The organism is Marinobacter bryozoorum (assembly GCF_023156245.1).
Classification (GTDB): domain Bacteria; phylum Pseudomonadota; class Gammaproteobacteria; order Pseudomonadales; family Oleiphilaceae; genus Marinobacter; species Marinobacter bryozoorum.
Window position 1 is genome coordinate 55,877 of the sequence record NZ_JAKZAH010000003.1, and the last position, 57,301, is coordinate 113,177.

Here is a 57,301-nt window from a genome sequence, read left to right on the forward strand (position 1 = left end):
TGTCCACATAGAAGCCCAGGGTATAGATGCCCAGTATCCCCAGGATAGCGGTCTCCCGCATGATGATCTCCCAGCGATAGAACAGGAACGCCAGGAAGGATGGATACACCCTTGGCACCAGTTCGTAGCCGTAACGCATCAGGCCCCGCGGCGCATCTGGGCGCAGGTTGAAGGTACTGGACTGGCGTCCGATCAGGTGACCAATAATGCCGCCGTTGTGCAGTGCGAGCGCCACCACGGCTGGCAGCATCGACGGTCCCCAGAGCTGAAGAAGGATGTAGGCCAGGATGTACTCCGGGGTGGAGCGGGCAATCACCAGCAAAACGTGTCCACCGGTCCGTGATACCCGGTTGCCGAAGTGGCGCGAGATCAGGGGAAATGCCAGCAAGGCAATGACACCGGTCGCCACCAGCGCCATTTGTGTGAGTAACAGCGTGTTCCAGATGCCGGGCAAGGCCTGGTTCACCACAAGGTCGCTCAGCCAGGGCCAGAAATCGTTGGATGAGCCCTCCCGCAACGGCGCCGGCACGATATCCTCGGTGAAAAAGCGTCGGACGTTGCCCCACATAATGGGCATACCGTCACCCAGGAAGAAGGGCGCAGCCACAATGTAGAAGGGCAGCATGCGGGGTCGTACCCACAGCGGAATGGTGGCAATCAGCAGGTAGAACAGGATCAGAACTGCACCGGCTTCGGAATAATGCCCCTGCGAGAAAGCGGATTCAAGGTAGAAGCCGAGCGTCGGAAGGCCAACAAAGCCCAGGATGGCGCTGGAACGAAAACCGCATTCGAGCCGGTAGGAAGTGTAGGTGCGCAGCTGTTCCCAGCAGTCCGGAATGCGGGCATAGACAAAGGCTGACAGGGCACCGACCCCGGAGGGCAGGAGATTACGGGGTTCAGGGTCCGCCTCATCCAGTATTTCCGAATACACCTTGGCGAATATCCCGGCGTAGGGAATGGCGATAGCCAGCACCCCGGTGAGCGGGTGAAACCCGAAAAATTGCAGGAAGATCAGCGCCCAGAACAATTCATGTATGGCGCGAATGAAGGCCGCGAAGGTACGTACCAGGCGGAACCGGTAGACCAGTGCCAGCAGGAAACCAGCGGCAGCACCCAGCGTCACCCCGACAAAGGCGAACGCCAGGGTGCGGAGCAGGGCGGTCGCCAGGCCAGCGCTGGAAAAGAAATCCGGAGTCATCACCCCCCAGAAGAATCGCATCAGGTCCTGCCAGGGGTTGGCCGTCGTGATGGCGATATCGGCCATGGCCAGGCAGACCAGTGCCAGGACCACGAAGAACAGGGTGGTTCGGGCGGTCCTTGACTGGCTGAGGGGAACGTTGGCCCAACCCTGCATCACAGTGCGGCCTTCAATCATAGAGCGGACGGATGTCCGCCGCAGTAAGGGACTGGCTTGGCTCGTCCAGGGCGACTTGTCCCCCGTGGATACCCACAATGCGGGTACTGTAGGCCAGGGCCAGCTCAACATCGTGCAATGCCACCACCGAGGTCTGGAACCGATCCCTGAGCAATGCCATTACCTTGTGGGCCAGCGGGCCATCCAGGGCGGAGACCGGCTCGTCAGCCAGCAGCATGTCGGCATTGCGATAAAGGGCGCGGCCAATGGCGGCACGTTGGCGCTGGCCACCCGACAGTCTCGCGGCCGGGCTCCACAGCTTGTCGGGCATATCCAGCTCGTCCAGGATGGCGGTCACCGCTTCCCGGTCGGCTGTGAACGGCCGGATCAGTGTCGCCAGGTTGTAGAGGGCATTATGCTGCTCCAGCCTGGCCATAAACACGTTATGGAATACGGGCAGGGCGTTGACCAGCCCAAGCTCCTGGGGAACAAGGGCTGCGGCATCGCCTACCCGGTCATGGATCAGCCGGATCAGGGTGGACTTGCCGGCACCACTCTTGCCTACCAGGGCAATCTTGTCGCCGGGGGCGACCGTCAGCGACAGCGGGCCAAGAACCCGCTGTCCGCTGAAGTAGCCCGACAGTCCATCCAGTTCCAGCGGCGCCTTCATCAGTTCAACAGGCCCAATGCTTCGGCGGTCTCTTCGATCGGGGCGTAGTCCTCGTTGGTGGCCGGGATAAAGCCGGTGCGGGGGAATCGCTGGAGCAGTTCGGGGTCGTCCATGTCGAGTAACGCCTGGGTTACACGATCCTTGAAGCCTTCACCGAAGCGCTCATCGACGTCGCCACGAATTGTCCACTGGTAGTCCGGGTAATAAGGCGTCTTCCAGATCACCTGTACCTTGTCGGTATCAATAGAGCCGTCTTCCACACCGGACTCCCAGACTTTGTAGTTCACCGCGCCCAGTTGATAGGTGCCGGCCTCTACCAGGCGTACGGTACGGGTATGGTTTCCACTGAAGCCAACCCGGGAGAAGACCTCGTCCGGCGCCTCGCCATAGGCCTCTCGCAGGAAAAACTCCGGCATCAGCCGGCCAGAGGTGGAGCCCTTGGAGCCGAAGGTAAAGGTCATACCTTCCAGAGCGTCAGAAAGGTCATCCATGGGTTCCAGGCCAGTGCTGGTGTTGGCAATCACGTAACTCTGGAACTCGGGGTCTTCCTCACCCTGGGCGATGGCCTCAGAGCCGGGAACCAGACGGCGAGCCTGTACACCAGAAAGGCCGCCGAACCAGGCCAGCTGGACCTGGTTATTACGGAAAGCGGACACAGCAGCTGCGTAGGACTTCACCGGAATGTACTTCACGTCCACATCCAGCTGTTCTTCGAGGTAGGACTCAACAGCACCAAAACGTTCGATCAGTTGTGTTTCATCCTGGTCGGGAATAGCGGTAAACACGAAAGTGTCTGCCGCTGCGGAAAAGGCATAGGTCTGCATGGCGGCGGCTATGGTAGCCAGGCCAAGAAGTTTTTTAAGCATAAGAGTCGGTCCTTGAAGTGAGGGATTCGGGCGGTGGATGTACCGTCTGTAATGATACTCTACGATGAGCTGACTGGATTGGCCCACCGTAGAAAACATCAGACACATCTATATGGTAGCAACTGAATGAACCTACTGCTATTGACCCCTGCACCCCCGGGCTCACTTTCTGGTAACCGGGCGACGGCGGAACGCTGGGCCGGATTGTTTGAGAACCTGGGGCATCAGGTGACAGTAGGAACCAACCTGGAGACCCGGCAGGCGAATGAGGCGGATGTGCTGATCGCGCTGCACGCCTGGCGTAGCCGGGATGCTGTAAGCCGGTGGCGGGCGGAGCAGGGCAGGAAGCCCGTGATTGTTGCACTAACGGGAACGGACCTGTATCGGTTCCAGTACAGCCATCCGCAGCAGACCCTTGCGACCATGGCCGAGGCGGATGGGCTCATTGTGCTGCATCACCTGGCATGGCAGGTTGTGCCGGAAGCACTCCGGTCTCGCATAACCGTTGTGCTGCAGTCCGCTGCCACCCCGGAGCCCGCCGGCAGATTAACGACTGATAACGATCGTTTTGACCTTTGTGTCATTGGCCATCTCCGGGAGGAGAAAGCCCCTTTGCGAGCTGCCCTCGCTGCCCGTTTGCTGCCGCCTGAGTCACGGATTCACATACTGCAGGCCGGCAAGGCCCATGACCATGCCTGGGCCAAGGCTGCCGGGGAAGAAATGGCCAGCAACCCCCGGTACCAGTGGCTGGGCGAGATTCCGAGGGCACAGGCATCACAGCTGATGAGCCAGTGCCGGGCAATGGTCATCAGCTCTACCATGGAAGGCGGTGCCAATGTGGTTTCCGAGGCCTGCCGGGCGGGCCTGCCGGTGCTGGCCTCAGACATACCCGGCAATCTCGGCTTGCTGGGGGAGAACTACCCTGGTGTCTATCCGGTTGGCGATGAACAGGCCCTTGCAGGGCTTATGCTCAGGGCAGAGCGGGAGCCGGGTTGGCTCGATAACCTGCGCCGCATCGTTGACGGACTGGCGCTGGATTTTACACCGGAAAGGGAGCAGGCCTCCCTGGAGGAGGCCCTGACAAAGGCTGTAGCCCTTAATCCCGCAGGCTGATGGGCTCGATGGCCTCTCCCTGCTCTGTGACCTCGCCGATAATGGCCGTCAGCGGGTAACCCAAGGACCGAAGTTCGGCTACGCAGGCCTCTGCCTGATCGGCTGGCACGCTGGCCAGCAGGCCACCGGCGGTCTGGGGGTCAAAGATCAACGGGTAACGGGGATGGTCGATCCACCTGGCCTGGTCCCGGATACCGCGGCGCAGCCGGATATTGGCTGGCTGCAGTGAACTGAGAATACCTTCAGCAGCGGTTTCCTCGGCACCCGGCAGCACCGGGATAGCCGACAGATCCAGGGTGGCATCCACGCCTGAGGGGCGGGTCATCTCTACCAGGTGGCCGAGCAGGCCGAACCCGGTTACATCGGTACAGGCCTTGGCACCGTGGCGCAGCAGACAGCGGGCACCTTCCTGGTTGGACTGGATCATGGAGGCGAGCGCCGAATCGATCCAGCGGCCCTTCGCGGCCAGCCGTGCATGGGCGGCGAACAGGGTGCCGGTACCGATGGCCTTGGTGAGAATCAGCTTGTCGCCAACCCTGAGACCGCCCTTGCTCATCACCTGTTCGGGATCAATCAGCCCGTTGACGGCAAAGCCCAGGGCCAGCTCCTTGCCTTCACCCGTGTGCCCGCCGACCAGGGCACAGCCTGCCTCGTTGAGTACTTCAACGGCACCAGACATCATCTGGTAGACCACGTCCTCCACCTTGGACTCAATGCCATAGGGTACGGTGGCAACGGCAGTCGCGCTCTGGGCTTCCGCGCCCATGGCAAACACATCGCCAAGGCTGTGATTGGCGGCTACCTTACCGAACACATAGGGGTCATCAATGAACGCCCGGAAAAAGTCCACCGTGTGCACGACTGCCTTGCCGGGTGGCACTGTAAGCACGGCCGCATCGTCCGGGGCATGCAGCCCCACAAGGATGTCATCACGCTCGATGGGGCGCAGTTCTCCGAGTGCCCGGGACAGAACGGTGCTGCCGACCTTGGCGCCGCAGCCGCCACAGCGCATGGCAACGGCCGAAATGGCCTGGGAGGCTTCCTCCGGGTTCTGGGCGGCGGAAGTATCCGGCAGGGCGGAGGACTCCTCCATGGCTGGAAGGTCGTTGAATTTCTTCATGAAGCGCCGGTCGATCCAGTCTTTCCAGCGCCATACCAGGCGGCCTTGGGAAAACCGCTCGCCCTTGGATGCAATAGCGTACTTGTCACCGGTGCTGATCAGTGCCAGCCAGGTTTTCTGGGGTATGAAAGGCCTAGGTGACTTACCGATGGCCGCCCTGCGAAGATTGTCGGCAAGAGGTGGTCCCTGGCGTACGGCAAAGACCCCCGCCTTTTCCCGTGGATGATCCACCACATTGGCAATATCCCCGGCAGCGAAGATGTCGTCGTCGGTTTCTGTTTGCAATGTATCCCGGCAACGAATGAACCCGCCGTCATCCAGCGCCAGTCCGGTCTCTTTCAGCCAGGCAGGGCCGCCTGCCCGTGTGACCCAGAGTACTTCGTCAAGGTCGAAGGAATGGTCGTTTTCGGTACGGAGATGACCATGCTCAACCCGGGTAACGGCACTGCCAAGGTGCAGGTGGACGTCGCGCTTGCGAAGGGTCTTGCTGAAGGCCTCTCGTACCCGCTCATTATGGGTTGGAAGGAGCTCGGTGGCCTGGTCGAACAGGTGGAACGACAATTGGTCCGGATCCTTCCCCCGGGCCTTGTACTCCTTGCGCAGGCGATGCTGCATAGCCAGGGTGAGTTCGACACCTCCGGCGCCAGCACCTACGACACCGATCGACAGCGGTCCCTCGTGGGTCTCTGCACGCTCAAGTAATGACAGCCAGCGCTGATTGAAGCCATTAATTGGCTTGACCGGTACCGCATGGTCGCTGGCTCCGGGCACTTCATTCACCCGCGGTGTAGATCCGATATTAATGGACAGCAGGTCGTAGGGAACAGACGGCCGCCCGCGGCAGATTATCCGCCGGCTGTTGCGGTCGATACCGATGGCTTCGTCCCGGTAGAAGCGCGCCCCGGCGAACTCGGCCAGCTTGCTCAGGTCGATGTGGCACTCATCGTAGCTATAGTGCCCGGCGACATAGCCGGGCAACATGCCGGAGTAGGGTGTGTGTGTATCGCGACAGATCAGTGTCAGGCGAACCCCCGGCACCGGTTTCATCGCAAAACGCTTGAGGACTCCGACGTGGCTGTGGCCACCACCTATCAGTACGATGTCACGCAGTACCGGCTGTTCCGTTTCCTTCATCCGATCAGTTTCTTCGCTTCGTCGGGCCAGTTCCGGAAGCCCTTCATGCCGGAGAACTGGTTCAACTTCTCCTGCTCGGCTTCGGTCGGATTGGCGATCTGGTTAATGGAGGTAATGCCGGAACCCTGCAATTTGCGTGCGGTTACCGGGCCAATACCCTTGATCCTGGTCAGGTCACCCAGATCATTGCCTTTGCTGGCGGCCTTTGCGGTAGCGCCAGCCTTGCGAGCTCCAGCCTTGGTGTCTGCCGTCGCCTTGCTGGCGCTGGCTTTCGCCTTGGCAGCCGTTTTCTTGCCAGCTTTTTTCGCCGTTTTTGCGGTGCTGGTAGCCTCTTTCTCCAGGGAGCGAGTCACCGCCTGCTGCCCACGCTTTGCTTCCCGCTGGGCAATTCCCAGGCGCTCCATCACCGTGTTCTGTATCTTCTGGAACTCCTCCATGCGACGGTCAAGCTCGTCGTGGAAGCGCTTCATTTCACGGTCACGAAGCTCATCCATCTCGTTCATCAGCTTGCGTACGGGGTCCTGGATCTGGTGCTGAAGCGAATCCAGTTGTTTGAAGGCGTCGTCCACCAGCTTTTCGATCTGGGTGGAGGTTTTCTCGAACTCCTTGTTGACCTTTTTGACGATCTTGTCGACGTTGGGCCGGTTATCGCCGGTTTTCGTATTCTTGGTGTTCTTGCTCTTTGCCATGGTGCCACTCCCTGTTCACATCGTGTGACGAGCTGATGGTTTATACCACTGTGAAGACCGACCGGATTACCTGGCCGGAAAACTCGAATGCCCGGGCGATATTGTGGGAACGGCGTTAGAGCCGGTTATGCGGTAGCGCCGGCGCCAGTACTCCCGCGCCGTGACAGCAACGACTGCTTGCGGTCAAGCACATCCAGGATACGCCTCAACTGGTCAGAATTATCGGCTTTAGGTCGATAATCGATTCCCACAAAATCAATGGAATAAAAGAAATTGCTACAGTACTTTCTACGCTCTGTAACCAGCCCGGTCAGACCGCCCGCCAACAGGTTCTCGAAGGGCATGGTCATTTCCAGCTCCAGTCCCAGGGTATCACCCGGTTCGAATACCTTATCGGTTTTCAGTACACACCCGAACTGATTAAGGTCAAACAGACTGGCTTCGACCACTTCTTTGCGGAACAGGCCCTTCTTGAGGGTGAAGCGTGCCAGCAGGTCTGGCAGGGGTGTGTGATAGCGGTTATCTGACATCTGCATGGTACATTCCGACACTTTTACCTACCCGCCTGCAACCTGGCGAAGAGATCTCCCGGCGATATCACCCATCACGGCAGATTATCCCTGCAACAAGGCGAAGTGAAAGACTTGTCGTGTTACGTAAACCTTAGCCACGGATAGTGGCCAAGACAATACTTTCAAATTAATAGAGACTGGTCTTAACGCGAGGTAGTGCCTTTTCGGGCAAACTGGAAGCGCCGTCTCATGATTCGTCCTCTACGATATCATGATCTCTGTCGTTCGTGTGGAGGGTATATAAATCCGTCCGGCGATCCTTCAGGTTGGTTACCGACCCCTCGGCCCGGACCAGTTTGAGTTTTTCCAGGTCCAGGTCCGAGAACATGATCATTTCCGTGTTCGGGGTGGTCTCAGCCATTACCGCGTCGTGGGGAAACGCAAAGTCCGACGGCGAGAACACTGATGACTGGGCATATTGAACGTCGAGGTTTTCCACCTTCGGCAGGTTCCCGACACTACCGGTGATGACTACGTAGCACTCGTTTTCAATGGCCCGGGCCTGGGCGCAGTGGCGAACCCGGAGATAGCCGTTCTTGGTATCCGTCCAGAACGGCACACAGATGATATCCACTTCCTCCGCTGCCGCAATTCGTCCCAGCTCGGGAAACTCAATGTCGTAGCAGATCATGATGGCGACCCGGCCGGCATCGGTATCGAACACCTGGAAACGGTCGCCCCCTTCGATAACCCAGTCCCGGCGCTCGTGGGGCGTAATGTGGATCTTGCGCTGCTCATCCACGCGGCCGTCCCGGTGGCAGAGGTAGGACACGTTGTAGACCCGGTCATCCTCGATCAGGGGCATGGAACCGGTGATGATATTGATGTTGTAACTGACCGCCATGTCCGACATCTGGTTACGGAACTGCTCGGTAAACCCTGCGAGGAAACGGACAGCCCGGGTCTGGTCCATCTGGTCGGTCAGGCCCATCAGTGGCGCATTGAAGAACTCGGGGAAGATGGCGATGTCGCTCTTGTAGTCAGAGAGGGCATCAACAAAGTATTCCACTTGCCGAAGCACTTCTTCCACGGAGGTAAACTCCCGCATCTGCCATTGCACCGCGCCCATGCGAACCTGGGTTTTACGCGCGTTAACCACGGTGGATGGCGGCGTATAGAGAATGTTTCTCCATTCCAGCAATGTCGCGTAACCCAATGATTTCTGGTCTTCCGGCAGGTATTTATGCATCAGGCGGGTTACCTGGAAATCGTTGGACAGCTGGAAGCTGAGTATCGGGTCGTAGATTTCCTTGCGATCCACCCGCTGGATGTACTCTGCCGGCGTGTACTGGTCCGCGTACTTGTGATAGCTGGGAATCCGGCCACCGGCCAGGATAGCCCGCAGATTCTTGGAGCGGCAGAGTTCCTTGCGCGCCTCATACAGGCGCCGGCCCAGGCGGTAACCTCGATAGTCAGGGTGGATGAATACATCCAGCCCGTACAGGGAGTCGCCGTTGGCGTTATGCCAGATTTTCTCGTTACGGAGAATCAGGTCGTCGTAGGTATGGGGGTTGCTGAAGCGCTCGTACTTCACGCACACCGTGAGTGCCACGGCAATCAGTTCGCCACTCTCTTCGATGCAGATCTGCCCATCGGGAAACTGCTCGATCAGTGCACTGATGGTTTCTCGCGGCCAGGCCCCGCCAATGTCATCGTACACTCGGTCCATCAGCACCCTGAGCTGCTCATAGTCGTCTTCGGTGAGGTTGCGCAGGTTGAGGTGCAGGTCATCATGTACCATATCGGGAATGGCTCCGGTTGCCGAATTGAGAACTGAATGAATCGATTATAGACGTTTACGGGGTGCACACCGCAATGGATGTAGCCTCCCGGCTATTCGAGAGTGAACGGGTCTGCCTCAAGATGTGCCGACAGTGGCCGTTATTCTGGGGTACTGACACATATAAATCCGTACCGGAGCAACCCCCGATGAACCTGTCCTTTGGCCAGAAACTGCTGATTGCGTTCGGCGTGCTCCTGGTGCTGGTGGTCGGCAGCTATGCCATCACCGGCGACCAGCGCCTGACCTCCACCACCGACCGGTATGTTGAAGCCATGTCCGGCGATGCCGCCGCGCAGGCGACCGCCAGCATTGCCGAGTGGCTCAATACCCGCCTGCGAATGACCGAGGGCGTCGCCGAGGCGCTGGAATCGGCCGAAGATGACCGGCAGGCCCGGGCGATACTGCGATCGGCCAACACCGGGGGTGGCTTCAAGGACGTCTATGTCGGGCAGGGCAATGGCAACATGCTGATGCGTGACCAGGCGGCTCAGGCGACGCTGCCGGATGGCTATGACCCCAGGGAGCGTCCGTGGTACCAGCTGGCGGAGGAGCTGGGCCGGGGATCGATTACCGACCCCTATGTGGATGCGGCTTCCGGTGAAGTGGTGCTGTCCACCCTGGCGCCCGTCAAACAGGGGGAGTATCGCGGCGTGGCAGGTGGTGATATTACCCTTACGGCCGTGGATGAAGTCCTGGCCACCGTCAATCTTGCGAATACAGGTTACGCGGCCCTGGTCAGCAGCGACGGCACCGTGCTTTACCACCCGGAAAGTGACTGGGTTGGCGAGCCCGTCTCCTCACTACTGGGTGAGTCACCGGATTTTTCCGGCGCCCCTCGCACACTGATGATCGACGATACGCCCTGGCGGGTAAGCTTCCATGCCATTGAGCAGGCACGGGGCGTGGACTGGCACCTGGCCATGTTTGCCAACGAAGACCTCGTCAATGCGCCGGTGCGCCAGGCCCGGGCCACCGGCCTGGTGATCCTGGTGGTTGGCCTGCTGGGTACCCTGGTGATCCTGCATTTCGGTATCCGGTTCCTCATGCAGCCGGTGCGGCGTCTCAACACGGCAATGGCCGATATTGCCAGCGGCGAGGCGGACCTGACGCGACGCCTGGAGGTCGAGACCCATGATGAATTTGGTCGGTTGGCCGGCAGCTTCAATCAGTTCGTCGAGCGCATCCAGAATGTCATACGGGATGCCCAGCGTGGCGCCGGTGATCTCCACGAGTCCGTCATTGCGCTGCGTGGCACGGCCAGTACCAGCCGCAGCAGTGTTGAGGGCCAGCAGGTGGAGGTGGATATGATCGCCACAGCCATCAATGAAATGTCGGCCGCCGCCGGCGAGATCGCACGTAACGCCCAGCAAACTGTGGATGCGGCGCAAACCGCCGATGGTGAAGCACGCCAGACGGTGGCAACGGTCGCAGCCTCCCGGGAAGCGGTGGAGCGCCTGTCCGGTGAGATTGCCAGTGCCGCCACGGTGATTGAACGCCTGGGCCAGGACGTCAACGAAATCACCAGCGTGCTGGAGGTCATCCAGGGGGTGGCAGAACAAACCAACCTGCTTGCCCTGAATGCGGCCATTGAAGCGGCCCGGGCAGGGGACGCGGGTCGGGGCTTCGCGGTGGTCGCCGACGAGGTTCGCAACCTGGCGCAACGCACGCAGCAAAGCACTGGCGAAGTGAGCGCGGTTATCGAACGCCTCCAGGACGGTGCCCGTGATGCCGTACGGGTAATGGAAGCCTCTACCGAGGTATCGTCCGAGAGTACGGCACGCGCCCAGGAGGCGATGGATGCCTTGTCCCGCATTGCGTCGGCAATTACCTCCATCAACGAGATGACCTCCCAGATTGCCACGGCCTCAGAGGAGCAGACTTCTGTCACCGAGGAACTGAACAGTTCCATCACCAGGATTGCCGAGAAGGGCCAGGACGCTGCCGCCGCAGCCACAGAGAATGATCAACACAGTAACCGCATCGATACGGTGGCTTCAGTCCTGAAGGACAAGGTGCAGCAGTTCCGCGTCTGAACCGGTAACTGGCTTGGCTAAAAGAATCCCGGCGGGAATCAGCCCCGGCTGCTCCCGATGTGGATTCGACGGCGGAGGCTTTCCAGGGCGTCTCGCCACACTGGTTCGGAGTCAGAACTGAGGAAGGGGTTGTTGAGGATGAGAATCTGGCGCCGATCCAGGTTGAGTGAGTCCACCGCGCGGCCATAGTAATCAGAGAGGAAGCGAGCGAAGGAGCCATCCTCAATGGCTCGTTCCAGTCCCAGCTGCACTCGCTGGGCGGTATCGTGGTCGTCGGGCCCGACAAAGAAATAGGAGGGCATGGGGTAGGCCAGTAACAGGTTGGGTTCTATGGCGAGTTGATGGTCGTGCAACGAATCCAGGTCGTACAGCACCTCGCTGACGCCCCTTGCAAAGCAGTCAAATCGACCGCCTGCCAGCATCGTAAACAGAGTTTCAAAGCGTGTGTGGGTAGTCACCTTTATGCCGTTGGCACGCAGGATATCCGTGTCCGGCCAGTGAGCCCCCTGGCCGATGCTGATTCCGCGGTCCACAAGGTCCTGAATGCTGTTGATACCGCGGTAGAGCTCGAGCTGGTCTTTGCGCACAACGCAGACCCGGAAGCCAAGCAGGCCGCCGTCGACAGGCAGAGGGATTGCGTAAAGAGACTCTTCCCGCGACGGTGAAGTGGCTACGTTGGCGATATCAACCTGGCGATCCGGCGGGGCTTTACGGAGCTCCAGCATGGCGCGACCCTGGACCATCTCTACAGACCGGGTTATGCGGTAGTCGCCATATTCGGGGGTCTTGTCGAAAGCCAGTTCAAGTGCGGCATGCACCGCCGGGCTGTCATAGTTGCGATACCAAAGGCGATACTCGTGAACCTCACCGACAGGGGGCGCCGAGACCTCGGCAGACGGCGCAAGCTCACTGGCCCCGAGCCCGGTAACCACAAGCAGCGCCCCAGCCAGCAGGGCTGTGGTAGCGGTGCGGTATGAGCGGGCGACAGCCATAGCCAGTTTCCATACTTCCAGACGTCAGGCACCAGCGCCGAAACGTTAACTCCTATGAGTGTAGCTTTTTTACCGTTTTGGTATAGCCCCGGTTGGTCAATTTTCAGCGGTCGCCGGGCAGGGAGTTCAACAGGTCCAGGAAAATATCGCCGTAACGCTCAAGCTTGGCGGTACCTACACCGCTGATCAGGGACATTTCGTCCCGGTCAGCAGGCCGCCGCTCCAGCAGTTCCTGGAGGGTAGCGTCGTGGAAGATCAGATAGGGCGGCACTCCCTGCTCATCGGCCAGCTCCTTGCGTTTTGCCCGCAGTGCTTCCCAGCCGGCCGGGTCCTGGATGTGCTGGCTTCGGTCCGCACTGGCCTTCGGTTTCGACGTGCGTCTGGACGCCTTCCGCTCCGGGTCCCTGCGCAGTTCTATCGTGACTTCGCCGCGCAATACCGAACGGCACTGTTCCGTGAGCACCAGGGCACCATAGCCTTCCGGATCCGCGCGCAGGTAACCGTTGGCCACCAGTTGCCGGAACACCGACTTCCACTGGGTGGCTGATAACTCCGTACCGATGCCCCAGGTGGAAATCGCCTGGTGGCCGGCCTGGCGAATACGGTCGTTGTCTGCCCCCCGCAGCACATCGATAACATAGTTGACCCCGAACCGCTGGCCGGTGCGGTAGACACAGGACAACGCCTTGCGCACGGCTTCGGTACCGTCCCAGGTTTCCGGCGGGGTCAGGCAGGTATCGCAGTTGCCACAGGGCTCATCAAGCACATCCCCGAAATAGCGCAGCAGGGCCTGGCGGCGGCAGGTCGTTATCTCACACAGGCCCAGCATGGCATCCATTTTCTGGCGCTCAACCCGCTTGAAATGATCGTTGCCCTGGGAGGCTTCCAGCATCTGGCGCAGCTTGATCACGTCCTGCAGGCCGTAGACCATCCAGGCGGTGGACGGGTTGCCGTCGCGCCCGGCCCGGCCGGTTTCCTGGTAATAGGCTTCCAGGCTTTTGGGCAGGTCCAGGTGAGCGACAAAGCGCACATCCGGCTTGTCGATACCCATCCCGAACGCAATGGTCGCGACGACGATAACGCCTTCTTCCCGCAGGAAACGCTCCTGGTTCCCGGCCCGTTCCTCGGCTGTCAGGCCGGCATGGTAGGGCAGGGCGTTGTAGCCTTTTTGCTGCAGCAGGCGTGCAGTGGCGTCGACTTTGTTGCGGGACAGGCAATAGACAATGCCGGAATCCGCAGAGTGTTCTTCACCGATAAAATCCAGCAACTGTTTGTTGGCATTGGTTTTGGGCGCAATTCGGTACTGGATATTGGGCCGGTCGAAGCCGCTGATGAAATGCCTTGCATCGGTCAGGGCGAGGCGCTCGGCGATTTCCTTGCGGGTACGTTCGTCTGCCGTCGCGGTAAGCGCGATCCGGGGAACGGCCGGGAAGCGCTCAGCGAGCATGCTCAGGCCGAGATAGTCCGAGCGGAAATCATGGCCCCACTGGGACACACAGTGGGCCTCGTCAATGGCGAACAGTGACAGCGAGGCGCTCTCCAGTAGCTCCAGCATGCGGGGTTGCAGCAGTCGTTCAGGGGCACAGTACACCAGGTCCAGCTCACCACGAAGCAGGGCATTCTCGGTTTGCCAGGCCTGTTCCGGTGCCATGGACGAGTTCAGGAACGCCGCCCGGACGCCCAGCTGGTTTAACGCCGCCACCTGGTCCTGCATCAGCGCAATCAGTGGGGAGATCACGATACCGGTACCCGGGCGCACCATGGCCGGTATCTGATAGCACAACGACTTGCCGCCCCCGGTAGGCATCAGAACCAGGGCATTGCTCCCGGCCACCAACTCGTGGACGATGTCCCCCTGCAATGGTCGGAAAGACTCGTAACCGAACACTTCGTGCAGTACCTGTTCCGGACTGACGGAAGGGATTACGGGCTTTTCTGTACTGAGGCTGTCGAAATCCGTGTATGGGTCCATGGGTGTGGGAGCCGGTTCTGAAACGAAGCCGGGATGATAACAAAACCACGGGCGGGTTGTCGGGAGGAGGCGCGACGGCCCTCGCCGCGATACAATAGCGCCGTTTTTCATGCCGGCCCACCACGCCGGATCTTGTCGTTTTTCAGAAAAGGCAATAAAAACAGGATTGTAATGCAGGAATTTGATGCGATACGTCCCTACGGGGATGACGAGGTCGAAGGCGCGGTAAAGCGTCTGTCCAACGACCCCGACTTCTTGTTGATGGTGGGCCGCTTTCGCTCGCCGTTCCTTGCCCGCTGGTTTCCAGGCCTGTTGCGCAAGCGGGTCAAGTCCTGGTTGTGGAAGCAGTTTGGCAGCGCTCGCACTGTTCGCGACATTCAGTTGCGTGTGGCAGACCACGTCACTGAGCTGGTTAACCACACCACTTCCAGGCTGACGTCCTCGGGCCTTGATCGCCTGGATCCGACCAGCTCCTACCTGTTTATCTGCAACCATCGGGACATTGTGTTTGATCCCATGGTGATCAATCACCTGCTTCACCTGCACGGGTTTGACACCACCCGCATCGCGATCGGTGATAACCTGCTGAAGAATCCGGTGTTCGCTGAAATGATGCGGCTTAACAAGAGCTTCGTTGTACAGAGGGACATCCAGAGTCCGCGGGAGATGCGGCAGGTGTTCCTGACCCTTTCCGGCTTTATCAACCATAGCCTGGATGATGGCCACAGTATCTGGATCGCCCAGCGGGAAGGCCGGGCCAAGGACGGGGTTGATCTCACCGATCCGGCCATCATCAAGATGTTCTACATGAGCCGGAAAAAAGAGGGGCTGGGCTTCGCCGAGGCCATGGACCGCATGCGGATTGTGCCTGTTTCCATTGCCTACGAGTATGATCCCTGTGACGCCGACAAGGCCCGTGAACTGGAAACCCGCGAGCGGACTGGCAGTTACACCAAGGCGGAAAACGAAGATTCGGAACAGATCGTCAAGGGCCTGACCGGATTCAAGGGCCACGTCCATGTTCATTTCGGCTTACCCATTGAGGATGCGCCGGACAATGCGAAAGACCTGGCTGCCCATATAGATGGTGAAATCCACGCCAATTACCACCTGCACGCGTCTAACCTGGTGGCTTACAACATGCGGGGCATGCACCCTTCGGCCCATGACACGCCGGAGAATGTAAGCGAGGAGGTGGTCACCGCCGAGAGCTGGACCCCGGCAGAGCTCGAGGCCGCCAGTAAAGAGCTCGAACGGCGGATTAATGCCTGTGATGAAGCGATCCGCCCGTACCTGGTCGCCATGTACGCCAACCCGGTGATCAGTTCGCTGACTGCCCTGAACGCGCAACAAACGCACCAGACCGAACCCGAGAGGTAACATGCAGAAACTCGACTATATCCAGCTCGATACCGGTGAGAACCCGGACGCCGCGGTTATTTGGCTCCATGGCCTCGGTGCCAGTGGCCATGATTTCGAGCCGGTGGTACCGGAGCTGGGCCTGCCACAGGACGCCAGCGTGCGCTTTATCTTCCCCCATGCGCCGGAAATGCCCGTCACCATCAATGGCGGTATCCGTATGCCGGCCTGGTATGACATCAAATCCCTGGAACTGGGCCGTACCGTAGACAAGGACCAGCTGGTGGCATCCGCAGAGGCCGTGGCAGCCCTGGTGGAACAGGAACTGGAGCGGGGCGTGAAGCCAGAACGCATTGTGATCGCCGGCTTTTCCCAGGGCGGGGCCGTGGCCTATGAGCTGGGCCTGGGTTATCCGAAGCGACTGGCGGGAATCCTCGCCCTGTCCACCTATTTTGCAACAGCAGACTCCGTCAATTGTTCCGAAGCCAATCGGGACATCCCCATCAGTGTGTTCCACGGCACCCACGACCCAATGGTGCCGGAAGCCCTGGGTCGCGATTCCGTCGCAAAACTCCGGGATATGGGCTACAGCGTGGACTATGAGACCTATCCCATGGAGCACGCAGTCTGCCTGGAAGAAATCCACGCCATCGGACGGTTCCTGCGTAACGTGTTGTCCCTGTGAATCACTTTGCCCACCTTTATCTGGCCCGCCCGACGGTGGAGTCCCGGGTGGGCAACCTGCTCGGCGATTTCGCCCAGGGCCTGGATACCGACCGGTTGCCGAAGGGGGTGAGGGCAGGGCTGGAACACCACCGGGCCGTGGATGCCTATACCGATGCCCACCCCGAGGTACTGGCATGCAAGGCCCTGTTCTCAACCGAAAGGCGCCGCTTCGCCGGCATTGCCCTGGATATCCTCTTCGACCACTACCTGTTACGACACTGGGACCGTTTCGGACAAGGCGACCGCAGCCGGTTTATCGCTGAGCTGTACCGGGACCTGGAGCAGGGCGAGCAGCTGATGCCTGCCGAGATGGCCCGGGTAACCCGGAGCATGGTCACCCACGACTGGTTTCACGCCTACCAGGACCTCGAAAAGGTTGGCGCAGCCATGGACCGGGTTGCCCAGCGCATTCGGTTCCGCCACCAGTTTGCCGGTATTATCGAGGAGATCCGTCCACTTGATCGCGAGCTGGAAGCCCGTTTCCTCACATTCTTCCCGGACCTCAAGGCATTCAGCCAATCCCGCAGCCACTCCGCCTGAGAAGCTCTCTTCAGGCCCGCTATGGCGGGGTGTAGAGCCAGGACCCTTAACTGGCAAGTTACAGGACAGACACTGAACATTGCGAAGTGTGTCACGTAAACTTCTGAATCAATGAGTTCGTAAGAAACCTGAACGTCAACGAATCGAGGAGGTACGTGTCTATGGTTTCCAAAAAGTCATCGCATGGTCTGGTCCTGGGGTTGTTCGCAACTGCCAGTCTTCTGTTTCATGGTGGTGTCATCGCCACCACAAACGATGAGACAAAGTCCGAGCCTGCGGAACAAATGGGCTTCGTGGAATGGGTCGTGATGAAAGATACCGGCTTGCGTATGAAGGCCCGTCTGGACACCGGCGCGAAGACCTCTTCGCTGCACGCCACGGATATTGAAGGTTTCGAAAAAAATGGAGAAGAGTGGGTCAGGTTTCGCCTGCCACTGGACGACCACAACGACATCGACTCACCGGAAAATGAAGGCATAGTGCTGGAATTCGAGCGTCCGGTAGAGCGCACCGTACTCATCAAGCGCAAAGGGGCGCCATCCCAGAGGCGTTACGTTGTGCTTATGGAGTTCTGTATTGCCGGCAAAACCCATGAAACACAGTTTTCCCTGACTGATCGCGGCCGCTTTACCTACCCGGCTTTGCTCGGACGTCGGTTTATGGCTGACGACAACGTACTGGTGGATTCCACCGACAGTTTCCTGGCGGAGGCTGAGTGCGAGTACAACGCTATCGAAGAGATCGCTGAACTACCGGAGGCGGAAAACTCAAACTGACCGGTGATGCTCGCCGAGTGAGGAACAAAGACGGATATACCTGTTTGATTTCCTTGCGCCGGTTGGCCATATTTAGGGTCCGAATCAGTACATCGGAGCCAGGAGTGCAGCCATGAAATACCGGCGTTTAGGAAACAGCGGCCTGAAAGTCTCCCCCTTGTGCCTGGGTACCATGACCTATGGCACCCCGGACTGGCGGGAATGGGTACTGGACGAACAGGCCAGCCGACCCTTCCTGAAAAAGGCACTGGACGCCGGCATCAACTTCTTCGATACCGCCGACATGTACTCCGAGGGCGAATCGGAACGGGTAGTCGGTCGCGCGCTGACAGACTATGCCGACCGCGAGGAATTCGTCCTCGCGACAAAGGTATTCATGCCGATCGGAAAGGGCGCCAATCGGGGCGGCCTGTCCCGCAAACACATCATGGATGCCATTGACGGCTCGCTTCAGCGGCTGGGCACGGACTACATCGACCTCTACCAGATTCATCGCTGGGACTACGACACCCCCATCGAGGAAACCATGGAAGCGCTTCACGACGTCGTGAAAGCGGGCAAGGCACGCTACATCGGCGCGTCATCCATGTTTGCCTGGCAGTTTGCCAAGGCCCAGCATGTGGCCGACCGCAACGGCTGGACACGGTTTGTCAGCATGCAGCCCATGTACAACCTGGTCTATCGGGAAGAGGAGCGGGAGATGTTTCCACTCTGCCGGGACCAGGGCGTGGGCGTTATACCCTGGAGCCCACTGGCCCGTGGCGTACTTGCTGGCAAGGCGCAGGGGCAGGGCGCGGCAACCACTCGTGGGCGTACCGACGAGAATACCCGTAAATGGCACCTGGGCAGCGATATTGACCAGCCAGTGATTAATGCGCTGAATACTATCGCCCAGGAGCGAAACCTCCCCATGGCCCAGATTGCGCTGGCATGGGTGGCCGCCAACCCGGTTGTCACCGCACCCATCGTCGGTGTCAGCAAGGAAAAACAACTGGACGATGCATTGGCGTCCCTGGACATCCAGCTGACAACCGGGGAAATGGAGCGCCTCGAAGAACACTATGTTCCCCACGAGGTAGCCGGGCATGCTTGATCAATGTGCTCATCGAATCTGAAGCTCATTTCAGGTCAAGAAGAGGAGTCCGGTAATGGCCATTGATATCCTGATAGCAGGGCGTTTACCCCCCAACGTACTTCCCCAGTTGGAAAAACGGTTCCGACTTCACCGACTGCCGGAAGAAAGGAATGAGGTCGGCGCCTTCCTGCAGGAGGTGGGAGGATCAATCCGGGGACTGCTGACCAATGCCGCGCAGGGGGCGCCGGAACACCTACTGAGCGCGTTACCGAAGCTGGAGATTATTTCGTCATCCGGGGTGGGAACCGACGCGCTCAATGTGGATATCGCCGAAGCCAGGGGAATCAGCGTCAGAACCACACCAGGGGTACTCACAGAGGATGTTGCCGATGGCGCCATTGCCCTGATGCTGGCAACGAGCCGACGGCTCATGCAGGCCGAGCGAAACGTCCGCGCCGGCCGCTGGCTGAAAGATCTGCCGCTGGGGAACCGGATGACAGGCAAACGTCTGGGTATCCTTGGCCTGGGCAAGATCGGCCAGGCGCTCGCCAAGCGGGCGGCGGCCTTTGACATGCCCATTGCCTACCATCAACGCAACCGCAATCCCGACGTTCCGTATACCTATCACGATTCCGTCGTGTCATTAGCGGAGGCCAGTGACTTCCTGGTGGTCATCGTCCCTGGCGGCCCCGCCACGGAGAACATGGTAGACGGGAAGGTGCTCGATGCACTGGGGCCAGAAGGCATACTGATAAATGTGGGCCGCGGCAGCACTGTGGACCAGCCGGAGCTTATACGTGCCCTGGAGCAGGGTCGAATTCGGGCAGCCGGGCTTGATGTGCTCGCTGAAGAGCCCCACGTACCGGACGCCTTGCTCGCGCTGGATAATGTTGTCCTGACCCCACACTACGCCAGCGGCACAACCGAGACCCGGCTGGCGATGGGGCAGCGCGTGGTGGACAACCTGCTGGAGCATTTCGAGGCCGAGTTACAGGGAACAGGCTAAGCCGGGTTCCTGCTCTCTCTTCCATATCGTATTTAACATAATATACATTATGCGCAGTACTGGGTTGGAAATGAGGACTGATCAAAAGGGTTCTCGACGACCACATAGGAAGAACCCGGGGTTGCGCCATTTCGAATCATGATGAGCAGCTCAGATGCGATACCCCGCCCACATCGGAAAGCCCCGGCGGCTTCAGTCTGAAGTATTTCTTCTCCACGTCCTCAGATTGCTCCGCGTATGGCTGAGTGATGACATCTTGCAGTTCCCGCAGCAAGGTGTAATCCCCGGCTGCGGCTTGCTGATAGGCAGGCACAACGAACCATTCCCTCAGGCTGTACTTCGGGTTGACGAGCTTCATCTGGTTGGAAAGCTCTTCACGAGAACGGGATTGAGTGAGCGATTGCCAGTTTGCGAGCCACGCTGACCAGCGCCTGTCCATCCCATCAGGGTTTGCGGCATAGGTCGGGCCCTGGTAAAAGCTTTTCCTTAGCGGTTCGATGTTATCTGGCAAAGACGAGAGTTCACGGAAGAACATGGTGTAATCGACCGGAGTTTGCATCATCAGCATTGCCAGTTCGCGGAACAGTTCCGCGTCGAAAGCGTCGAGTCCGAGCTTGGCAGCCCACATCGTTTCCATCTTCGCCTGCATGACCTGCAGGAAATCACCCTCAATTTCATCGAGTTGCTGCAAATAGTTCGAATCCGACGTTAGCAACGGCCGCAACGCCGAACAAAAGGAGTGAAAGTTGCGTTCTGCCGCCATGGGTTGATTCAAAAACGAGAAATGCGCCCCGCCACCGGTCCATGGCTGGTACTGTGGATCAAACACATCAATGAAACCAAAGGGCCCATAATCCAGCGTAAAGCCGCCAGCTGCACAGTTATCGCTGTTGAAGTTCCCCTGGCAGTAGCCCACGCGGATCCAGTTCGCCACCAGTGATGTCAGCCGACTGCGGAACTCCCGTGCAAGCAACACGATTTTATCGGCGGTGGGCAGTGACTGATCAATAACGTCACTGTACTCACGATCGATCAGGTGCAGCACGAGCTTCTCGAGCTCCTCCATTGCCTGCGGGTGTTCCTGCTTGCGGGCACGACGACCGAATAGCTCAAGCTGCCCTACCCGGATGAACGACGGAGCCACACGGGTCGAGATGGCAACGGGCTCGGATACAAGAATATCGGGATCTGCTGAGCGTGAGCCCTCCGAATACCACGGGCGCCTGACTTGCTCGGTTTTTGACACGTACAGGCTCAGGGATCGTGATGTGGGCACGCCGAGCGCGTGCATGTGCTCCTGGGCCAGGAACTCCCGCACACTGGACCGCAGAACAGCCCGGCCGTCCGCGCCCCGGCAGTAGGGTGTGCGCCCTGCCCCTTTCAACTGCATTTCCCAGCGCTGCCCGTTGATGACAGCCTCGAGCACGGAAATAGCACGACCATCGCCGTAGCCATTGCCGGTCTGGAACGGGCACTGCTGGTAGAACTCATTGCCGTAGATGGAAAGTGCGTAGCCACACGCCCAGCCAACGTTATGCAGAGGCGCGGGAACCCCGGATAAGTCGCCGGAGAACATGCGGATGAAGTCGTCGGACTGCGCCAGGCTGTCGGCGAATCCCAGCTCGTGAAAAAGATTCTTCCCGTGGGCGACGTATTCAGGGTTTTCTATGGGCGTGGGCTGGACCGGAACATAGTGGCCCGAGAAGACCTGTCTTGGCGCGTGGTCGGCTCCGTCTGCTTTCGCGCCAGGATCACGGTTGAGCGTGTCGATGAATGAATAGTCTGCCAACGGCGCGACATCGTCGAGGGTTTCGACAACCGGGGGTGTCTCGCGGGGCAGTCGCTGTTGCATAGACAGTCCTCACACAGGGCTTTGATGGGGGGCTGGCGTGCCTTCAACCCGTTTTGTCACGCCTCGTCCGGGACAATCCCCAGCCGCTGATTGACGGCATCGCGGATCTCCCGGTAACGATCCGGTTGCCCGATCAAGGTGTCCAGGTCATCTTCGGGAAAGATCTCGCTCTTCTTTTTGCGGGCTTCCTCTTTGGTGAACACTGAGGGAATCAACTGCTCAAGGCATCGCAGCATCACTTCGGGCGACACCGACGCTCCCGGTGACGCCCCCAAGAGCGTACCGTAGGTTTTGTCTTCGGAGACAAGGATTTCCGTGCCCATCTGCAGGTCTCCGTCCTTGATGATCTGTACCCGCTGGCCAGCTTCGATTGGCTTCCAGTCAAATTTTGTGCTCAGGCCCGGCGCAAAGCTGTCGAGCTCTTCGAACATGCTCTTTTCGCCTTTAAACGTCTCCGAAACCAGATACCTCACCAGTGGGAAATGTTCAAAAAACACACTGAAAAACCCGGGTAGATCGTGGGCACGGATGGATTTCAGGTAATCCAGAAAGCCGCGACCGCGCTCGAGGACCGGTTTGAATGAGGCAAACGGTCCAAATAACAGGTAGTGCTTGCCCTCCACTACCCGCAAATCCAGGTGCGGGACTGACATGGGAGGCGCGCCCACCTTTGCCTTGCCATAAGTCTTGGCAGTGTAATATTCCGCCTGCTCCGGGCTGATTGGCGTCTGAAGAAACCGTCCACCCACGGGAAAGCCGGCGAACCGGTTCCTGAACGGCAAATGGCTCTTTTTCAGTAGCGGAAAAGCGCCCCCGCCGGCACCGACAAAGAGCACATCCGCCTTGTGCTGAACCGGCTTGTCTCCTTGTACCGCTTCGATAAGCCAGCTTCCAGAGGGGCTTCTGTGCACACGTCTGACGTGGGTGCCGTATTCGAATTTTACGCCAAGGTCATGCTCGGCATGCCTGGCCATGTGCTCGGTTAACGCACCAAAGTTTACGTCCGTGCCTGTTTCAACGACGGTTGCCGCCATTTTCTCGTGGTGTGGCCGCCCTTCCATGGTATAGGGAATCCAGCTTTTGATTTCGTCGAAGTCTTCCGAGTAGCGCATCTGCTCAAAAAAATGATGCGCGGACATTTCCTTGAATCTCAGGCGCAGTTCTTCGATGGCGGGTTCCGGAACGATGGTGCAGTGCCTGGTTTGTCTGATGAAGACACCGGGGTCTTTAATGGCGCCCTTTTCGATCAGGTGAGCCCAGAACTGCTTGGCAACATTGAACTGGGCATGGATTTTCAGGGCTTTTTCAACCGCGATGATCTCTCCGTCTACCGGGGTATAGTTGAGCTCACAGTTGGCCTCATGGCCCGTGCCAGCGTTGTTGAAGGCCCAGGAGTTCCCTGCCCCGGCCCGGTCCAGCCGCTCCAGTATGGTGATATCCAGGTCCGGTGACAGCTCCTTTGCCAGGGTAGCAAAGGTGGTTCCCATGATTCCGGCGCCGATAACAATGATGTTCATCTGGTTCTGGTCCTGTCCTGGTCGGAAGGGCTACGCAGGTTTGTTTAACGCAGCCAAACGCAACTGGAAAGTTTGAATGGTTCTCCCTGAGGATAGTTGTTTGGGGCGATAATGCACCATGCTCGCCATTGTCCCGGGCAGGTTCAACGTCTCAGGTCAGCCCGAACGGCTCTCCATGCTCGGCCCACTCTGAATCCGGCACGATAACGATCTTGCCCAGGTAGCCACTGCCGCGGTTGACGAAATAGTGCTCGGCATCGTGCAGCTTTGACAAACGGAAAGTCGCGTGCAGGACGGGTTTGAGCTGGCCGTTGCGGATCCATTCGATCAACTGTTCTGCCTCCTCGCGGGTGCCGTGGGAGACGCCGAATATCTGGACCTGGTAGAGGTAGATCCGCGTCCACATGATCCCGGTTAGATTGCCGGCGCTGGCGCCTGCGATACTCAGGCGCGGATAGTCCTGTCGCGATGGCATATCAAAGATCATGGCGTCTATGAACTGATTGGTCATCTCGCCACCCGCCAGGTCCATGACGGCGTCGAAAGGTGCTCCGCCGGTCACCGCTTTGACGCGTTCCTCGAAGTTGTCCATGTGAGAGCGGTCCAGGACGGCCTCGGCGCCCAGTCTTTTCAGGGCCTCGGCCTTGCTTTGCTGGCTCAGGGCGTAGGGTATGGCCCCCACAATGCGGCAGAGCTGGATCAGAGCCGTGCCCACGCCTCCGCTGGCCCCGGTGACCAGCACGCGTTCGCCTTTTTTGATCCGGGCCGACGTCATCATGTGGTAGGCGGTCTGGTAGGAGCACATGCCCATGGACGCCAGCTCGGCATCGGCCAGCTCCGGGTTGGCCACGTGGTGAAACTGATCGGACGGCACTGCCACATATTCGGCGAAACCGCCATCAGCGCCGTGGCCATAATAGTCCGGTGTCAGGTTGATGCCCCGGCGGTCGTCCGGATACAAGTTAAAATCCAGCAGGCCTCGTTCGCCGATGCGGGCTTCATCCACGCCCTCACCTACCGCGACCACACGGCCTACGATATCCGCCCCCTGGATTCTGGGGAACGTCAGCGTTGGCTCGCCGCCCATGGCGAAGGAGGTCACATCGCCCTTGTCCTTGGTGGGGTATAGCCCTTCACGGGCTTTGCGGTCGGTATTGTTCTTGGCGGTTGCCGTCACTTTCACCAGAACTTCGCCGCGCCCCGGGGCAGGTGTGGCGGCATCCTCCCTGTAAACCAGTTTTTCGGTCTCGCCATGGCCGGTCAGCACCATGGCCTTCATGGTTGCCGGGATCGTGTGTTCATTCATGTCGGGGCCCTCCGGTTACGAGTTCCTGAACCCTAAAGGTGCAACTCCGCACCTGCAATGTCGGGAATGTCATGATACTTGGCCAGCGCCTAAAAGCTCCTGGGGCGGAAACCGCGCGCTCGCCCATGTTCCCGGTTGCCGATTCATCGAAGAAAACGGTGCTCGCGCCTCTTTGACAAATCGCTAATAACCCCAAATGCTTGATACAGTGTAGGATGCGTTCTTAAACTTCGACTTTTACAACATTTTGCAATCCCGGGAAACGTCACGCATGCCATACGCCAGAATTACCGGCACAGGGTCCTACCTGCCGGAAAATGCCCTGACCAACAAAGACTTGGAAAAAATGGTGGATACCACCGACCAGTGGATCAGGGAGCGTACCGGCATTTCGCAGCGCCATGTGGCGGCCCCCGATCAGACCACCGTTGACCTGGCCGAAGTCGCTGCCCGGCGAGCCGCCGAAGCGGCTGGGGTTGAGCTGCAGGACATCGACCTGATTGTCTTTGCGACCTCGACACCTGACAAGATCTTCCCCAGCTGCGCGTGCATCCTGCAGGCCCGTCTTGGCATTCAGGGGTGCCCGGCGTTCGATATCCAGGCGGTCTGCAGCGGGTTTGTCTATGCCCTGTCAGTGGCAGATAAATTCGTTCGCACGGGCAGCAGCCGCAAGGCTCTGGTGGTTGGTGCAGAGGTCTTTTCCCGAATCGTCAACTGGGAAGACCGGGGCACCTGCGTGTTGTTTGGTGACGGGGCTGGAGCCGTGATCCTGGAGGCGGACGAAGAAACCGGTATTCTGTCTACCCATATCCACGCAGACGGCCAGTATGAAGAGTTGCTCCACGTGCCCTGCGGGATCGCCTCCAACTACGACCAGGTCAAGGCCGGCAAGGCCTTTATCGAGATGAAGGGTAACGAGGTTTTCAAGGTTGCGGTCAACACCCTCGGCAAGATTGTTGACGAAACCCTGGCCGCCAACCAGATGGAAAAGTCAGACATCGACTGGCTGGTGCCCCACCAGGCCAACCTGAGGATCATTGCTGCGACCGCGAAGAAACTGAACATGTCCATGGACCAGGTAGTGGTTACTGTGGATCAGCACGGCAATACCTCGGCGGCCTCCATACCCCTGGCCCTGGATGTTGCCGTGCGTGACGGCCGCATCAAGCGCAATGAAGTGGTTCTTCTGGAAGCCTTCGGCGGCGGCTTCACCTGGGGATCAGCCCTGCTGAGGTTCTGAGCCCCCGGCGTTCCGCCTTTCCAGTTGGATAACCGGCATCAGCGCAGCCGGTTATTCAGGGTGTCCACCAGTTCTGCCCAGTCTGCATCTTCCTCCCATTCCTCCTTCAGGAAATGGCGCTGGCTTTCGTTCCAGAAAGGTGCGTCTGGCAGCCGTGTGCCCTCTGGCAATGGTCGATGTTCCGCAATAAAGGCTTCAATGGCATCGCTATCACTGGGCAACCCCAACTGCTCAAACAGTTCTGACAATGTGTGAACCGGTTTTTCCATGAGGACCTCGTTGCAGTGAAAGTAAGTGGTGGCAAGGAGTCTGCGGCGGGAGCTTCTATCGCCGGAGTTCCTGATGCTGACCTGAAGTATAGAACGACTTTCAGGGTATGACCCATGACCTTGAATTAATGAATCGATCATAGGATGATTGCCTCCCCAGCCTTATCGCCTTGGAGGAGCCTGAGGCATGAAATTCCGCCTCGATACCTTCACTTTGCTACTTCTGGGCGCCATCGTGCTGGCGACCTTCCTGCCCGTGAGAGGGAGTGCTGCGGAGGCTCTATCCGTGGCCGGTACGGTCGCAGTTGCCCTGCTTTTCTTTCTTCATGGCGCAGCCCTGTCGCGGCAACAGATCATCGACGGTGCGACCCACTGGCGCCTGCACATTATTATCACTGCCTTCACCTTTGTCTTCTTTCCCCTGATGGTGCTGCCCGTCAATGCACTGAGTGGCATTGCTCCCCGATGGATGCCTGAAGACCTGGGGTTGGGTTTTCTCTATCTCGGGGTCCTGCCCTCAGCGGTATCGTCGTCCATCGCCTACACGGCAATGGCGCGCGGTAATGTCCCTGCAGCGATCTGCAGTGCGGCTGCCTCCAACGTATTCGGTATGATGCTCACGCCTTTCCTGCTGATCCTGCTGGTCAGTACCTCAGGTGGCGGCAGTTTTTCGGTACTCGAAGCACTGAAGGATATCGTGGTGCAGTTGCTGTTGCCCTTTGCAGTCGGACATGCCATGCGCCCCTGGCTGGGTGGCTTTCTGGCACGTCACGAAAACCTCGCGTCACGGTATGACCAGTGCGTAATCTGGCTGATCGTTTACTCGGCGTTCTCCCATTCCGTGGTGAGCGGACTGTGGGAGAACTTGCCGCTAACCGCTATCGGGCTGACTATCGTGCTGTGCTTTGCCCTGCTGGGGTTCTTTATGCTTGTGGCGCACCTGCTGGTACGACGCTTCGGGTTCAGCCTGGAGGACGAGGCGGCCGTGGTATTTTGCGGTTCGAAGAAAAGCCTGGCGTCGGGATTGCCCATGGCCAAGGTGCTGTTTTCCGGTCACCCGGGGTTTGGCATGATCGTGCTGCCCATCATGTGCTACAACCAGATACAGGTCATCGTCGGGGCCATGCTGGCACAGCGCTACCGCCGGCTTATTGAGGCGGCAAATGAACCGGCAGCCGCCGGCAAACCCTGAGTTGGGGCAGCCCCTGGCTAACCGCTGGCTCAGCCGCCTCCCCCGGTCAGCGCACCGAACAGGCTCGTAAGGATAATAATACCCACAATCCAGCCGAGAACCGCAGGCCAGAAGTTTGTCATCTGGGGACGTTCCTGTTGCGCATTGTCGTCGCCATGATCAGCGGGAAAGCTGATGCCCTGATAGCGGCCGGCATCGTCGAGTGCAACATCACCCTCTTCCTGCCGGTCCAGGGCGTCTGTCATGCCATACCAGCCGAACCAGTCGCCCAGGAAGCGTGCCACCGGTGCCGGCAGGCGGGATTCATCGGCAAGGGGGCGAAGTCGTGGTTCCAGCTCAACGCCGATGGCGGCCCGCACATGGTCCTGGTCCGCCGGCGGTTCTGTCAGGATGGCTCGCCAGATCGCCACATCCTGGGACCGGACATGGTCATTAAGCATGGCATTAACCTGGATGACCACTTCCCGGACGACTTGTTGCTCGCTGCCAGACAGGGGCGCGCTGCGTGACTCCGCCTGCCAGCCGGAAGCCTCGTTGCCAGGGGGCTCTTGCGGTTGTTGCTGCGCCTCACCTGCGGACACGGGGCCAGCAGTGGACACCGGGTGCCCGGCCTCTTCCATAGCGTTGTGATAGGCTGCTTCCAGCCGCCGGGCCTCTTCTCCCTCAGCAAACTTGCTTTGCTGCTCGAAAGCCTCCCGGATCCGGGCGTTATCGCGGGTTGGCTCAATGCCCAGTATTTCCCAACAGTTCATGAATCACGGTGCTCCTGGTTGCAGGCGGCTGACTTTCCGATATCATGCCAATTCCTGAGCTAATCTTAAAACAATATTCATCAGGCTCGTCTCCGGTAAGGCCCTAATTACCATGAACCACAAACTTGGCAACGCTAGCCCACCGGTCAAACCAGCTGGTTTGATGCTTGTGCTCGGCCTTGGCCTGGCCTTGTCCTCACCACAGGCTGGTGCCAGTGAATCCGAAGTGCCGCCCTGGCTCGCACTAGGCGAAACGGACGTGCCAGAAGGCGGCTATAGCGCTGTTCCCGAAGTCCTCACCACTGCCAGGCTACGCCAGCCCAAAGCCCGGGTGCCAGGCACCACCACTGTCATTTCCGGCGAGACCATCCGCGATCTCGGTATGGTTTCGCTGGCCGATGTGTTTCGCCTGGTGCCGGGCATGACAGTGGCCGCCGTTGAGAGCAATCAGCCAACGGTGAGCTATCACGGCACCGTAGCCTATGAACAGCGGCGGCTGCAGGTTCTGATTGATGGGCGTACCGGGTACCTGCCCAGCCTTGCGGACGTTGACTGGAATGCCATGCCGGTTCCCATAGAACTGATTGATCGCGTCGAAATCAGCCGGGGGCCCAACTCCGCCGCCTATGGCAACAACGCGTTCCTGGCGTCCATCAATATTATTACAATGTCGCCGGAGAATACGGCAGGCACCGGTCTGCACGTCCAGGGTGGTGGTCCCGGTATTCGCAACTATACCGCCTACCACGGCCGTACCCGGGACGATTACAGCTGGCGGGTTGCCTGGCACCGCAAGGAGTCGGACGGATTCGATTTTCAATACGACACCGGCAGTCAGCTGCGCAAGGCACCGATTCGGGATGGTTTCGAATTCAATCAATTCTATTATGACGGGGTTGTACAGCCCTCCCCCCAGCACTCTCTCGAGCTCCGCGCCGGTATAGTTGACGGCATTGACCAGGATGACCCGATAAAGATTGGTTCAGACCTGGGCATTCAGAACAACCCGGACGACGAAGTCCGGGATTATTATCTGCAGGCGACCTATGGTTTCAGCGGACTGGATAAACACCTGATCGAATTCCAGACCAGCTACCAGCGGTACAACCGTGACAAGGACTGGATCAGCTGCATCGAGCTCGGAGGCACCCCTGCTCCCATGTGCGCCAGGCTCAATGAGGATCTCAATCAGCACCGGCTGGAGTTCGAGCTCCAGGATACCTGGGAGATCAATCCCGATCTGAGACTGGTCAGTGGCCTGGGCTATCGGGAAGATGGCTACGAATCTGAAACCTATTTCGGGGGAAGTGGCAACATTTACCAGTCCCGCCTTTTTGCAAACCTGGAATATACGCCGCTTTACTGGCTGACCTTCAACGCTGGCGCGAACTACGAACATACCTCGCTGATGGACGACAGCTTCCTGTCCCCCCGGCTCGCTACCAACCTGCACCTGACCGAGAACCAGTCCCTGCGCTTTGTCTACTCACGGGCGGTCCGTACTCCCGACGCCCTGGAACAACGTGCAGACTGGGCGTACACCCCGAGAAACGTCAGCCCGTCAATCTACAGCGACCTCGAAGGCCAGCGCATCGATGAGGAGTTTGACTCCGTCAGCCCGGTAGACTTTTCAAGCTACTATACAGAAGCTCCCGGTGATCTGGATGAGGAACGGATTACCAGCAGGGAAATCAGCTATTACGGCCAGTTCCGTCTGGGAAGTGGCGTGGTTTCCACCGAAATTCGATACTTCTATGACGAGCTCAGGGACCTGGTAGCAGGCATTATCAATATCGAAGACTATGACCTTGGAAATCGCGTCGCCATCGACCAGCAGGGTATAGAGTTGGAAACCGCACTGGACCTGGGTGACACACGGCTTCGGTTGACCTACGGTTACATGGACCAGGAAGGGTGGTACACCGCCAATGACGGGCTGTCGCCCGACGAGCAACAGGAGACCGTAGCCCGCGAAGGCCGGTTATCGGTTCGTCACACGGGCAGTCTGGCCTGGATCCAGCGTTATTCCAATGACTGGAGTTCAGCCGTTGCCTGGTATGTCGCTGATGAATTCCGCAGTGGCCCTTACCAACGGGCCGATCTGCGCTTAGCGAAAACCGTGCACGGCCCCAGGGTGAGCTATGATATAGCCCTGATTATGCATCACTACCTCAATGACAACCCTTTGTTGAGCAGAGACAACAACTACAGGGATCGCAACCAGTTCTTCCTCGAAGCCGGTGTCCGTTTCTGACGAACCGCCTTTCAGGAAACTGATAATGACCAGGATGGGTATGGGTAGCTGTATTTCCCGCAAAGCCAGAAAAGTACGCCGCGCCGGTTTGCTCCCCGATTGGGGACTGGCGTTCGTCCTGCTTTTGGTGATGCCGCTTGCCCTTTTGGCGCAACCGCTCAACGCCGATGTGGTCTATCTGCAGGGATCGGCCAACCCCACCTTCAACCTGCGATTCACCGAACTGCTGCAGCAGCAACTCGGGCCTGAGACGGAGGTGCGCAGGTTTTCGTCTCTGCAGACGTTCGAGGGGCCGCCCGGACCGGTCATCACACTGGGTCAGGAGGCACTGACCCGGGTGCTGGAAGCCAGCACACAAAGGCAGGTACTCGCACTGTTGATTGATTCGGACACACTCGCGGGGGTGGCCGAGAATTCCGGAATCGCGATATCTACCATCTGGTACGATCCGCCACTGCTTCGTCAGGCCCTCATTGGCCGGACTATCCTCCCCCAGGCCAGCCGGATGGCCTTGCTGGCCCGCCCGGGTGACGCCGGTCGATACGAACCGCTGCTGGATGAACTGGCAGACTATGGTATCGAGGCACGGGTGTTCCTGGTGACGGGGGACGACTCACTGATTCCGACCCTGTCGCGGGCACTGAGCTTTGGCGATTTCCTGCTGGCGACACCGGACGATGCCATCTACAACCCCCGCACGATCAAACATATCCTGTTGACGACCTATCGACGTAACCGGCTCGTTATAGGCCCCAGCCATGCTTTTATCAGGGCTGGCGTGCTTGCCTCCTCCTATGTACCGCTGCCGGACTACGCCGCCAGGGCAGCACAGTATGTCCGGGAATGGCAACGTACCGGAAACCTCCCCGAACCGTCCTACCCGGATAGCTTCAGCATTGAGATCAACCGGCAGGTTGCCAGGTCCCTTAACCTGCCCCTGCCGGACCGGGAGCAGATCGTGGAAGAAGTCCGTGCCCTACTCCGGCAGTCGACAATGGAGGTGCGGCCATGAGGCAACGCACCGCCAAGAGGAGCCTGGCCAACCAGTTGCTGTTATTGGGTGCCCTGCCCGCCGTTTTGATGTTTATCGGGCTGATGGTGTTTTTCACCCATGCCCGCCTGACAGATGCCCGCCAGGAGCTTTTCGATTCCACCCAGGTTTTGGTTGATAACCTTGCCCCGGCCATGGAGTACGCCGTCGTTTCCGGAAACCTTGAAGTCCTCGAAGACCTGCTCAGCCAGGCCAGCAGCCGCACCAGCCTGGAATGGATCCGGGTTACCGATGTGGTTGGCAACCAGATGGCGTTTGTGGGTAGCGAGCGCTTCAGCGAGTGGCCCGGCGCCGACCAACAGCAAGAGGGTATTCACCGATTCAGTTCCGATATCCTGCAGTTACCCGTGACCCTGGGCAGTGCCAGTGAAGACTGGTTCGAGCCGGACTACCGGGTGTCCGGCGGGGCCATGCGGGTAGGAACGGTAGAGGTTGCAGTTAGTGAGCAGCGTCTGACCGAAAGGCGCGGTGATATCCTGCTTACCTCCGGTGTGGTCGGTATATCACTGCTGGTTTTTGCCCTCCTGCTGATTTACCGCCTTACGGCGACCCTCCTGGAGCCCATGCAAACACTTGCTGACCGGGTCATGGCCATGACCCGCAGGGATTACCGGGAAAGTCCCCCGGTGGGCACCCGGGTCGCCGAGTTTGCCCAGCTGGAAGATAACCTGAACCAGCTGGCCCGCAACCTGGGGAACCTGCAGGAATCACGGGACCAGACCCTTGCCCTTTCGGAAAGCGCCCGTGAAAAAGCCGAACAGGCCAGCCAGGCCAAGACCGAATTCCTTGCAGTGATGAGCCACGAGTTACGCACACCACTGAACGGCATGCTGGCAATGGTAGACCTGGTTTCCGAGCAGCCGCTGACTGGCCGCCAGGCGGATTACCTGAACACTGCCCGGCGCTCCACTGAAGACCTGTTGACCCTTATTAACGACATCCTGGATGTTTCCCGCCTGGATCAGGGCACATTGTTACTGCAATCACGTCCGTTCAACCCCAGGGAACTGGCAGAGAACTGCATGGCCAGTTTCCGGCATGCGGCCGAGCAACACGGCCTGCAGCTGGCACTGGAGCTTTCGGGGAACTGGCCGGACGAGCCCGAGGTGGCGGGTGACGCAGTACGGTATCGACAGGTACTGGCCAACCTGCTCGACAACGCCATCAAGTTCTCGGATCAGGGTGTCATCAGGGTGACCATGGACTGGCACCTGGAGGCTGATGATTGTGTCTTTATCACGTGCGAAGTAGAAGATAATGGACATGGCATTGCGCCGGAACAGCTGGAGCAGGTATTCAACAGTTTTGAGCAACTGGACTCATCCCATTCGCGGACTACCGACGGAACCGGCATCGGGCTTACCCTGGTTCAGAAGCTGGTAGAGCTGATGGGAGGCCATATCAGCCTGGCCAGTGACTTCCAGGAGGGCTCCAGTTTTCGCTTTGAAGTGCCTTTTGAGCTTATTCGTCATGCGCAGGGCAGCCAGCCCGAATCACCGCAGGGCCAACCAACGCCCCAGGAAGGGGTGGAACGGCAAACTCCGCGGGCGCTGGTGGTGGAGGATAACCCGGTTAACCAGCGAGTGGCACGCACCCTGCTCGACCGCCTCGGATTTGACACCGCAGCCGTGACAAACGGGCGTGAGGCGGTCGAGTCCGTTACCTGCACCGACACGCCGTTTACCGTCATCCTGATGGACTGCCATATGCCTGTCATGGACGGCTTTGCCGCTGCCCAGGCCATTCGGGAATGGGAGCGCCAGGAAGAACAGCACCAGATTCCGATTATTGCCCTGACAGCGGATGCGTTACCGGGTACGGAAAAAAGCTGCCTGGAAGCGGGAATGAACGATTACCTGTCCAAGCCCGTCCGTAAGGAGCAGCTCAGGAGCGTACTGAGTCGCTGGGTGCCGCTTTAACCCCGGGTCGGTTACCCGTACCTGTCGAACGATTTATGCCACCGGTGTACGCATGGTGACAAACTCCTCAGCCGATGTCGGGTGAATTCCGAGGGTGCTGTCGAAGTCTGCCTTGGTCGCACCACATTTCAGGGCCACGCCCAGGCCCTGGGTGATTTCACCGGCATCTGCGCCAACCATATGCGCGCCCAACACCCGGTCATCATCCGCGTCCACTACCAGTTTCATCAGGCTGCGTTCATCACGACCGCTGAGGGTATGTTTCATCGGCCGGAACTCGGAGCGGTAAATCACGACCCGGTGTCCGGCTTCCTTCGCTTCTGCTTCCGTCAGGCCCACGGTGCCGATATTCGGCTGGCAGAAAACCGCTGTCGGGATGTTGCGATAGTCCATCTCCCCCTGACCATCACCAAAGAGACGTCGGGAGAGCACCATCGCCTGGGCCAGTGCAACCGGAGTCAGTTGTGGTGTGCCAATGACGTCACCGAGCGCAGTGATGGAAGGCACGGCCGTCTGGAAATATTCGTCGACCTGGACATGGCCGCTGGTTGTGAATTCCACGCCCAGTGTTTCAAGGTTCAGGCCATCGGTCAGTGCCCGGCGTCCTGTAGCCGCCATCACCAGGCCCGTTTCCATCACACTGCCGTCCGACAGGGTCACTGCATATCCGCTGCCAGACTCTTCGACCGCAGTGATATTGCTGTTGAACCGCAGGCGAATGCCCTTTTTCTCCAGCTCGGTAACGAGGAAACGACGAACGTCGTCATCAAAGCCGCGAAGGAACAGTTCTCCCCGGTAAATCAGGGTGGTCTCTACCCCAAGACCGGCGAGAATGCCTGCAAACTCCACGGCGATATAACCACCGCCCCAGATGACCGCCTCGCGGGGCAACTGCGGCAGATAGAACATCTCGTTGGAAGAGAGCACCAGCTCACGCCCGGGCACATCGGGAATCGAAGGCCAGCTGCCGGTGGCTATGGTGATGCGGTCTGTGGTCAGTTCCCGGTCACCCACCACGACGGTGTTGGGATCACGCAACGACGCGGTTCCCTGGATAACCGTTACACCTGCACCCTCGAGCAGTTGACCGTAGATGCCGTTCAGTCGCTCGATCTCGGCGTTCTTGTTGGCGACCAGGGTGGGCCAGTCAAAGCGCACGTCGGAACGTGGCACCTGCCAGCCATACCCGGCTGCATCTTCCAGGTCTTCGCCGACATGGGCACCGTAGACAAACAGTTTCTTGGGTACGCAACCTACGTTGACACAGGTACCACCCAGGTACCGTGACTCGACTACCGCCACCCGCGCGCCCTGCTGGGCGGACATGCGGGCAAGGCGAACACCGCCGGAACCGGCGCCAATAACGATCAGATCATAATCCCGGGATTCAGACACGTGGACTCCTGTTCAACTTGATCAAAACAGACCGGTCAGCCGCCTGAAACCGACAGGATCAGGAGGCCTGGAAGCCAGCCTTCGTGGATGCAACGTCCCCATCCCTGAACAGTACAAAATCCTCATAGTCCCCCAACCGGATGGTACCCAGGCTACGGAACCCTTCCGATTCATAGAAAGGCAGGTAACGGCTATTGCCGGTATCCAGCACCAGGCCGCTACCTTGCGGGTTTTCCGAACACAGTGCCTCGACTGAGGCCAGCAAGCGGCGACCAAAACCGCGATTCTGGTATTTCGGGTGAACCCCCATCAGTGGCAACTGATAGGTGCCCTCTGTCGGCAACATGTTGCGGATCTTTTCATGGTAATCAAGGTAACGCCGGGTAGAAGCGAAGCCTGCAGTCAATACCATGCGCAGTCGCCAGCTAAGCTGTTCAGCAAGGTTAAGCCGCAGCTCGGGCGCACCTATAAATGCCACCGCCACCAGGGTCTCGTCTGCCATGACGCCGATGGCATCCTGGTTGAGTTCGAAATAGAGATTAAGCAATTCACGGATAGTTGCACGAACCCGTTTATCATACCCGGGCTTGCGATGATCGAACAGGTACTGAAAGGTGGGCTCGTGCCGGTACGCCTGGTAGAGAATCGACTTGGCCTCGTTAAAGGCGGTGTCGTCCAGCCGCACAATGGAAGGTTCCCGGGCGATCTTGTTATCGTTGTCTGCCGTTGTCATACCTTCTGCCATCGAAAGGCTCCCCTTCGGTTAGCGTTATGCCGCCGATAACGGCGTCTTTTCAGTTACTTTCCCTCATTAATCCTCAGATTGCCAGTGTCAGTCGCACAGACACGACACCCGGCGCGCCCCGCCGGTCCATGGCTGCCTGCTCGATCAGTATGCCGTGATCGCTGCTTAGTCCTTCAAGCCACTGGGCGACCTGGCCAAAAGGCACATCTTCAAGCCAGACCCGGATCGAATCGTCACCGCTGGGTTCAAAGCGCTGCAAATCGAGGCCGGCTTCCCGGGCAGTGCCGGTAACGGTCGCCATCAGCTCACGGCCATTCTCCGGCTTGTTGGCCGCACTGGTCCCGGTGGTACCGCCGTCGCTCAGACCCCGGATGACCTCCCGGTTCTGCTGCATCCATGCCAGCAATTCACTGGCATTGGTCCGGGCGCTTACGGCCTGGTCATGGTAGCTTGCCACCGGGCGCCAGATGGCAAAATAAACCAGTGCCAGCAACAACGCCACAACCATAAACTTGAGGGCCTGCTGATCCCGCCGTGGAAGCTGGTCATAGCGAGTGATGAGTCGTGTTACGGACGGGTTTTCCCTGAGTTTACGAAGCACGGTTAGCCCCCTGATACGGTAAGACGGGCGCGGGTACCGTCAGAATCGTTGACCACCGAACCAATACTCGCGTCCAGCCCCTGGTCGGCAATCCCTGAACGTAGCGCATTGAGCCGTTCGTAGCTGTCTGCGCGCACATCTACCACCAGCTCGCCCCGGGAACTGGTGTAATTAACCGAGTTGAACAGGACCGACTGACCACCTGTTAGCCGGCTGTATTGTTGCCCCGTGTGTTTCATTAACGGCAGGAAGCCGGCATCACCACCTTGCTGGCCCGCCACCCGGAGTTGTCCTTCGATAATCCGGCGAACGTTTCGGGGCGAAGCGCGCCGGTCATCCGGAAACGCCTGCCGGTATATTGCCATAGCCTGCTCTTCCAGGGCCGTAGCTTGTTGTTGATGGTAATAGCCCATTCCCAGCTTGGCACCGACCAACAGCACCAACCAGGCCGCAGCGATGGCTATTGCCGGTCGCCAGGCGGTCAGCGCACTGCCCCCGGCCTGGCCCGGCGCATAGCTGCCCTGGCACAGGTTGATGGGATCAGTTGCATGGTGATAGTGGGCACTGGCGAGCAGTTCAGTAATGTTCCCTTCCATAGGCTCGCGATGCACGCTCAGTCGGGACGTTCCGGCCAGGGCGGATAACGCAGGTTCGTTAGCGGCGAAGGCGGACTCGGTACCATAAACCACAACCTGCACCTCGGCTGCTACTTCGTCCGCCGAGGGAACGGCGAGGGTCTGGGCGAAGACCGCCAGGTTCTCTGCTTTCATGGTCATCCACTCGCCCCGCCGTGAGGCCAGCAAGGCGGCGTCTTCACCAAGGCAGATTGCCCAGTCATGCTCTTTCAGGGGTACCAGGGCTGCATCCGGGTAGATGGCTTCGAGCTCAATGCCTTCCCAGTCCAGAAAGCCTTCCCGCCACAAAGCCATGCGCTGCTGGTCGATGGCGGCGACGCGGTAGCCGTCTCCGGTTAGCCCGCCCAGGGCCAGGTGAACCGTATCGACGTCCTGGGCCAACTGCTCTTCAACCGCAAACGGTAAGGCCTGGCGGATAAACCGCGCCTGTTTGGCTGGAATATCCGCAAAACAGAACAGGGCCTCATCACCGGGGACCAGGCCGACCAGGCGCACGCCTTCAAGGGAGTTTCGACTGACCGCATCCTCGATGCTTTCCCTGCCCTCGGCCTGGCCACTGGCCTGCAGTTCGCCACTGGCGTCCAGCAGCACCCAGTCCAGTCTCAGCTCCCCGCCGGAAGGGGCCGGGCTGCCGGCCACCGGCCTTGCATAAAGGTGATATGACATGATGTGCGTCCTTGTTCTATTCCTCGGACACCCCGAAGGGCTCCTTGGTTATTCTGTGCTTCTGACCGGTATCGCGACGGACGACCGATAGCTCACCTTCGCTGTTGCGGTACATGGTGCTGACCAGGTTCACGACCCTGTCATTCCAGGTGATCCGGGAAACCACGTCGAAAAACTCTGACCGTACCTGTAACCCTTCCGGGCGCAGGCCCAACCCTGCGAACTCCGGCAAGCCGATAAAATCGCCCGTGGTCAGGAAACGCTCCTCCTGCCGGCGCTCGACCACAGCGTTGGCCTGGGCGTCGGTAATTTGCTGGTGCAGCGACCGGATAACCGGAACTGAAGCCATGTTAACATTGATGCCGGTGCCGGAAACCGGAAGTGCCGCAACATGTGGACGTAACAGCTGGTACGCCTCTTCAGTCATGCCCTCGATCAGCCGCAACTCGGTTACACTGGCGAACGGCTGATTGCCTGCCCGGTACGCCGGCTCCTTCATCAGGTACTGGCCATCTTCCGCGCCGTAGGCGGAGATGGGCTCTTCATCCGGGTCTACCCAGTCGACCAGGGCATCCACATGCACATCAGTAATGCCGAGGACCATTAAAAGGCGCGTCAGCCTTTCACGGGTTAACTGGTCAACGGTATCGGCCGGGCTCACCAGGTCGTTGAGGTTAATCCGGCCTGACAAGTCATCAACCTGCACTTCCGCCACACCCCCCTCATCCAGGGGTAGTATGGCGGCATAACGCCACCAGGTCTCGTCAGGGCTGTCCACCAGCTCGTTGTCCTCGCGGTCGGTTTTGAGATCCTGGAACAGCACCTGCTTGGCGAAGGCTTCCGCACCCAGTGCGACGTTATAGCCCTGGGTTTGGGCAAGGAAGTGGCCGGCACGAAAGACCCGGACCCCTTGCTGCTTGACCATGCCAGCCGCCATCATGACCACCAGCGCCATGGCAAGCAGGACCATGATGAGCGCCATGCCGCGCTGTTGACGAGCTGGCCTGCCCTGGTGACGGATACCCGGAACCACCACCCTCACGAGCCGCCCCCCTGGTTTTCAGGCGGAGCCAGCCCCTGCCCGGAGCCAGTCTCAGAACTGCCTGGGTCATCATCCTGATCATCCCCTTCTTCCTCATCAGCCAGGTTGCCCTGCGTGATGGCTGTCTGCACGGCCGCATAGTCAAAATCGGGCATAACGAACAGGCGCACCAGCTCGCCAAAGCGCTCATGCTCCAGGCTCACCTCCACGGCCATGGGCAGGGGTATCACTGGCGCGCCAGGCCCGCTGGGAATGCCCTGATTGGGCGGCGGCCAGTCGTCCTGCCAGTCCCGGTTCCGGTCCAGAAAACGTATGGAAAAATTCGTTACCCGGTCCAGCATAAGCTGGTCCCTGCTCTCATCTTCCTGGGCCTGGTCAAGTATGGTCCAGTATCGACGGCGAACTTCATCGCCGGTGAACTCCCAGGCGCTGCGCTGCAATTCGCTGCGCTGCTTGCCCAGGGGGTTGCGCCACCCCTGGCGGGTAACGGTCAATTCAAAGGACTCTCCGGCGGAGGTCAGCGCGGGCTCGTAATCGCCGTAGATATTCCGGACCGGTCGGCTGACCACCTGGCGCAGGTCCCGCTCGAGGAGAAGAAACGTCTTTTGCAGGCCGTCGAATTGCTCCGACACCTGGTCTACCCTATCCCGGGCGGTAACGATACTGGATAGCACCTGCCAGATACCAAGGCCAATTACGGCTGTAATGGAGACCGCAATCAGCACTTCCATAAGGGTGAAACCTGACTGTCGGCGCAGTACGGTCGGCAGGGCTACCCCGGTGGAGCCAGGGGAAACAGTCACAGGGTCTGCTCCGGATCCCGAATGAAGCCGGACAGGCTTTGCAGCTGAACCGGGTCACCCTGGCCGCGGTAGGTCTGTACCCGGATTTCTACCCGGCGCATGCTGTCCTCGTCGGTATCAGAAACCTCCGTAATGACGCGCCAGCGCCGGTCGGCATACTCCAGTTCTTCGCTGTTCTCGGATACGGATGGGAATGCCTCCTGAAGACGGATCTCGTTCATCCGGTTTCCGGCGATCCAGGAGGCGAACGTCAGGTCCCGGACCCGCTCATAACTGCTGAGGTACTGGCTGCCAACCTGGGATGCGGCGGTGGCTATCAGGCCGAAAACCATCAGCGCCACCAGCACCTCGATCAACGTAAATCCCTGTTGTCGCATCAGATGTCGTCCGTCTCCGATGGCGTTTGCAACTCAATGTCATCCAGCCCGTCGGCAATCAGCCGGTAGCGTCGCTCAGGCGAGGGTGTGGCCAGGAGTTCCAGCTCAAACGGGCTGGTTTCGCCGCTGGAATAAAACACGATATCGGGGCGTAGGCGGCCCTTTTCGTCTTCCCGGTCATCATTGCCCCGGGCCAGCCGGGGGAGGTCGTGTTCGCTGAACAGGGTCACACTCATCCATTCCGGGAAACGGCGGCCCTGGAAAAGACGCTCGCTTTGACTGCGCCATTCCTGCTCGAGTTCATCGTAGACCAGAAAGCGATAGCCCTGCTCGTCCACGACCAGGCCCAACTCTTCATTGTTGAGGATGGCCTGCTCCGAGGCGGTTTGCATCAACACGTAAAGCTCACGGATCTTGCTGTTCATCTCCCGCTGTTCGCTACCCCCGCCCAGGTTGACGATGGCCAGCGATGCCAGCAGGCCGACCAGTACCAGCACCACCAGGATCTCGATCATGGTGAAGCCGGCCTGCGCAGGCCGCCCGGGAGATAGCCCTGCCATTGAATCAGTCGAGGTCGTGAACGCTGATATCAGCTGCGTCACCTTCCCCACCTTCCTGGCCGTCAGATCCCAGTGAGTAAAGGTCATAGGCACCTTCGGCACCCGGGCTCTGGTACTCATAGGTGTTATCCCAGGGATCTTCGGGTACGCTCTTCAGATAACCATCAGGATTCCAGTTCTTGGGTTCCGGTGAACCGGTCGGGCGATTGACCAGCGCCTCGATGCCCTGCTGGGTGCTGGGGTAATGGCTGTTGTCCAGGCGGTAAAGGTCCAGGGCATTCGCAATGTTGCTCATCTGGGTCTTGGCGATGGTGACCTTGGCCTGGTCACTGCGGCCCATGATATTGGGGGCGACTACCGCCACCAGCAGGCCCAGAATGACCATGACCACCATAATCTCGATAAGGGTAAACCCTCGCTGGTTGCGTTGTTTCATCGTTGTACTCTCTTCCGTTGTGGTTTCAGGTTGCTTTGCAGTTCAGTCTCAGCTTTTGACAGCTTGTTTGTTGTTATCTCCGCCTGGCAGGAACCCCCTTGTGGTTCACCCCACCAGATTACTCATGTTCAGGATCGGCAACATAATGGCCAGCACAATAATAAGCACCACCACCCCCATTACCAGCAGCATCAGGGGTTCGAACAGACCGACCATGGCGGCAATCTTCGACTGCAGGGTGTTTTCCTGCATCCGCGCTGTGCGTTCCAGCATGCTGTCCAGTTCACCACTGGCCTCACCGGAGGCAATCATATGAAGCATCATCGGCGGAAAGTAACCGGTCTGCTCCAGGGCCTTGTTGAGGCTTCCCCCTTCCGAAACAGCCTGGGCAGCGTCCCGCAGCCGCGCACGGAGATGGTCGTTGCCCAGGACCTCACCGGCAATGCGCATGGCCTCCACCAGCGGCACACCGCTGGTTGTCAGGATACTGAGAGTGCTGGCATAGCGTGCGGTATTCACCCCGCGAACCATACCTTTCAGCAGGGGCATGTCCAGCAATGCCTTGTGAAAGCGTCGCCGGTTACCCTCGGATCGAAGCGAAAAACTGAAGGCAACTGCGCCAATGATCAGCGCGAGCAGCAACCAGATACCATAATTCGACAGGAAATCTGACGCGGACAACATGGCCCGGGTAAGTGCGGGTAACTCCTGGCCCTGCTTGACGAATACCTCAATGATATCCGGTACCACATAGGTCAACAGGAATACCACGATGGCGATGGCGACAACGCTCAGGATGATCGGGTAAATCGCAGCCAGCTGGATTTTCTGTCGGGCCTCCTGCCTTGCCTCGGTGTAGTCCGCCAGTCGGCTGAGCACCAGGTCCAGGTGCCCGGCGTGCTCGCCTGCGGCGACCGTGGACCGATAAAGGCGGGGGAACGCACGGGGAAACTCGCCGAGGCTATCCGCCAGGGTGTAGCCCTCCATGACCTTGGCCCGGATGGCTATCAGCATGCTCTTCATGGCCGGCTTCTCGGACTGCTGGGCCGCTGCCGAAAGGGCCTGCTCTATGGGAATGCCGGACTGGATCAGGGTTGAGAGTTGCCGGGTAACGAGGGCCAGGTCAGCCGCACCCAGGCTGCCCCGGCGACCGAAAGAGGAACCCTTGGCCTGTTTCTCGGTGGCAGGCTCCACCGCCAGCGGCGCCATTCCCTTTTCTCGAAGTTGCTGACGCACCGCCCTGGCGCTGTCCGCCTCGATAACGCCACTGGCCTGCTTGCCGCGCCGGTCGAGCGCCTTGTAGTCAAAGGCTGGCATCAACGGCTCCGGTGGGTCACACGGAGTACTTCTTCCACCGTGGTAACACCGTCAAGAATCTTCTGGACGCCATCGGCGTGGATGCTCGGGCCGGCCTCCCGGGCGACCTTTTCCAGGTCCAGTTCCCCTGCCCGCTTGTGAATCATGGAGCTCATGGCGTCGGTGATCTCCACCACCTCATAGATACCGATCCGCCCCTTATAGCCCAGGCTATTGCAGTGCTCGCAGCCGCGGGCCTTGTAAATGGTCGGAGGATGGGCCGGGTCGGCCTGGATAAATTCGCACTGTTCGGCCGAGGGTTCATAAGGCTCCCGGCAGTCCTGGCAGAGCACCCTGACCAGCCGCTGGGCCACCAGGCCCACAAGGCTGGAGGAAATCAGAAATGGTTCAATGCCCATATCCATGAGACGTGTGATCGCCCCCACCGCGGTATTGGTGTGCAGGGTGGAAAGCACCAGGTGACCTGTGAGACTAGCCTGGATGGCAATCTCGGCGGTTTCCAGGTCCCGGATCTCACCAATCATCACCACGTCCGGATCCTGGCGCAGAATGGCGCGCAGACCTCGGGCGAAGGTCATGTCTACCTTGGCGTTGACCTGAGTCTGGCCAATGCCCGGCAGGTTGTATTCGATGGGATCTTCGACGGTCAGGATGTTGCGGCTGCGATCGTTGATTTCCTGCAGGCCGGCATAGAGCGTCGTGGATTTACCGGAGCCCGTCGGCCCCGTGACCAGCAGAATGCCATAGGGACGCTTGACCATCTTGCGCAGCAAGGCCAGGTCACGGCCTTTCATGCCGAGGGATTCCAGCCGGATGTTACCGGCCTGCTTGTCCAGAAGGCGCAACACCACCCGCTCGCCACTGGCCGAGGGCATGGTGGATACCCGGATATCAACCTCACGGCCGGCCACCCGCAGCGCGATGCGACCATCCTGGGGGACCCGTTTCTCGGCGATATCCAGCTTGGCCATAACCTTGATCCGGGACACCAGCAGCGGTGCCAGGGCCCGTTTTGGCTGCACCACTTCCCTCAAGACGCCGTCCACCCGAAAGCGGACCACCAGGCGTTTCTCATAGGTTTCAATGTGAACGTCAGAGGCGCCGCTTTTCACGGCCTCGGTGAGAATGGCGTTGATCAGGCGGATAATCGGTGCGTCGTCTTCCTGTTCCAGCAGGTCTTCGGTTTCCGGTACCGACTCAGCCAGCGAAGCCAGGTCCATATCATCGCCAATGCCCTCCACCATCTGCATGGCCTCGGCGGAGTCGTTCTGGTAGGCATTGTTGAGTGCCTCATCAAATGCACCAGCCTCGATAGACTCGAAAGTGGCATGCCCCCCGCTGATACGGTTGGCTTCTGCCAGGGCACTGCGAGGGGCTCCGGGACGGACCAGGATCACGGGCTCACCGGTACCCTTACGGGTCAGGATGACACCATTACGCTTGGCGAACGTGAACGGAAGGCGTCCCAGCGGAGCATCCTGCGGCTGGATGTGCGTTTCAGTAGTCAAGGCAGTCCCCGTGTTTTGTTCAGAACCGACGTCAGGATTTGAGACCTGCCTCCCTGAGCATCGTTCCACTTATTATTCCCTGTAGGTGTGAAGGCTACCACAGGTTTTGGCGCCCCCTGAATAACTCAATACACTATAATCGGCAACAAGATGTTACATTGTGATGAGCGTTCAGGACCTCGGAAATTAAGGATAGCCATGCCTGCTCTCAGCGCCAGACTGCCCGCGATTACTGCACTGATACTCGCTGCTGCCATGGTGGCTACCCTGGCCTGGCAGGGTTATCGGTTCTGGGAGCAGGAACAGGCCCTGGATGGCCAGCCAACAACGGCCCAGCCGGCCCGTAACGCGACGCCTTCACAACAGCAACCACAGGTACCACTCGCCAGCATTGAAATGTTTGGCCGGGCGGACCCGGAAGCCCTTGCTGCCGACCAGGACACGGAAGACCTCCCCGAAACCAACCTCCGCCTTTTCCTGCGCGGGGTACTGGCAGGCACCGAGGACATGCCCGGCAGCGCCCTGGTTGAGGATGACAGAAACCGCACTGAGGTCTATATCATTGGTGATGAGCTTCCAGGGAATGCCAGGCTTCGCTCAGTGCATGCCAACCGCATCATCATTGAACGCAGCGGTAAACTGGAGAACCTGTACTTCCCCGAGACGGACGACTCCCGGGGCATGGAGCTGGCAGCCTTTGATAACGGAGCCCAGTCCAATGGCCAGCCCGACGCTGGCGGCGGAAACCAGGTCAGCGGTCAGTCCCGGGCCATGGCAACACCCCAGGCCACCGACGAACGTCGCCAGCAAATCCGCCAGCGGCTCGAAGAACTTCGTCAACGGCTGAAGGACCAATAACGTTGAGGTAACTCCATGGCAATCACGCGGCAGGCGGCCAGACGCAGTTTCCTGCTCATGGCCCTGCTGTTCGCCGCCGTTGCCACTGCGTTAGAGCTGGGCCCGGGCCTGCTGCAATATATTCAGCAGGAATACGGCCTGGAAGCCCGGGCCAGGCTGGAAAACTGGGAGCGACTCCACAAGCTTGCCGAACCCGCCCCCACCAGGCGCCAGGTACAACTGGTCAACTCCTTCTTCAACCGCACTCCGTTCGTCAGCGACCTGCAACACTGGGACCAGGAAGATTACTGGGCGACCCCGGTGGAAATGCTGGCCACCAATGGCGCCGACTGCGAAGATTTCTCCATCGCCAAATACCTCACCCTGCGATCACTCGGGGTACCGGATAACCAGCTTCGTATCGTCTACGTCAAAGCCCTGGAACTCAACCAGGCCCACATGGTCGTTGCCTGGTACCCGACGCCGGACGCTGACCCGCTCATTCTCGATAATCTAATCAACCAGATCCGCCCGGCTTCGCAAAGGGACGACCTGGAACCCGTCTACAGCTTCAACGGCGAAGGACTCTGGCGCATACGCGGCAACCGCACCAGGCGCTCCGGCGATGCCGAACAGCTGCGCCATTGGCGCTCGCTGCAGGATCGCCTCATCGACGTCTTGAAATAACCCGTTACTGCTAATGGACAACCCTTGCGCAGGTATAGAGTTTGGTTTACGTTAACGTAAACTGCAAAAGAACAAGACCATGGCCTCACCAGCGCACTACACCATCAGCGACCTGGCGCGGGAATTCGACATCACCACCCGCACCATCCGCTACTACGAAGAATCCGGCATGCTCAGTCCCATCCGGGACGGCCAGACCCGGCTGTACAGCGACGCCGACCGGGTCAAGCTCAAACTGATCCTTCGGGGCAAACGCCTGGGGTTCAGTCTTTCGGAATCCCGGGAGCTTATCGAAATGTACGACCCGGATTCTGATAACCGACATCAAATCAATGCGTTGTTATCCAAAATTCAGAAACGACGTGAACAGTTGGAAGCACAACTACACGACATCCGCCTGATGCAGGAAGAACTTGACGAAGCAGAGGCCAAGTGCCGTGAGGCCCTTGGTGCAACTCTAACAATCAACTAGCTCCCGATAACCAGAGGCACAAAAACAATGAGCCAGTACACCACCCTCAACTTCAACCACGGCGAAACCCTGGACACCCTCCGGGACCAGGTGCAGCGCTTCGCCCAGAACGAAATCGCCCCGGTCGCCGACAAGACCGACAGGGACAACCAGTTCCCCAATGACCTCTGGCCAAAACTCGGTGACATGGGTCTGCTGGGCATGACCGTCAGTGAAGAATATGGCGGCAGCAACATGGGCTACCTCGCCCACGTGATCGCCATGGAAGAGATCAGTCGCGCCAGCGCCAGCATCGGCCTCAGCTACGGGGCCCACTCCAACCTCTGTGTTAACCAGATCCACCGCAATGGCACCGACGCCCAGAAACAGAAATACCTGCCCAAACTGGTCAGTGGCGAACATATCGGGGCGCTCGCCATGAGCGAACCCAACGCCGGGTCCGACGTTGTCAGCATGAAACTGCGAGCCGACAAGAAAGGCGATCGCTATATCCTCAACGGCAGCAAGATGTGGATCACCAACGGCCCGGACGCTGACACCTATGTTATCTACGCCAAGACCGATCCCCAGGGTGGCCCCAGGGGTATCACCGCCTTCCTGGTGGAGCGCGACTGGAAAGGGTTCTCCCGCGGACCGAAGCTGGACAAGCTGGGCATGCGGGGCTCCAACACCTGCGAGCTGATCTTTGAAGACGTGGAAGTGCCGGAAGAGAACATCCTCGGCAAGGAAAACGAAGGGGTAAAGGTACTGATGTCCGGCCTGGACTACGAGCGCGTGGTGCTCTCAGGCGGCCCCACCGGAATCATGCTGGCCTGCCTTGACGTGGTCGTGCCCTACGTCCACGAGCGCAAGCAGTTCGACCAGCCCATCGGGGAGTTCCAGCTGATCCAGGGCAAACTCGCGGATATGTATACCGAACTGGCGGCCAGCCGCGCTTACCTGTATGCCGTGGCCCAGGCCTGCGACCGGGGTGAAACCACGCGCAAGGACGCCGCCGGTGCCATTCTCTACACCTCCGAGCGGGCCACCAAGATGGCCCTGGAAGCGATCCAGATCCTGGGCGGCAACGGCTATATCAATGACTACCCCACTGGTCGCCTGCTGCGGGACGCAAAACTCTACGAGATTGGCGCCGGCACCCAGGAAGTACGCCGCATGCTGATCGGTCGCGAACTGTTCAAGGAATCCAACTGAGGTCGCCATGGCAATTATCCACAGTACCATCAATGCCCAGTCGGACGAGTTCCGGCAACGCCGGGAAGCCATGGAGGCGCTGGTCGATGACCTGGCCACACGCCTCGAAAGGGCTGCCCAGGGCGGCGGCAAGGAAGTCCAGGAACGCCACCGAAGCCGCAACAAACTGCTGCCCCGCGAGCGGGTCAACCGCCTGCTGGACCCGGGCTCACCGTTCCTGGAAATCGCCCCCCTGGCGGCTGATGGCGTCTATGACGACGACGTGCCCGCTGCCGGGATCATCGCCGGCATCGGCCGGGTTCAGGGTGTGGAGTGCCTGATCGTTGCCAACGACTCCACGGTCAAGGGTGGTACCTATTACCCCCTGACGGTAAAGAAGCACATTCGCGCCCTCACCGTTGCCGAGGAAAACCACCTGCCCTGCATCTACCTGGTGGATTCAGGCGGTGCCAACCTGCCCCAGCAGGATGAAGTGTTCCCGGATGCGGAGCACTTTGGCCACATTTTCTATCGCCAGGCCAACATGTCCGCCAAGGGCATTCCCCAGATCGCCGTGGTACTGGGGCTGTGCACGGCCGGTGGTGCCTATGTACCTGCCATGGCAGACGAAAGCATCATGGTTAAAGGGCAGAGCTCGATTTTCCTGGCGGGCCCGCCGCTGGTGAAAGCCGCCACCGGTGAAAGCGTGTCCGCAGAGGAGTTGGGCGGTGCCGACGTTCACTGCAATATTTCCGGTGTCGCCGACCACCTGGCGCACACCGAGGAGGAAGCCCTTGAGCGCGCCCGCCGATGCATCGCCAACCTCAACCACTCCAAACAGAACAAGCTCACCACCCATCCGGCAAGGGAACCGCTCTACGACCCTGGCGAACTCCACGGCGTGGTCCCGGCTGAGCTGCGCACCCCTTACGACGTCAAGGAAGTCATTGCCCGCCTGGTGGACGGCTCGGAGTTTGATGAATTCAAGGCCGGTTACGGTACTACCCTGGTGTGTGGCTTTGCCCACCTGTATGGCCATCCGGTGGGTATCGTGGCCAACAACGGGATTCTGTTTTCGGAGTCAGCCCTGAAGGGCGCGCACTTCATCGAACTCTGCAGTCAGCGGGGTATTCCGTTGATATTCCTGCAGAACATAACCGGATTCATGGTAGGCAAGCAGGCCGAACATGGCGGCATTGCCAAGAATGGCGCCAAGATGGTCACCGCGGTCGCCTGCGCCCGTGTTCCCAAATTCACCGTCATCATCGGTGGCAGTTTTGGCGCAGGTAACTATGGAATGTGCGGACGCGCCTACAACCCCCGCTTCCTGTGGATGTGGCCCAATGCACGCATTGCCGTCATGGGCGGCGAACAAGCCGCCGGCGTGCTGGCGGACGTCAAGCGTACCGGGCTCGAACGTAAGGGCAAGAGCTGGAGCAACGAGGAAGAGCAATCGTTCAAGCAGCCTATTATCGACCAGTTCGAAGAACAGTCCAGCCCCTACTACGCCTCTGCCCGACTCTGGGACGACGGGGTGATTGACCCCGCCGATACCCGCGACGTCCTGGGCCTGGCCCTTACTGCTTCACTCAACGCACCGGCCGAAGACACACGCTTCGGCGTGTTCCGGATGTAAGGAGAGCCCCATGACCGAATCCGCCGTTATCAGCACCACTGACAGCCGTGGCGTCACCCGGATCACCCTGAACCGTCCGGACAAGCGCAACGCCTTTGATGACCGCATCATTGCCGAACTGACCGATGCCATCAAAACCGCCGGCGAGAACCCGGAATGCCGCGTGGTAGTCCTCGCCGGTGAGGGTAAGCATTTTTCTGCCGGTGCCGACCTGAACTATATGAAACGCACCGCTGAACTAACCCAGCGGGAGAATGTGGAAGACGCCCGTCGGCTGGCCGGCCTGATGCAGGCCCTTGACCGGCTCGACCGCCCCACCCTGTGCCTGGTACAGGGCGCGGCCTACGGTGGAGCCCTGGGCCTTATCTGTGCCGCCGACATTGCCATTGGTACCGAGGGCAGCCAGTTCTGCCTCAGCGAGGCAAGGCTGGGTATTACCCCGGCGGCAATCGGCCCCTACGTGGTGCGCACCCTTGGTCAGCGCCATGCCCGCCGCTACTTCCAGACCGCCGAGGTGATCCGCGCCGGGCGCGCACTGGAGCTGGGCCTGATCCATGAATGTGTTCCTGAAGACCAGCTCGCCAGCAAGGCGGAGGAGCTGATCACCGCCCTGCTTCGCAACGGTCCGGTGGCAATGGCCGCCGGCAAGGAACTGGTATCCGCGGTCTCCGGCGGTGCTGTTTCCGATGACATTATTCAATACACCGCCGAAGTCATCGCCCGCCTGCGCACCGGCGATGAAGGGCAGGAAGGCCTTGCGGCCTTCTTCGAAAAACGGACTCCTGACTGGGCGGTAACCTCATGAGCAACAACATAACGTCAATACTGGTAGCAAACCGGGGCGAGATAGCCCTGAGGATTTTCAAAACTGCGGAAGCCATGGGGCTCAGCACTGTAGCCGTCTACTCGGATGCGGACGCAAACGCCCCCTTTGCGCTGGAAGCGGACACAGCCCTGAACATCGGTCCGGCGGAAGCCGCCAGGAGCTACCTGGACATCGAAAAGATCATCACAGCCGCCCGCACCAGTGGCGCCGATGCCATCCACCCGGGTTATGGTTTCCTCTCCGAGAACACCGACCTGGCCGCGGCCTGCGAGAAGGCCAGGCTACGTTTTATCGGTCCTCCTGCCAGTGCCATCGCTGCCATGGGTTCCAAGAGCGCTGCCAAGGCCCTGATGGAAGAGGCCGGCGTGCCGCTGGTGCCGGGTTACCACGGCGAGGACCAGGCCACCGATGTCTTCCATAGGGAGGCAAACCGCATCGGTTATCCGCTGCTGATCAAGGCCAGTGCCGGCGGTGGCGGCAAGGGTATGCGGGTCGTGCGGGATGCTGCTGAGCTGACCGCACAGGTGGAAGCTGCCCAGCGTGAAGCCAGCTCGTCCTTTGGTGATCCGAAACTGCTCCTCGAACGCTACCTGGAAACGCCCCGCCACGTGGAAGTCCAGGTGCTGTTTGACCAGCATGGCAAGGGGGTATACCTGTTCGACCGGGACTGTTCGGTTCAGCGCCGGCACCAGAAGATCATCGAGGAGGCACCGGCCCCGGGCATTCCGGATGATGTTCGCAAGGCGATGGGCGAGGCGGCCGTGCGCTGCGGGGAAGCCATCGGCTACGTTGGCGCAGGTACGGTGGAATTCCTGTACGAACCGGAAAGCCACGAGTTCTTCTTTATGGAGATGAACACCCGCCTGCAGGTGGAGCACCCGGTTACCGAAATGGTCACCGGCCTGGACCTGGTGGAGTGGCAGGTTCGCATCGCCAATGGTGAGCGTCTGCCCTGGAACCAGGAAGACCTGCGCTGTCAGGGGCACGCCATGGAAGCCCGGATCTACGCGGAAGATCCGGACAACGGTTTCCTACCCCAGACCGGACGACTGAACACCCTGCAGGAGCCAGCCGAAAGCGGGACGGTCCGGGTTGATTCCGGCGTCCGGCAGGGGCTGGAGGTCACCCCCTGGTATGACCCCATGCTGGCCAAGGTGATCACATTCGGCGAAGACCGGGATGAGGCCAGGATCAACCTGGTCGAGGCGCTTAACCGTTACCACACCGACGGTGTGGTCCTGAATACAGACTATGTGAGCCGAGTACTGCGGCACGATGACTTCGCCAACGCCCGACTCACCACCCGTTTCGTAGAGATCCATGAGGAGGATCTCGCCAGGCCGTTGTTTACGCCCTGGGCACGCAAGCGTCTCAGCCTGGTTGCCTGGCTCAATGACGTGGGCGCCCTCACCTGTTGCGACAGCCGGGATGTCTGGAGCCGACTGACGGGCTTCCGTGCCGGTGACAGACATTGGCAGCCCTTCGAGCTGGATCTGGGGGGTGAGCGCTACCACGGTCACTACCAGGTGCTCCGTGTCGGAAAGGTGTATGGGCACCTTATCGTGTCCATGGATGATGAAGAGACCCGCGTCCGCTGGGGCCGGATGGATGACGGTGCCCTTGAAGTCCGCCTGTCTGGTCGCCGGATCCGGCTTGGTGGCGCAGCCCGTGGTGATGAACTTGCCGTCTTTGCCGACGCCGCAACCTGGAAAGCCAGGGTCAATCATCCGGAAGTGGCCCAGGGCGCCGCTGCGGATGAAACCGAGCTCACCGCCCCGATGCACGGACGTGTTACAGCGGTACTCTGCACGCCGGGAGAAGCCGTAAAGGCTGGCCAGGCCCTGCTGACCATGGAGGCCATGAAAATGGAGCACACCCTCAAAGCCGGGTTTGATGGCACTGTGGAAGCCGTTCACTGTCAAACTGACAGTAACGTGGAAGCGGCCCAGGTACTTATTACCCTGGAAAAACCGGAGGGCTGATCATGGCAGACAACAAGGTAACCCTGGTGGAAGTCGGTCTGCGTGACGGGCTTCAGAACGAGAAACCCCCGGTCTCGCCGGCACAGCGAGCGGCATGGTTCAATGCGCTGGTGGCGGCTGGCCACCAGCGTATCGAGGCTGGCAGCTTTGTTTCCCCGAAGTGGGTACCCCAGATGGCAGGTACCGATGAGGTTATGTCCCTCATTCAAAAACCCGCCAGCGTCACAGCAGAGGTACTGGTCCCCAACCTGAAGGGGCTGGAGGCAGCGCTGCAAACACCGGCCGAAGTCATGGCCGTGTTTACCGCAGCCTCCGAGAGCTTCAACCAGAAGAACATCAACTGCTCCATCGAAGAGAGTATCGAACGGTTCCGACCGGTGGTTGAGGGCGCCAGGGCTTCCGGCCGGCGGGTCCGGGGCTATGTTTCCTGTGTGGTGGGCTGCCCCTACGAGGGCCGCATTGAACCCGCACAGGTCGCCAACGTGACCCAGCGCCTGTTGGACCTTGGCGTGGATGAAATCTCCCTGGGGGACACCATTGGTGTCGCCCGCCCGCGGGAAATCCATGCCCTGCTGGATGCCATCATTCCGGATACCGGCACCGATATCCTCGCCCTGCACTGCCACGACACCTATGGTCAGGCCATCGCCAATATCACCGCGGGGCTGGAGCGTGGCATCCGCATATTCGACTCGGCCGTTGCCGGACTGGGCGGTTGCCCGTACGCCCGGGGGGCAACCGGCAACGTAGCCACCGAAGATGTGCTTTACCTCCTGGAGGGGGAAGGCTTCGTAACAGGCGTCAACCTGCAGAAGGTCGCTGACCTGGGTGCTTCGATCTGTCAGGTCCTGTCCAGGGACAACCCCTCTCGCACCGGCAAGGCGCTGACGGCCTGACCCATGCCGTACCGGAAGCAGCACCGCTTTCGGTCCCGGTGCCTGCGTTGAAGCCGGCGCAGCCGGTGGGCATCTTTCCTGGCCAGGGCCCCGTGGTTACCCCATGACCCGGGATGCCCACTCGGGCACGTCCTTCACAAAGACTTCCCAGGCACCGTCCTTCCAGGAGGCAATCCGGACGTAGGGTTTGATGGTACTGGAGTTATCCACCAGGTGAAGTTCGTCCGCCAACCCCACGGAATCCCGGATATTGGAGAAGGTTCTCGGAACGCGGCTGTTTACCTTCGACTCGGGAACATCGTGACCGCCGGCCTGCACACGGGACGCAACCCGGGCGTTATGCAGTCCGGTATCGCCCAGGTGGAAATAGAAGATGTGGATGCGGAACCCCGCCGCCTTGGCAGTGGCAATAAAGTCGAGCTTTGACGGATGTGAATATACCGTCTCGAAGCAGAAGGTCTGTCCTTCCTCAACCAGCCGGAACCGTTCTTTCTCAGCGATCAGGGCGGCTTCGTAGCTATGGGCTTCCGGTTCAGTCGGCCACAGGGTACGGGCGATGTTGTCCGCGTTGATAAGGGGGATATTCCTCGGCTTTAAGAAACGTTCGTAAAACGTTGATTTACCGGCGCCATTACCTCCAGCTAGCAGCCACAACTCAGGCTGCATGGTCCTGTCCGCTCAGTGGCTCGAAACGGCCATTGCGGAACTGTCCGGTAATTCTCTGCCCATCCGGGTAAATGGCCTCAAGGTAACCCGGGCGTCGCTCGGAGGCCTGGTAAACAATACGGCCGCTGGTGATGTGGCGGGACAACGAACCTGACTCGCGGTCAGCCTCAACCTCTGCCCAGATATCGTCCCCGGTGACCGGTTCAGGCACCACCGGTTCCACTCGCACCCGGCGTATACCCTGACTGATGGCAATCAGATCTTCAGCGCTCACCTCACCGGCAACCGCCCGGCCGATCTCGGCCCAGAACTCGATCTGTTTGGGCGTGGACCGCCGATGGACTTGCGCCTCCGCCGCTGCATGGCGTACCAGGGTATCTTCAAGCCGTACGGGAGTAGTCATGGGGCCTCCTGACATTCTGGATTGCATGATTCAGATTACCACAGGTGTTGCGTTTTGCAACAGTCGATGCGCCGGTTATCCTCCCTCTGCCTTTTTACTGTTCAGCCCTCTATACTGCCCACAACCCTACCGGGGGATCACCCGGCAGCCCCAGCCGGGACCGGAAGCCGGCACGACCCTCCGGACCGGGCCAGAACGATTCGAGAAAACACCAAAAGGCTCTATGAAGGTTCCAAAGCGATTGCAACCACTGGTAGATGATGGCCTGGTAGATGAAGTTCTCTATCAGTTAATGAGCGGCAAGGAGGCACAGGTCTACGTGGTGCGTTGTGCCGGCCAGCTCCGCTGCGCCAAGGTCTTCAAGGAGGCACAGAAGCGCAGCTTCAAACAGGCGGTCGAATACCAGGAAGGCCGGAAGGTTCGCAACAGCCGGCGGGCCCGGGCCATGAGCCGGAAAACGAAGTACGGCCAAAAGGAACAGGAAGACGCCTGGCTGAACGCCGAAGTGGACGCCCTCTACCGCCTGGCTGGTGCCGGCGTGCGGGTGCCCGAACCCTTCGGCTTTGTCGACGGTGTACTTCTGATGGAGCTGGTGGCCGACAGCAATGGCGAGGCTGCACCACGGCTTGATGACGTCACCCTCACCCCGGAGCAGGCGCGCGACTATCACGGCCAGGTTATCGCCGATGTCGTCCGCATGCTGTGCGCAGGACTGGTTCATGGCGACCTGTCGGAATTCAACGTGCTGGTCGACCCTGCCGGCCCGGTTATTATCGACCTGCCTCAGGCCGTTGATGCGGCCGGTAACAATAATGCCGAACGCATGTTCCAGCGGGACGTCGACAACATGCGCCGCTATTTCGGCCGCTTTGCCCCGGAGTTACTCAAGACCGACTACGCCGGTGAGATCTGGGCACTGTACGAAGCCGGCAAGCTTCACCCCGCAAGCAAGCTCACCGGCCAGTTCGTTCGCGACGAAAAGATTGCCGACGTCAATGAAGTGATGGAGGTGATTGCTGCAGCCACGGAAGAAGAGCGGGAACGGCTCGAACGGCAACAGGACGCGGACGAGGATTGAGCTCTAAGGTCTGTCCCCTCACCAGGCCAGCCATATAACATGGCGGGCGCCCTTGCCGGGCCGGTGGGCGCGGACAGTCACCGGTTCCACGGAAAGCCCGGCGCGCTTCAGGCGCTCGGTAAAGGCGGGATCCTGCCCGGCAGACCAGTAAGCCAGTATCCCGTCCGGCGTCAGCGCCGCCTGGGCCGCAGCAATACCCGGGGTGGTATAGAGCCAGTCATTCTCCTTCCGGGTCAGTCCTTCCGGCCCGTTATCGATATCCAGCAGAATGGCATCGTAGGCACCCGGCGAAGACCGGATCAGCTCAACCACATCGCCGATATGCACCCGTGCCCTGGGATCGTTCAGAGGGTACCCCGCCGCACTGCCCAGGGGCCCGCGATTCCAGGTTTCCACTTCCGGCACCAGTTCGGCCACGGTAACCTCGGCCTCCGGTCCCAAGGCGCCGAGCGCCGCTGCCAGCGTAAATCCCATCCCCAGCCCTCCGATCAGCACCCGCGGTGCAGGGAGGTCCACGAGGCGCTCACAGGCCAGGGTGGCCAGCGCATCCTCCGACCCATGCAGACGACTGTTCATCAGCTCACCCGGACTACCCGCGATCTTTATTGAAAATTCGTCGTTGCGCTGCAGCAACCGCAGTTGTGTCCCCTTGCCGGGAATAATAGCGGTGCCAAGCTGCTCGAAACGGGCCATGGACTACCTCGGTTAATCTAAATTAAATGGAGAACAGGCAGGGTGGAAGATTACACGCCTTGCCCGGATAAAACCTCATTTCGGGGAAACCTTGTGCACCCGACCACCCGGAATAACTGAGCCATGTCAAACCGCAACGAAGTTTCTGCCAATGACCTGTAGAACTGGTATACATTTCCTCAGTCACCCATTACTTCCAGGAAGCCATGTCCGGATACACCCCGCCTTCGGATAAAGCGATTAACCTGCTTGCAGCACCTCAGCTGGCTGGCCTGGTCGTGGTTATTCTGGCCCTGCACCTGATCGCCAGCGAACAGTTCCTGTTGTTTCACACGTTGGTAGAACTCCTTCGTATCCTGGTCCTGGGGGGGCTCTTTGTGCTGGCGTGGCACACCAGGAAATGGGCAGACAATCATTTTCTGCGTGTCGTGGGTATTTCAGCGATCTTTGTCGCCAGCCTGGAACTCTTCCATACCCTTTCCTACCGGGGCCTCGGCCTGTTGGGCCAGGACGATGGCAACCTGCCGACGCAGCTCTGGGTAGCATTCCGCCTGATGGAAGCCAGCGCATTCCTGCTCGCCGCACTGCTGGTTGGCAAGGCAGTCTTCCCGAACCGGATTCTGGTCGGGTACGCCAGTAGCACCGTGCTACTGGGACTATCCATTGCCGCCGGTGTCTTTCCTGACGCCTTCCTCGATCCCGGGGGACTGACGCCGTTCAAGGTCAATGCCGAGTATCTGATCGCTGTTACCTTCGGCGTTGCCATGGCCGTGCTGTATACCCGCAGGAAAAAGTTTGATGGCAGGGTTCACTGGCTGATCCAGGCGTCACTGGCGTTCAACATCCTGGCGACCCTGTCTTTTACCCGCTACGTCAGTGTCTATGGGCTGGCCAACGAAATCGGCCACTATTTCCTGCTTGTATCTGCCTACCTGATCTACCGGGGTATTCTGGTAGCCGGACTTGCCACTCCCTACCAGGTGCTCTTCCGTGACCTGAGGCATCACCAGAAACACCTCTCCGAGCTGGTTGAAGAGCGCACCGCCCAACTGCACCAGAGTGAACAGTTGAACCAGTCTTTCCTGGAACATTCACCTGCCGCGCTGCTTCTGCTCGACGAGCATGCCAGGGTGGTTCTGGCAAATCCCGCAGCTGCCAGGCTAACCGGATATTCCCGGGAGGAACTGCTGGGCATGAGCCTGCAAGCGGTTGATGCAGGTAACCACCGGGGTGGAATAACGACACAGCTTGAGCAGGTCGGGCAAGCCGGCGTTGGGCACTTCGAGTCCAGCTGGCGACACAAAAACGGCCAGACCCGGGAGGTGGAGCTGAGTGTCCAGGCCTTCGATGGCGTTGTCACTCACGGTTTCTGCCTCTTTGCCCGGGACGTCAGCCAACAACGGGCAGACCTCCGCCGCATTGAATTCCTGGCCCGGTATGACGCGCTCACCGAACTTCCCAATCGAACCAGGTTCGAAGAGCTCGCCCAGCAGCGCCTTCAGCGCGCCAGGCACACCGGCCAGAAGGGCCTGCTCGTTTATATTGACCTGGATAACTTCAAGGACATCAACGACTCCCTCGGCCACTATATGGGCGACGCCCTGTTGCGTGCGATCGGTCAGCGCCTGCTGGCCCTCGGCGACCTGCAGCGGCTCTTTGGCCGCTCGTCCGGGGATGAGTTCATTGGCCTGCTGGAAGTGGGGGCGGGAGAAGGCGTGATGGCCACCGAACTGGCTCGCATTCAGCAGGCTGTCGTGGAACCTGTAACCGTCAACGGCCACCAGCTGCTGACGACGGTTTCTGTTGGCGTTTCCGCGTTTCCTGACGATGGCCAGGATTTCACCACGCTCTACCGTAACGCCGACACCGCCATGTACGCCGCCAAGGAAGGCGGCCGCAACACCTGGCGACGGTTCGACAAGACGATGCAGGAGAAGGCCCTGGAGCGCCAGGTACTCCTCAGTGAACTCCGGGGCGCCCTTGCGCGGGATGAGTTGTCCATCCACTACCAGCCGCAATTGCGCCTGGCCAACCGCGAACTGGTGGGAGCCGAGGCGTTGCTGCGCTGGCACCACCCGAAGCTCGGCGAGGTTTCGCCAGCCAGGTTTATACCAATCGCAGAGGAAAGCGGTCTGATCGTGGAAATCGGCGAGTGGGTGTTGCGGGAGGTCTGTCGCCAGGGCCGCGCCTGGCAGGACGCTGGCCTGCCCCCGGTTACCCTGGCGGTAAATCTTTCAGCCATTCAGTTCCAGCGCCCTGACTTGCCGGAAACCGTCGCAAGAATACTGGAAAGCACAGGATTTTCCGAGCGTCACCTGGAGCTGGAACTTACGGAATCCGTGCTCGCTGGTGACGAGGCCCGCGTTGCCAATACCATCACCCGGCTCAAGACCTATAATATCCAGGTGGCGATCGATGATTTCGGAACCGGTTACTCCAGCATGGCGTACCTTAACCGGTTTGCCGTAGACAAACTCAAGATCGACCAGTCCTTTGTGCGGGACATGACAACCGACCGAAACAGTGCCTCAGTGGTTACCGCCATTATCCGGCTGGCCCACAGCCTGGACCTCCGGGTGATAGCCGAAGGGGTTGAGAGTGAACAGCAGGCGACCAGCCTGCAGCACCTCGGTTGTGACGAGGCACAGGGTTACCTGTTCAGCAGCCCCGTACCGCCGAAAAGCTTCGTTGCACTCCTTGAAGCACAGGTAACTCATGGATAGGCCGACAATGGC

At 59.6% G+C, this 57,301-nt stretch carries 51 protein-coding genes (1 of these 51 only partly in view); 23 read left to right on the forward strand and 28 right to left on the reverse strand.

Translation table 11 applies throughout. The annotated features are described in order from the left end of the window. The 3 genes in view from MLC59_RS02645 to MLC59_RS02655 are tightly spaced (each overlapping or abutting the next) and all read right to left on the reverse strand, a layout consistent with a single transcriptional unit that may run on beyond the window. Positions 1 to 1,375, reverse strand: partial view of a PhnE/PtxC family ABC transporter permease gene (locus MLC59_RS02645; RefSeq protein WP_427901690.1) — the 5' portion only. It extends 134 nt beyond the left edge of the window; 1,375 of the gene's 1,509 nt are visible here — the first part of the coding sequence; its start codon is at positions 1,373 to 1,375; its stop codon lies beyond the left edge, outside the window. Next, entirely contained in the window at positions 1,368 to 2,024 is a 657-nt protein-coding gene (locus tag MLC59_RS02650; protein ID WP_248230657.1) for an ATP-binding cassette domain-containing protein, read from the reverse strand. The genes MLC59_RS02645 and MLC59_RS02650 overlap by 8 nt, the downstream gene beginning before the upstream one ends. Beyond that, complete coding sequence (locus MLC59_RS02655; protein WP_248230658.1) at positions 2,024 to 2,890, reverse strand: putative selenate ABC transporter substrate-binding protein; 867 nt, start codon at positions 2,888 to 2,890, stop codon at positions 2,024 to 2,026. The genes MLC59_RS02650 and MLC59_RS02655 overlap by 1 nt, the downstream gene beginning before the upstream one ends. A 126-nt stretch (positions 2,891 to 3,016) precedes the next feature. Between MLC59_RS02655 and senB the strand changes: the two genes are divergently transcribed. Next, on the forward strand, positions 3,017 to 4,003 hold the full coding sequence (gene senB, locus MLC59_RS02660; RefSeq protein WP_248230659.1) for a selenoneine biosynthesis selenosugar synthase SenB: 987 nt from the start codon (positions 3,017 to 3,019) through the stop codon (positions 4,001 to 4,003). Here senB and selD read toward each other — a convergent pair. From selD to MLC59_RS02680, 4 genes are all read right to left on the reverse strand, one after another. Further along, the gene (gene selD, locus MLC59_RS02665) at positions 3,987 to 6,257 is read right to left on the reverse strand and encodes a selenide, water dikinase SelD (RefSeq protein ID WP_248230660.1); all 2,271 of its coding nucleotides are present in this window, start codon (positions 6,255 to 6,257) and stop codon (positions 3,987 to 3,989) included. The two genes, senB and selD, sit on opposite strands and share 17 nt — an antisense overlap. Further along, positions 6,254 to 6,946, reverse strand: coding sequence for a hypothetical protein (locus MLC59_RS02670; protein ID WP_248230661.1), 693 nt, complete (start codon positions 6,944 to 6,946; stop codon positions 6,254 to 6,256). The genes selD and MLC59_RS02670 overlap by 4 nt, the downstream gene beginning before the upstream one ends. Positions 6,947 to 7,071: 125 nt before the next feature. After that, positions 7,072 to 7,482: a hypothetical protein gene (locus MLC59_RS02675; protein WP_248230662.1), complete on the reverse strand. Its 411-nt coding sequence runs from the start codon at positions 7,480 to 7,482 to the stop codon at positions 7,072 to 7,074. Between the two features lie 223 nt (positions 7,483 to 7,705). Then, positions 7,706 to 9,259 carry a GNAT family N-acetyltransferase gene (locus MLC59_RS02680; protein ID WP_248230663.1) on the reverse strand — a complete coding sequence of 518 codons (1,554 nt, stop codon included), beginning with the start codon at positions 9,257 to 9,259 and terminating at the stop codon, positions 7,706 to 7,708. A gap of 188 nt (positions 9,260 to 9,447) precedes the next feature. On the opposite strand from MLC59_RS02680, the gene MLC59_RS02685 reads away from it, so the two are divergent. Further along, positions 9,448 to 11,334, forward strand: coding sequence for a methyl-accepting chemotaxis protein (locus MLC59_RS02685; RefSeq protein WP_248230664.1), 1,887 nt, complete (start codon positions 9,448 to 9,450; stop codon positions 11,332 to 11,334). A gap of 38 nt (positions 11,335 to 11,372) precedes the next feature. On the opposite strand, the gene MLC59_RS02690 is transcribed toward MLC59_RS02685, so the two are convergent. After that, positions 11,373 to 12,326, reverse strand: coding sequence for a type 2 periplasmic-binding domain-containing protein (locus MLC59_RS02690; RefSeq protein WP_248230665.1), 954 nt, complete (start codon positions 12,324 to 12,326; stop codon positions 11,373 to 11,375). Between the two features lie 103 nt (positions 12,327 to 12,429). Then, positions 12,430 to 14,298 (reverse strand): DNA helicase RecQ, encoded by a 1,869-nt coding sequence (recQ, locus tag MLC59_RS02695; protein ID WP_248230666.1) that lies wholly within the window; start codon positions 14,296 to 14,298, stop codon positions 12,430 to 12,432. A gap of 171 nt (positions 14,299 to 14,469) precedes the next feature. Here recQ and MLC59_RS02700 point away from each other — a divergent pair, with 171 nt between their 5' ends. The 6 genes from MLC59_RS02700 to MLC59_RS02725 all read left to right on the forward strand — a co-directional run bounded on the left by MLC59_RS02700 (position 14,470) and on the right by MLC59_RS02725 (position 19,780). Beyond that, positions 14,470 to 15,678, forward strand: a complete 1,209-nt coding sequence (locus MLC59_RS02700) for a lysophospholipid acyltransferase family protein (RefSeq protein ID WP_248230667.1) — start codon at positions 14,470 to 14,472, stop codon at positions 15,676 to 15,678. 1 nt (position 15,679) lies between these two features. Continuing rightward, a complete protein-coding gene (locus tag MLC59_RS02705; protein WP_248230668.1) occupies positions 15,680 to 16,342 on the forward strand; it encodes an alpha/beta hydrolase in 663 nt (220 codons plus the stop codon). Further along, entirely contained in the window at positions 16,339 to 16,923 is a 585-nt protein-coding gene (locus MLC59_RS02710) for an acyl carrier protein phosphodiesterase (RefSeq protein WP_248230669.1), read from the forward strand. The genes MLC59_RS02705 and MLC59_RS02710 overlap by 4 nt, the downstream gene beginning before the upstream one ends. A gap of 161 nt (positions 16,924 to 17,084) precedes the next feature. Beyond that, positions 17,085 to 17,699 carry an ATP-dependent zinc protease family protein gene (locus MLC59_RS02715; protein ID WP_248230670.1) on the forward strand — a complete coding sequence of 205 codons (615 nt, stop codon included), beginning with the start codon at positions 17,085 to 17,087 and terminating at the stop codon, positions 17,697 to 17,699. Between the two features lie 112 nt (positions 17,700 to 17,811). Further along, positions 17,812 to 18,792, forward strand: a complete 981-nt coding sequence (locus tag MLC59_RS02720) for an aldo/keto reductase (RefSeq protein WP_248230671.1) — start codon at positions 17,812 to 17,814, stop codon at positions 18,790 to 18,792. A gap of 55 nt (positions 18,793 to 18,847) precedes the next feature. After that, positions 18,848 to 19,780 (forward strand): 2-hydroxyacid dehydrogenase, encoded by a 933-nt coding sequence (locus MLC59_RS02725; RefSeq protein ID WP_248230672.1) that lies wholly within the window; start codon positions 18,848 to 18,850, stop codon positions 19,778 to 19,780. Between the two features lie 136 nt (positions 19,781 to 19,916). On the opposite strand, the gene MLC59_RS02730 is transcribed toward MLC59_RS02725, so the two are convergent. The 3 genes from MLC59_RS02730 to MLC59_RS02740 form a co-directional block, all read right to left on the reverse strand. Then, positions 19,917 to 21,632 carry a protein adenylyltransferase SelO gene (locus MLC59_RS02730; protein ID WP_248230673.1) on the reverse strand — a complete coding sequence of 572 codons (1,716 nt, stop codon included), beginning with the start codon at positions 21,630 to 21,632 and terminating at the stop codon, positions 19,917 to 19,919. 56 nt (positions 21,633 to 21,688) lie between these two features. After that, positions 21,689 to 23,149: a malate:quinone oxidoreductase gene (locus MLC59_RS02735; RefSeq protein ID WP_248230674.1), complete on the reverse strand. Its 1,461-nt coding sequence runs from the start codon at positions 23,147 to 23,149 to the stop codon at positions 21,689 to 21,691. Between the two features lie 151 nt (positions 23,150 to 23,300). After that, complete coding sequence (locus MLC59_RS02740; protein WP_248230675.1) at positions 23,301 to 24,455, reverse strand: zinc-binding dehydrogenase; 1,155 nt, start codon at positions 24,453 to 24,455, stop codon at positions 23,301 to 23,303. A 271-nt stretch (positions 24,456 to 24,726) separates the two neighbouring features. Between MLC59_RS02740 and MLC59_RS02745 the strand changes: the two genes are divergently transcribed. Beyond that, a complete protein-coding gene (locus tag MLC59_RS02745; RefSeq protein ID WP_248230676.1) occupies positions 24,727 to 25,695 on the forward strand; it encodes a beta-ketoacyl-ACP synthase III in 969 nt (322 codons plus the stop codon). Between the two features lie 38 nt (positions 25,696 to 25,733). Here MLC59_RS02745 and MLC59_RS02750 read toward each other — a convergent pair whose 3' ends face one another. Then, positions 25,734 to 25,964 carry a DUF2789 domain-containing protein gene (locus MLC59_RS02750; RefSeq protein ID WP_248230677.1) on the reverse strand — a complete coding sequence of 77 codons (231 nt, stop codon included), beginning with the start codon at positions 25,962 to 25,964 and terminating at the stop codon, positions 25,734 to 25,736. A 187-nt stretch (positions 25,965 to 26,151) separates the two neighbouring features. Here MLC59_RS02750 and MLC59_RS02755 point away from each other — a divergent pair, with 187 nt between their 5' ends. Next, positions 26,152 to 27,156 (forward strand): bile acid:sodium symporter family protein, encoded by a 1,005-nt coding sequence (locus MLC59_RS02755; RefSeq protein ID WP_248230678.1) that lies wholly within the window; start codon positions 26,152 to 26,154, stop codon positions 27,154 to 27,156. Between the two features lie 29 nt (positions 27,157 to 27,185). On the opposite strand, the gene MLC59_RS02760 is transcribed toward MLC59_RS02755, so the two are convergent. Beyond that, positions 27,186 to 27,908, reverse strand: a complete 723-nt coding sequence (locus tag MLC59_RS02760; protein ID WP_248230679.1) for a J domain-containing protein — start codon at positions 27,906 to 27,908, stop codon at positions 27,186 to 27,188. 112 nt (positions 27,909 to 28,020) lie between these two features. Between MLC59_RS02760 and MLC59_RS02765 the strand changes: the two genes are divergently transcribed. The 3 genes from MLC59_RS02765 to MLC59_RS02775 are packed head-to-tail and all read left to right on the forward strand — an operon-like array spanning position 28,021 to position 33,132. Next, positions 28,021 to 30,162, forward strand: a complete 2,142-nt coding sequence (locus MLC59_RS02765; RefSeq protein WP_248230680.1) for a TonB-dependent receptor plug domain-containing protein — start codon at positions 28,021 to 28,023, stop codon at positions 30,160 to 30,162. Between the two features lie 25 nt (positions 30,163 to 30,187). Beyond that, a complete protein-coding gene (locus MLC59_RS02770; RefSeq protein WP_248230681.1) occupies positions 30,188 to 31,174 on the forward strand; it encodes a type 1 periplasmic-binding domain-containing protein in 987 nt (328 codons plus the stop codon). Beyond that, positions 31,171 to 33,132, forward strand: coding sequence for an ATP-binding protein (locus MLC59_RS02775; protein ID WP_248230682.1), 1,962 nt, complete (start codon positions 31,171 to 31,173; stop codon positions 33,130 to 33,132). Before MLC59_RS02770 ends, MLC59_RS02775 begins: the two co-directional genes overlap by 4 nt. Positions 33,133 to 33,165: 33 nt before the next feature. Here MLC59_RS02775 and gorA read toward each other — a convergent pair whose 3' ends face one another. The 11 genes from gorA to gspE form a co-directional block, all read right to left on the reverse strand. Next, positions 33,166 to 34,527: a glutathione-disulfide reductase gene (gene gorA, locus MLC59_RS02780; protein WP_248230683.1), complete on the reverse strand. Its 1,362-nt coding sequence runs from the start codon at positions 34,525 to 34,527 to the stop codon at positions 33,166 to 33,168. 58 nt (positions 34,528 to 34,585) lie between these two features. Next, on the reverse strand, positions 34,586 to 35,272 hold the full coding sequence (locus MLC59_RS02785) for a GNAT family N-acetyltransferase (protein ID WP_248230684.1): 687 nt from the start codon (positions 35,270 to 35,272) through the stop codon (positions 34,586 to 34,588). 73 nt (positions 35,273 to 35,345) lie between these two features. Further along, positions 35,346 to 35,873, reverse strand: a complete 528-nt coding sequence (gene gspM / locus MLC59_RS02790) for a type II secretion system protein GspM (protein WP_248230685.1) — start codon at positions 35,871 to 35,873, stop codon at positions 35,346 to 35,348. Positions 35,874 to 35,875: 2 nt separating this feature from the next. Continuing rightward, entirely contained in the window at positions 35,876 to 37,174 is a 1,299-nt protein-coding gene (gene gspL / locus MLC59_RS02795) for a type II secretion system protein GspL (RefSeq protein WP_248230686.1), read from the reverse strand. A 16-nt stretch (positions 37,175 to 37,190) separates the two neighbouring features. Next, positions 37,191 to 38,216 (reverse strand): type II secretion system minor pseudopilin GspK, encoded by a 1,026-nt coding sequence (gspK, locus tag MLC59_RS02800; RefSeq protein ID WP_248230687.1) that lies wholly within the window; start codon positions 38,214 to 38,216, stop codon positions 37,191 to 37,193. Next, positions 38,213 to 39,019 (reverse strand): type II secretion system minor pseudopilin GspJ, encoded by an 807-nt coding sequence (gspJ, locus tag MLC59_RS02805; RefSeq protein WP_248230688.1) that lies wholly within the window; start codon positions 39,017 to 39,019, stop codon positions 38,213 to 38,215. Before gspJ ends, gspK begins: the two co-directional genes overlap by 4 nt. Continuing rightward, positions 39,016 to 39,396: a type II secretion system minor pseudopilin GspI gene (gspI, locus tag MLC59_RS02810; protein ID WP_345799742.1), complete on the reverse strand. Its 381-nt coding sequence runs from the start codon at positions 39,394 to 39,396 to the stop codon at positions 39,016 to 39,018. The genes gspJ and gspI overlap by 4 nt, the downstream gene beginning before the upstream one ends. Next, on the reverse strand, positions 39,396 to 39,956 hold the full coding sequence (gene gspH / locus MLC59_RS02815; RefSeq protein WP_282450817.1) for a type II secretion system minor pseudopilin GspH: 561 nt from the start codon (positions 39,954 to 39,956) through the stop codon (positions 39,396 to 39,398). The genes gspI and gspH overlap by 1 nt, the downstream gene beginning before the upstream one ends. A 4-nt stretch (positions 39,957 to 39,960) precedes the next feature. Next, positions 39,961 to 40,392 carry a type II secretion system major pseudopilin GspG gene (gene gspG / locus MLC59_RS02820; RefSeq protein WP_248230690.1) on the reverse strand — a complete coding sequence of 144 codons (432 nt, stop codon included), beginning with the start codon at positions 40,390 to 40,392 and terminating at the stop codon, positions 39,961 to 39,963. A 105-nt stretch (positions 40,393 to 40,497) separates the two neighbouring features. Then, a complete protein-coding gene (gene gspF / locus MLC59_RS02825; protein ID WP_248230691.1) occupies positions 40,498 to 41,709 on the reverse strand; it encodes a type II secretion system inner membrane protein GspF in 1,212 nt (403 codons plus the stop codon). Further along, positions 41,709 to 43,217 (reverse strand): type II secretion system ATPase GspE, encoded by a 1,509-nt coding sequence (gspE, locus tag MLC59_RS02830; RefSeq protein ID WP_282450818.1) that lies wholly within the window; start codon positions 43,215 to 43,217, stop codon positions 41,709 to 41,711. The genes gspF and gspE overlap by 1 nt, the downstream gene beginning before the upstream one ends. A gap of 198 nt (positions 43,218 to 43,415) precedes the next feature. On the opposite strand from gspE, the gene MLC59_RS02835 reads away from it, so the two are divergent. The 8 genes from MLC59_RS02835 to MLC59_RS02870 all read left to right on the forward strand — a co-directional run bounded on the left by MLC59_RS02835 (position 43,416) and on the right by MLC59_RS02870 (position 51,726). Further along, a complete protein-coding gene (locus MLC59_RS02835) occupies positions 43,416 to 44,075 on the forward strand; it encodes a type II secretion system protein N (RefSeq protein WP_248230692.1) in 660 nt (219 codons plus the stop codon). Positions 44,076 to 44,090: 15 nt separating this feature from the next. Further along, positions 44,091 to 44,741, forward strand: a complete 651-nt coding sequence (locus MLC59_RS02840) for a transglutaminase-like cysteine peptidase (RefSeq protein ID WP_248230693.1) — start codon at positions 44,091 to 44,093, stop codon at positions 44,739 to 44,741. Positions 44,742 to 44,820: 79 nt separating this feature from the next. Then, on the forward strand, positions 44,821 to 45,213 hold the full coding sequence (locus tag MLC59_RS02845) for a MerR family transcriptional regulator (RefSeq protein ID WP_248230694.1): 393 nt from the start codon (positions 44,821 to 44,823) through the stop codon (positions 45,211 to 45,213). 27 nt (positions 45,214 to 45,240) lie between these two features. Continuing rightward, the gene (locus tag MLC59_RS02850) at positions 45,241 to 46,407 is read left to right on the forward strand and encodes an isovaleryl-CoA dehydrogenase (RefSeq protein WP_248230695.1); all 1,167 of its coding nucleotides are present in this window, start codon (positions 45,241 to 45,243) and stop codon (positions 46,405 to 46,407) included. A 7-nt stretch (positions 46,408 to 46,414) separates the two neighbouring features. After that, complete coding sequence (locus MLC59_RS02855; protein WP_248230696.1) at positions 46,415 to 48,022, forward strand: carboxyl transferase domain-containing protein; 1,608 nt, start codon at positions 46,415 to 46,417, stop codon at positions 48,020 to 48,022. Between the two features lie 10 nt (positions 48,023 to 48,032). After that, complete coding sequence (locus tag MLC59_RS02860) at positions 48,033 to 48,827, forward strand: enoyl-CoA hydratase-related protein (protein ID WP_248230697.1); 795 nt, start codon at positions 48,033 to 48,035, stop codon at positions 48,825 to 48,827. Further along, positions 48,824 to 50,830, forward strand: coding sequence for an acetyl/propionyl/methylcrotonyl-CoA carboxylase subunit alpha (locus MLC59_RS02865; protein WP_248230698.1), 2,007 nt, complete (start codon positions 48,824 to 48,826; stop codon positions 50,828 to 50,830). Before MLC59_RS02860 ends, MLC59_RS02865 begins: the two co-directional genes overlap by 4 nt. A gap of 2 nt (positions 50,831 to 50,832) precedes the next feature. After that, entirely contained in the window at positions 50,833 to 51,726 is an 894-nt protein-coding gene (locus MLC59_RS02870) for a hydroxymethylglutaryl-CoA lyase (RefSeq protein ID WP_248230699.1), read from the forward strand. A gap of 96 nt (positions 51,727 to 51,822) precedes the next feature. Here the strand turns inward: MLC59_RS02870 and MLC59_RS02875 are convergent, their stop codons facing one another. After that, positions 51,823 to 52,392 (reverse strand): ATPase, encoded by a 570-nt coding sequence (locus tag MLC59_RS02875; RefSeq protein WP_248230700.1) that lies wholly within the window; start codon positions 52,390 to 52,392, stop codon positions 51,823 to 51,825. Then, a complete protein-coding gene (locus tag MLC59_RS02880) occupies positions 52,382 to 52,795 on the reverse strand; it encodes a ParD-like family protein (protein WP_248230701.1) in 414 nt (137 codons plus the stop codon). Before MLC59_RS02880 ends, MLC59_RS02875 begins: the two co-directional genes overlap by 11 nt. Positions 52,796 to 53,018: 223 nt before the next feature. Here MLC59_RS02880 and MLC59_RS02885 point away from each other — a divergent pair, with 223 nt between their 5' ends. Next, positions 53,019 to 53,873: a PA4780 family RIO1-like protein kinase gene (locus tag MLC59_RS02885; RefSeq protein WP_248230702.1), complete on the forward strand. Its 855-nt coding sequence runs from the start codon at positions 53,019 to 53,021 to the stop codon at positions 53,871 to 53,873. An 18-nt stretch (positions 53,874 to 53,891) separates the two neighbouring features. On the opposite strand, the gene MLC59_RS02890 is transcribed toward MLC59_RS02885, so the two are convergent. Next, complete coding sequence (locus MLC59_RS02890; RefSeq protein ID WP_248230703.1) at positions 53,892 to 54,566, reverse strand: spermidine synthase; 675 nt, start codon at positions 54,564 to 54,566, stop codon at positions 53,892 to 53,894. A gap of 206 nt (positions 54,567 to 54,772) precedes the next feature. Between MLC59_RS02890 and MLC59_RS02895 the strand changes: the two genes are divergently transcribed. Then, positions 54,773 to 57,289, forward strand: a complete 2,517-nt coding sequence (locus tag MLC59_RS02895; protein WP_248230704.1) for a bifunctional diguanylate cyclase/phosphodiesterase — start codon at positions 54,773 to 54,775, stop codon at positions 57,287 to 57,289. The last annotated feature ends 12 nt before the right edge of the window (positions 57,290 to 57,301 follow it).

Bases quoted from the DNA above. Each gene is read 5' to 3' on its own strand.
- MLC59_RS02720 (WP_248230671.1), top strand. From the start codon at position 17,812: ATGAAATACCGGCGTTTAGGAAACAGCGGCCTGAAAGTCTCCCCCTTG.
- gspH (WP_282450817.1), bottom strand. From the start codon at position 39,956: ATGGCAGGGCTATCTCCCGGGCGGCCTGCGCAGGCCGGCTTCACCATG.
- MLC59_RS02785 (WP_248230684.1), bottom strand. From the start codon at position 35,272: ATGGCAGAAGGTATGACAACGGCAGACAACGATAACAAGATCGCCCGG.
- selD (WP_248230660.1), bottom strand. From the start codon at position 6,257: ATGAAGGAAACGGAACAGCCGGTACTGCGTGACATCGTACTGATAGGT.
- MLC59_RS02770 (WP_248230681.1), top strand. From the start codon at position 30,188: ATGACCAGGATGGGTATGGGTAGCTGTATTTCCCGCAAAGCCAGAAAA.
- MLC59_RS02845 (WP_248230694.1), top strand. From the start codon at position 44,821: ATGGCCTCACCAGCGCACTACACCATCAGCGACCTGGCGCGGGAATTC.
- gspG (WP_248230690.1), bottom strand. From the start codon at position 40,392: ATGAAACAACGCAACCAGCGAGGGTTTACCCTTATCGAGATTATGGTG.
- MLC59_RS02730 (WP_248230673.1), bottom strand. From the start codon at position 21,632: ATGCAACAGCGACTGCCCCGCGAGACACCCCCGGTTGTCGAAACCCTC.
- MLC59_RS02685 (WP_248230664.1), top strand. From the start codon at position 9,448: ATGAACCTGTCCTTTGGCCAGAAACTGCTGATTGCGTTCGGCGTGCTC.
- MLC59_RS02835 (WP_248230692.1), top strand. From the start codon at position 43,416: ATGCCTGCTCTCAGCGCCAGACTGCCCGCGATTACTGCACTGATACTC.
- MLC59_RS02860 (WP_248230697.1), top strand. From the start codon at position 48,033: ATGACCGAATCCGCCGTTATCAGCACCACTGACAGCCGTGGCGTCACC.
- gspL (WP_248230686.1), bottom strand. From the start codon at position 37,174: ATGTCATATCACCTTTATGCAAGGCCGGTGGCCGGCAGCCCGGCCCCT.
- MLC59_RS02690 (WP_248230665.1), bottom strand. From the start codon at position 12,326: ATGGCTGTCGCCCGCTCATACCGCACCGCTACCACAGCCCTGCTGGCT.
- gspF (WP_248230691.1), bottom strand. From the start codon at position 41,709: ATGCCAGCCTTTGACTACAAGGCGCTCGACCGGCGCGGCAAGCAGGCC.
- MLC59_RS02850 (WP_248230695.1), top strand. From the start codon at position 45,241: ATGAGCCAGTACACCACCCTCAACTTCAACCACGGCGAAACCCTGGAC.
- MLC59_RS02655 (WP_248230658.1), bottom strand. From the start codon at position 2,890: ATGCTTAAAAAACTTCTTGGCCTGGCTACCATAGCCGCCGCCATGCAG.
- MLC59_RS02875 (WP_248230700.1), bottom strand. From the start codon at position 52,392: ATGCAGCCTGAGTTGTGGCTGCTAGCTGGAGGTAATGGCGCCGGTAAA.
- MLC59_RS02895 (WP_248230704.1), top strand. From the start codon at position 54,773: ATGTCCGGATACACCCCGCCTTCGGATAAAGCGATTAACCTGCTTGCA.
- MLC59_RS02670 (WP_248230661.1), bottom strand. From the start codon at position 6,946: ATGGCAAAGAGCAAGAACACCAAGAATACGAAAACCGGCGATAACCGG.
- MLC59_RS02715 (WP_248230670.1), top strand. From the start codon at position 17,085: ATGGTTTCCAAAAAGTCATCGCATGGTCTGGTCCTGGGGTTGTTCGCA.
- MLC59_RS02755 (WP_248230678.1), top strand. From the start codon at position 26,152: ATGAAATTCCGCCTCGATACCTTCACTTTGCTACTTCTGGGCGCCATC.
- MLC59_RS02675 (WP_248230662.1), bottom strand. From the start codon at position 7,482: ATGCAGATGTCAGATAACCGCTATCACACACCCCTGCCAGACCTGCTG.
- MLC59_RS02750 (WP_248230677.1), bottom strand. From the start codon at position 25,964: ATGGAAAAACCGGTTCACACATTGTCAGAACTGTTTGAGCAGTTGGGG.
- MLC59_RS02650 (WP_248230657.1), bottom strand. From the start codon at position 2,024: ATGAAGGCGCCGCTGGAACTGGATGGACTGTCGGGCTACTTCAGCGGA.
- MLC59_RS02855 (WP_248230696.1), top strand. From the start codon at position 46,415: ATGGCAATTATCCACAGTACCATCAATGCCCAGTCGGACGAGTTCCGG.
- MLC59_RS02740 (WP_248230675.1), bottom strand. From the start codon at position 24,455: ATGAATGAACACACGATCCCGGCAACCATGAAGGCCATGGTGCTGACC.
- MLC59_RS02760 (WP_248230679.1), bottom strand. From the start codon at position 27,908: ATGAACTGTTGGGAAATACTGGGCATTGAGCCAACCCGCGATAACGCC.
- MLC59_RS02840 (WP_248230693.1), top strand. From the start codon at position 44,091: ATGGCAATCACGCGGCAGGCGGCCAGACGCAGTTTCCTGCTCATGGCC.
- MLC59_RS02870 (WP_248230699.1), top strand. From the start codon at position 50,833: ATGGCAGACAACAAGGTAACCCTGGTGGAAGTCGGTCTGCGTGACGGG.
- gspI (WP_345799742.1), bottom strand. From the start codon at position 39,396: ATGCGACAACAGGGATTTACGTTGATCGAGGTGCTGGTGGCGCTGATG.
- MLC59_RS02725 (WP_248230672.1), top strand. From the start codon at position 18,848: ATGGCCATTGATATCCTGATAGCAGGGCGTTTACCCCCCAACGTACTT.
- MLC59_RS02705 (WP_248230668.1), top strand. From the start codon at position 15,680: ATGCAGAAACTCGACTATATCCAGCTCGATACCGGTGAGAACCCGGAC.
- MLC59_RS02890 (WP_248230703.1), bottom strand. From the start codon at position 54,566: ATGGCCCGTTTCGAGCAGCTTGGCACCGCTATTATTCCCGGCAAGGGG.
- senB (WP_248230659.1), top strand. From the start codon at position 3,017: ATGAACCTACTGCTATTGACCCCTGCACCCCCGGGCTCACTTTCTGGT.
- MLC59_RS02765 (WP_248230680.1), top strand. From the start codon at position 28,021: ATGAACCACAAACTTGGCAACGCTAGCCCACCGGTCAAACCAGCTGGT.
- MLC59_RS02865 (WP_248230698.1), top strand. From the start codon at position 48,824: ATGAGCAACAACATAACGTCAATACTGGTAGCAAACCGGGGCGAGATA.
- MLC59_RS02735 (WP_248230674.1), bottom strand. From the start codon at position 23,149: ATGAACATCATTGTTATCGGCGCCGGAATCATGGGAACCACCTTTGCT.
- MLC59_RS02745 (WP_248230676.1), top strand. From the start codon at position 24,727: ATGCCATACGCCAGAATTACCGGCACAGGGTCCTACCTGCCGGAAAAT.
- MLC59_RS02880 (WP_248230701.1), bottom strand. From the start codon at position 52,795: ATGACTACTCCCGTACGGCTTGAAGATACCCTGGTACGCCATGCAGCG.
- recQ (WP_248230666.1), bottom strand. From the start codon at position 14,298: ATGGACCCATACACGGATTTCGACAGCCTCAGTACAGAAAAGCCCGTA.
- MLC59_RS02700 (WP_248230667.1), top strand. From the start codon at position 14,470: ATGCAGGAATTTGATGCGATACGTCCCTACGGGGATGACGAGGTCGAA.
- MLC59_RS02775 (WP_248230682.1), top strand. From the start codon at position 31,171: ATGAGGCAACGCACCGCCAAGAGGAGCCTGGCCAACCAGTTGCTGTTA.
- MLC59_RS02680 (WP_248230663.1), bottom strand. From the start codon at position 9,259: ATGGTACATGATGACCTGCACCTCAACCTGCGCAACCTCACCGAAGAC.
- MLC59_RS02885 (WP_248230702.1), top strand. From the start codon at position 53,019: ATGAAGGTTCCAAAGCGATTGCAACCACTGGTAGATGATGGCCTGGTA.